Here is a 57,114-nt window from a genome sequence, read left to right on the forward strand (position 1 = left end):
GGTACGCCTCTGCGTTCGGAGTTGCGTGCGGTTCAAACTCCCCAAGGATTCTCCACCGACGTCCTGCGCAGTGCGTACGACGCCGGTGACGTCGCCGCGACCGACGACGCCGCTCTGGTCGAGCGTCTCGGTGTTTCGGTGCAGACGATTCCCGGCGACGCCCTCGCCTTCAAGATCACCACTCCGCTCGACCTGGTCCTTGCACGGGCGCTCCTGAGCTCGGAGACAGCGTTGAGTGCGGATTCACAGGACGGAAATTAGATGCGCGTCGGTCTCGGCACGGATGTTCATCCCATCGAGGTCGGTCGTCCTTGCTGGATGGCCGGGTTGCTGTTCGAGGAAGCAGACGGGTGCTCGGGCCATTCGGACGGCGACGTCGCCGTCCACGCGCTGTGTGACGCGTTGCTCTCTGCGGCGGGCCTCGGTGACCTCGGTTCGGTTTTCGGCACCGGCAGGCCCGAATGGGACGGCGTGAGCGGCGCTCGAATGCTTGCCGAGGTTCGCCGACTGCTCGAAGAGAACCAGTTCGCCGTCGGCAACGCCGCGGTGCAGGTCATCGGCAACCGTCCGAAGATCGGGCCGCGTCGCGACGAGGCACAGAAGGTGCTTTCCGAGATACTGGGCGCGCCTGTTTCTGTGTCCGCGACCACCACGGACGGCCTCGGCTTGACCGGTCGAGGCGAGGGGATCGCCGCCATGGCCACCGCGTTGGTCATGACAACCGAACACGACAGGTAAGATCGCTGGTCGTGACCCTGCGCCTATACGACACCGGTACGCGGGCCCTTCGGGATTTTGTTCCGTTGGCCCCCGGACATGCATCGGTGTACCTGTGTGGGGCGACAGTTCAGGGTGATCCTCACATCGGACACGTTCGCAGCGGCGTCGCTTTCGACGTGCTGCGTCGCTGGCTGTTGGCGCACGGCAACGACGTTGCCTTCGTGCGCAACGTGACGGACATCGACGACAAGATTCTCAACAAGGCCGCCGGCGCCGGTCGACCTTGGTGGGAGTGGGCGGCGACGTTCGAGCGGTCGTTCACGTGGGCCTACGACCAACTGGGTGTGCTGCCACCGTCCATCGAGCCACGGGCCACCGGCCACGTGACGCAGATGGTCGAGATGATGGAACGTCTGATCGAGAACGGCCACGCGTACGCGGCGGGCGGTGACGTCTACTTCGACGTGCAGAGCTACCCCGAGTACGGCGCACTGTCCGGCCACAAACTCGACGACGTTCATCAGGGCGAGAGTGCGGCCGAGGGCAAGCGCGATCCTCGCGACTTCACCCTCTGGAAGGCCGTCAAGCCCGGTGAGCCCTCGTGGCCGACACCGTGGGGACCCGGCCGTCCGGGCTGGCACCTCGAGTGCTCGGCCATGGCGGAGTTCTATCTCGGGGCGGCATTCGACATCCATTGTGGTGGACGCGATCTCGTCTTCCCGCACCACGAGAACGAAATTGCGCAGGCCAAGTGCGCCGGCGACGATTTCGCTCAGTACTGGTTGCACAACGGCTGGGTCACGATGAGTGGCGAGAAGATGTCCAAGTCGTTGGGCAACGTTCTCTCGGTGCCGAACGTGCTCAAGAAGGTTCGTCCGCAAGAACTTCGGTACTACCTCGGTAGTGCGCACTACCGTTCCAATCTCGAGTACTCGGACGAGGCGTTGGACGAAAGTGCGAAGTCCTACCAGGGGCTCGAGTCGTTCGTCCTGCGCACACACAAGCGTGCGGGCGGCGTCGAACTCGGTACGTGGACCGAAGGTTTCGCGGCGGCTCTCGACAATGACTTGTCGGTGCCGATCGCGTTGGCCGAGATTCACGGCAAGGCGAGCGAGGGTAATTCCGCGCTCGCTGCCGGTGATCTCGACGCGGCTCGGGTGGCTGCCGGCCAGGTGCGGGCCATGCTCGCGATCCTGGGCGTCGACCCACTCGACGAGCATTGGACGCAGTCCGGTGGCGACACCGAGACGGCAATGGAAGCTTTGGACGTGTTGGTGCGGGCCGATCTCGATCGTCGGCAGCAGGCACGTACGGAAAAGAACTGGGCGGTGGCGGACGAGGTCCGCGATCGCCTCATCAAGGCGGGTATCGAAGTAACCGATACTCCCGACGGACCCGAATGGTCCCTTAAGGCAGGGCAGTAACAATGGCTGGAAACTCGAGCAGGCGCGGCGCAGTCCGTAAGGGCGGCACCAAGAAGGGCCAGGTTGCCGGTTCCGGCGGTAAGCACCGTCGCGGTCTCGAAGGGCGTGGCGCTACGCCGCCCGCCGAGGCACGCACCAAGCATCCCGCGGCAAAGCGTGCAGCGCGCGCCGCACGTGCCGACGAGAAGCAGGGCCGCGGTGGCCGTCCGGGTCCGGGCCGCAAGGTTCTCGACGGTCCCGAGACAGTGCTCGGACGCAACCCGGTGGTCGAGTGCCTACGCGCCGGCGTTCCGGCGACTGCACTGTGGGTCGCCGTCGGCACCGAGAGCGACGATCGACTGAAGGAATCCGTTCAGCTCGCTGCGGATGCCGGCATCTCGATCCTCGAGGTCCCCCGCACCGATCTGGATCGCCTCAGCGCCAACGGTCTTCACCAGGGCATCGCCCTGCAGGTTCCGCCGTACCGCTACGCGCACCCGGACGATCTTCTCTCGGAGGCACGCAAGCATGCCGAGCCGCCGCTGCTCGTCGCGCTGGACAACATCACCGATCCCCGCAACCTGGGTGCCGTCGTGCGCTCGGTCGCAGCTTTCGGTGGACACGGCGTCGTGATTCCGGAGCGTCGTAGCGCGAGCGTGAGTGCTGTCGCTTGGCGCACCAGCGCCGGCGCTGCCGCTCGTTTGCCGATTGCTCGGGCAACCAACCTCACCCGCACGCTCAAGGACTGGGCATCGAAGGGTGTTCAGGTCGTCGGTCTCGACGCCGAGGGCGACACCACTCTCGACGATTTCGACGGCAGCGGTCCCGTTGTGATCGTGGTCGGTTCCGAGGGCAAGGGCCTTTCGCGCCTCGTCCGCGAGAACTGCGACGCGATCCTGTCGATTCCGATGGCCGGTCCGGTCGAGTCGCTCAACGCCTCGGTTGCCGCCGGAGTCGTCCTGGCGGACATCGCCCGCAGGCGTCGTAGCAGCTGAGTTGTAACGGCTTTCGGGTGAGTCTGGCGGGGTTCTAGCTCCGTACCGACCAGGCTTCCCACAGTGCAGCGTAGGAACCGTCCGCGCCGATCAGTTCGTCATGTGTCCCGCTCTCGACTACGCGGCCACCGCTCATGACGAGTATGCGATCGGCGCGGACTGCTTGGCTCAGCCGGTGTGCGATCACCACGGCGGTCCGGCCGGTGACTGCTAGTTCGGCTGCCTGATCGAGTAGACCGGCTGCGGTGGTTCCGGCTTCGGCAGTCGCCTCGTCGAGGATGACGACGGGAGGATCGAGCAGAGCCAGTCGGACGAGGGCTATGTGCTGTGCCTGCGCTGCCGTCAACTGGTACCCACCGGCCCCGACCCTGGTCTCGAGTCCGTCCGGAAGTTCATGAATCCATTGAGCTTTCATCGTGTCGACGGCTTCGGCGATCTTCGCATCGTCCGAATCTGGTGCACACAACCGGAGATCGTCGGCGATCGTCCCGACGAACACGTGAATTTCCTGGCTGACGAGGACGACTTCGTGCCGAAGTTCGGCATCACTCAGGTCGTCAATCAGTGTGCCGTCGACGGTGATTCGCCCGTCCCCGACGGGAATGATGCCGGCAATCAGTTTGGCGAGCGTGGTCTTTCCGGCGCCGCTGCTTCCGACGACGGCGATTCGTTCCCCCGGTGCGATCGAGATCGAGATCGAATCGATCACCGGGGTGGAGTTGTCGTACGAGTAGGAAACCCGGTCCACCTCGACGCCGATGGGTTCGGACCGAGCCGAGGCAGGAATGCTCGTGGGCCGCCCGGGCATCGCGGTGACTCCGATCAGGCGAGCCAGGCTGGCACCCGCATCCTGCAATTCGTCGATGTTCGAGAGAAATACCGCGATGGGGCTGAACAGACTGTGGAAGTAGAGGGCGGCGGCGGTAGCGGCCCCGATGGACACCGAGCCTGTGGTCACGAGCCAGTAGCCGACGCTCAGGACGGCGGCCAGTCCGAGCAGTTCGGCGCCGTTGAGTTGGGCGAAGAAGTTGGTGCGCAGGCGAACTGCCTGCATGTCGAAGCTGATGGCGTGCTCGGAGGTCTCGGCGATTCGGCCGATGTGCTCGTCTGTTCGCCGCAGGGCAGTGACAGTGCCTGCGCCTCCGAGAGTTTCGATGAGCTGTTGTCCCCGCCTGGCCTGCGCAGCGCGAGAGCGTCGGTAGACGGGTCCGGAGCGTCGGAGGAAATGACGAAGAGCGAAATAGTGAATCGGCGCAACGGCAACGATTGCCACGGTGAAGCGCCAATCGATCACTCCCACACCGACAAGCGTCAGTGAAATCATGAACAGGGCAGACACGGTGGCGGGTAGTACTCGCGCGATGACGGTGTTTACCGCTTCGACGTCGCCCGAGACCCGGGAAATCAGATCACCGGTTCCGGCATCCTCGACCAGTGACGACGGCTGCGCGAGGGTGGCGGCGAACACGTCCTCACGAAGATCGGCCAGCACGTTCTGCGCGACGTTCGCCAGAAGCTGTGTGCTCCACCAGGTCAGCGCAACCCCTGCTGCCGCTGCGCCGAGCATGAACGCGGTGATACGCAGGAGTGAGGCAAACGGTTTGCCCTCCGTGACCGCATCGACCATGAGTCCGAGCAGTGCCGGGGTGGACAGGCCGCAGGCCGTAGCAGAGAGAAGCACGACGGTCGTGAGTGCGAGCGCTCGCTTGCGTGGCCGAAGCAGTGCGATCAATGCGCGGACGGTCTGCTTGGTCGACGCGATCGGCAGGGCAGATACAACCGGAACAGCAGATGCATCCGGAAGGGTATCGGTCACAGCGACTCTCCCTCCCGAACGCCGTGGTCGATCGTGACGACACGGTCACACGAATGGAGCAGGGTCGGGCTCGAGGTGATCACCAGAATGGCCTTGTCGGGGAAGTTTCTCAGCGAGTGTGCAATTCGATGCTCGGTGACAGAGTCCACGGAAGTGGTGGGTTCGTGGAGGACCAGGATCGGCTGGGGTTGATGGAGAGCGCGGGCGAGGAGAAGGCGTTGGCGTTGACCTCCGGAGAGTTTTTTTCCTTGCTCGCCTACCTCGGAGAGGTGGCCGTCGGGCAGATGCGTCAACACGTCGTCGAGCGCAGATGACGTCATTGCCGACGAGTCGACGTTCGGTGCAGCCAGATTGTCGAAGACGGTGCCGGTGAACACGGTTCCTTCATGGGCGGAGACGAACACCTGATCACGAACTCCGTCCGGGCCGAGGTCGGTTGCATCGGTGCCGAATACGAAGTAAGAGTCGGGGGCGAGCGGGGTCTGATAGGCGAGTTGTCGTGCCAGTCGGTCGGCGGAATCGTCAGCGCGCACACCCACCACTTCTCCGCGGCGAGCTGAGACGACGGTTCCGTTGTCCGCCGAAATCAATAGGGCATCTTCAGTTCTGGCAGGTTCGGTCGCGGCCGTGGGGGCCAGCGATTCGATCAGGTGTGGCTCGGCCAACAGTTCGGACAGTCTGCGCGCGGAACCTCGCTTGGCAGCGAGTTCGGCACCGAAGAACCCCAGCGTTTCCATCGGACCGGCAATCACTCTGCTCAAGCCGACAACGGTGACGAAGTTGCCCACGGTGATCGTGCCTTGATGCGCCATCCACGCGGCTCCAAGCGCAACCGAAGCCAGCACCAACGCGGAGACCCCGGAATTGAGCGCGGTCAGGCTGGACATTGCTCTGACCGTCCGGATCGCTGCCTTCATCGACTCCCGGCTCGCGTTGACGTATCGCGACAGGGCGGTGGGTTCAGCCCCGAAACCCTTCAGTACCCGCAGTCCCAGCGTGAAATCCGTTGCAAGCATGCCTGCCTCGGCTGCCTTCTTCTGCTCTGCATACACGCGCTCGTCCAACGGACCGCTGATCTTGTGGATGAATATGAGCTGCGCAGCGGTGATGAGTACGACGATCAGTGCGAGCGGCCACGAAACGAAGGCAAGCGAAATCACTGCCGCGGCGAGCCCCGCAAATGCCGAGCCCTGTTCGGCGACAACCCAGGAGAAGCCCGAGACGTGTGAGGCATCCGAGGTAGAGATGGTGAGAACTTCACCGGTCGAACGCTGAGCTTTCATCCCCCTGGCATCGAGTACTCGTCTGGCAGCATTCAGTCGTAGGTCGTGTTCGCCGTAGACGAAGACCTGCGTGTTCAGGCGAACTGCGATGCGCCACGACAGAGCGAGTCCCACGAACAGAGCACACAGCACCGCAAGCCACACGAGAAGTGCTGTGCTGTCGGACTTTCCGATTGCCCGGTCGACGACGGTGCCGATCAGCACCGGGATGAGGGCTTGAGCTACCTGATACGACGCCTGCCCGGTGACGGCTGCAACCAGTCGCGGGCCGCGTCCGGAGGAGAATGATCCGACTCGGATCATCTCCATCGGACCGGAACGAGTTTCGGGCAGCGCTGACACTCGTGAAACTCCTCGCCCAGATCTGAACACTCGTTGTGCAGTTCTACGGTAGAGCCGGTGCGAGTGCGGAAAGTGCTCGCAGATGCCAAGGGCTACGCGGCAGCGGCCAGATGGAGTATCGACACCCCATTACCGGGATCGGGTCTCGATATACCTGGCTGGTCGAAACAAAGTACGTTTGCGAAGAGAGCTGACAGAAGATGAAGAGCACTACCCGAATAGTGGCTGCGTTGGCCGCGATTGCCCTGCTCGCAGGCTGCCAGAGCAGCACCGAGTCAACAGCGTCGGAGGGCACGACGCAGTTGGCCGAGGCCGGCGCGCTGCCGGTCACCGTTGATCACGCGTACGGGTCGACCACCATCGAGACCGAACCTCAGCGGATCGTGACTATCGGCTGGAACAGCCAGGATTCGGTCCTCGCACTGGGCAAGACACCCGTCGCCATGGAGTCGTTCAGTGGGGCAGGCTTGGAGAACGGCATCCTGCCGTGGGACGAAGAATTGTTGGGCGATGTCGAACCCACGTTGCTCGACAGCACGTCCGGTGTGCCGTTCGAGCAGATCCTGGCGTTGGAGCCGGACGTGATCATCGCAGTGGTCTCGGGAATCACCGAAGACGACTATGCACGTCTTTCCCAGTGCTTTCGCGGAACTGGTCTCGAAGATGAACGGGTTCTGACCAGTTAGGCTGACAACTCGCACGCGTCCGAGTAGTAGTTCTTCGGTGTGCGTCCGGTGACCTTGCGGAACACGCTGGTGAAGGCGCTGGGGGTTTCGTATCCGACGCGACGGCTTACCGTCGAAACAGGAACGCCCGCAGCGAGATAGGACATCGCAGCGCGGACGCGAACTTGAATTCGCCACTCGGTGAAGGACATCCCCGTGCCTTGAGAGAACACACGGCTCAGGGTACGGGGGCTTCCACCGACCACATAGGCCCAATCGGCAAGCCCGCGTTGATCGGCGGGGTCGGCGATCAAGCGGCGTGCAACGGCGAGGGCCCGGGGATCGGCGGGCATCGGCACTGCGACATCAGCCGCCTCGATGGGCGCGAGCGTGTCGAAGACTACGGATTCCGCCCGCAAGCGAGCCTCGGTAGGCATGTTTCGCTGGTGCAGATGGATGAGCATCGTCTTGACCACGTCGTCGATGCCGATGATCGCGGGCTTTGTCCACGGGTGGGGGAACGACTCGGGCCGGAAATAGGTGAAGCGAGCCTCGGTGGATGCGCCGAGCGTGATGCGCCGTGGAGTTCCAGCCGGAATCCACATGCCGACCGTCGGTGGGATCTGCCAACGAACGTCGTCGATGTACGCGCTCATCTCGCCGGAAGCGCCCCAGAGGAGTTCGTGCTCGGGATGGCGGATCTCACGCCACGCGCGCTTCTGATCGCGCCCGATGGTGGACGTCGTCATGGCGAAGGGGAGCGGAACGTAGCGGCCTGCTGGCACAGCCCAGTACGGAAATCCTGTGGAACTCATCGGTGGATCATACCGCGAATGACTTAGGTAATGCTTTCCTATTTGATTCTTTGATGCAGGCGCGACGGAAGTGTGATCGCCACAAAAGATCGAGGGTGGCACCGAGTCCGAAGACTCGATGCCACCCTCGAACACATTCCCCGACGGAGTGTTTACAGGTGGAGCAGGCGGAGCGAGTGAATCAGCTGCCGTTGGCCAGGACACCGCTGATGATGTCGGAGATGAAGCCGGCCGGGTTGTCGAGGATGGAGGATCCGGCCGAACCGGTTCCGCCCTCGCCGTCAGAAGAGCCGAAGCCCAGATCTGCCGAGCCCGATGCGGCCGCCTCGCCGGGGTTCTTGGCGCGGATCTTGGCGTAGACGCCGCTGATGTTCTGTTCGGTATTGAACGTCGAGATACCGATCGAGCTCGACATTTCCTGGTACGAGCCGATCGGTGCATCGTCGGCGACGAGGTACTGCGCCTCGATCGTCACGGTCTTGCTTCCGGTGGGTGAGATCAGCCAGCCGGTGCTGGGTACATTCACGGTTCGGGCGGCGGTGTCAACCGAAGGCGTGACGGATTCGGTCTTCTGACCGCCGATCAAGTGCCACGCGTTGACCGTCGCCGTGCCCTGGATGTACTTGAACGTGGCGGGGTAGCGGTCGACGAACTGGTCGACGTAACGCTCGGGGTGGCCTGTTGTGGAAATGACCGTGCGCACGGTGACTTTGCCGCCGGGTGCAACTTCGCCGTCGCCCACGATGCTCTTGGTGATCCGGACGTTGGAGGAGTTGACCGTTGCCGCGGACGGGTGGGTGGCATCGGCGCTCGCGGTGCCTGCGGTCATCGCGAGTCCGCTGGTGGCAAGTGCAGCGATTGCGATTCCGGTGAGTGTTTTGCGCATTGAAAAACGTGACATGAAATTCTCCGTTCGAGGGGTTCACGCTGACGGCGATGGGATGACTCTTCAAAGGTTGCGCCGCGGTAACCATTGAAACCTATCGGACGCTTGCCTATGTATCAGTTCGGCAGAATTTGCGGAAAAGTCCGAATTAAGAGGACTTTTTCGGTGTCGATTGCCTGCCGTTAACTGATTGTCGACTATTTCGACGAAAAGCTGGGCGAATGTCCAGGTCGACTGTATCGTACTTCGAGAGTCGGGTTGCAACAAGTTCCAGTAATCAATGAATTCGGTTGTCCTGGAACCACACAGAGTGGAGATTGTTCGTGGCAAAGTTTGGATCCAGGAATCGTAGTCTGTCCACCGTTGGAGCTGGTTTGGGGGTGATTGCTCTTGCTGTGGGCGCAAGCGCGCTGGGTGCGGGAGTCGCGACTGCCGAGACAGCAACTTCCGGTGCCTACACATTTACTCGCACCGTGGACAATGCGTCGCCGAAGATCGGTGACACGATCACCTACACGACAGTGTCGAAGAAGGGCGGAATCGACGGATATATCAGCAGGTTCACCGAGACGCATGCCGCATGCTTGACCTTTGTCCCGGGCTCGGCGAAGGTCACGAAGTTTCACGTTGGCGGGACGATGACCGAAACCACTGAAACGCCGGAACTGACAGCCACGACGCTCGAGGTGACCAGTGCCGGCTGGATCAACAACGGCAGCAAACCGGTGACCATGAAGACCAGCTACACGGTTACTGCTTCGTGTGCGCCGGGAACCGTGTACGGAAGTGGATTGGCGGTAGGTGCCACGGTGATGGGCAACGGATTCCAGTCGAGTGCGAATTTCGCCAACTTGGGCCCGTCCATCACTGTCCGCGCCGCGGATGTGGTCGATCCGGTTGACCCGGTCGATCCCGTTGATCCGGTTGATCCCACTGGCCCCGGAACCGGTGGCGGAATCGGATCGCTCGGCTCGTTGAGTGGTGGCCTCGGTTCCCTCAGCGGCCTGTTCGGTTCGAGCTAGGCGAGAGTTGTGAAACGGCGGGCCGAGACTGTCGTAGTCTCGGCCCGCCGCGGTTGTTCGGAGATCGGGTATTCAAACCATCAGGTGCTCAGCCGAATTCGATCGAGGTGTTGATTTCTTCCACCTGGTTGGAGGTCTGCATGTTCGTCGTGTCGGTGAACTGGTTTGCAAAGCTGACCAGGTAGACCGGCGAGTTGTCGTCGGCTTGGTAAGCGACGACCGTCATGACGGCGTAGAGCGGAACGTCCAGGTTTGGGGCGGTCCAGGTTCCGGAGAGGCGGAAACCCTGCTGTCCGTCGACGTCGATCTCGGTGTACTTCACCTCGGTCCACCCGTCGAGAGTGGCGATCGTTTCACGCGCAGCGGCAAGAACCTCGTCTTTTGTTGCGGTGCCTTGATTTTCGACCGTCACCGTGGTGTTCGGCATGAAACCGCTGGGTTCCTGGCTGTTGCTGGACAATGCGTCCGTAACGCCGGCAGGGATGTTCTCGCCGTGAGTCCAGCTCGGCGGGAGGCTGACGCTGATGCTCGGCGCTTCGGGGTCGTCGCCGGTTTCGATCGTCGTCCGCTCACCGATGAACGGTGTTCCGTCCCGTAAAGTCGGCGTCGCGGCAGCGGCAGACGACGAGGATGCAGAACTTTCGGAAGCAGTGGTCTCACTGGTGTTGGTATCACTGGAGACGGCGTCGCCGCTTTCCGAACTGCTGCATCCGGACAAGACGAGTGCAGCAGTGATCAGTGACGCTACTCCGAGAGCAAGTGTGCTGCTCTTAGGGCTCATAGTGTGACAGTCCTTCAGGTTCTGGCGACGGCCGAGCGCCGCCGGCAGCATTGCTGGCGCGGCTGAGACTATCAGCGCTACGACGGCCGAGTAGTGGCCTTGAAGGTAATGGTGCTGCCGGGCCGCAGCTGTGCCAGCGACGCAATCCCGGCGTCGGAAACGACGGCGATGACCGGGTATCCGCCGGTCACGGGATGGTCGGCGAGGAACACGACGGGCTGGCCGCCTGGCGGCACCTGGATGGATCCCGTCACGACGCCTTCGCTCGGCAATTCCCCGGTGCGTGAGCGATGCAAAGGCCCTTGGCCCTGTAGCCGGACCCCGACTCGGTTGGTGTGTTCGGTGACTTTCCACGTGGTGCGAAGGAGCGCGTGAACGGATGCGGCGGTGAACCAGGAATTTCGGGGGCCGAGCGTGATCTCGATCGGAACCGCGCCGAGTGCAGGTGCGGGCGGTGGAATCAACTCTTCGGTGGGCCACGTCCCTTCCTCGGCCCCGAGGAGGACTAGATCGCCGGCGGCGAGCGGCGGCGGCCCGAGTCCGGAGAGCGTGTCGGTGGATCTGCTTCCGAGTACCTGCGGGACGTCGACGCCACCGCGTGCAGAGATATACGTTCTCAACCCGGTTGTGCTGTAACCCAATTCGAGAATGCTGCCACTACCCAGATGGATGCTCGCGTAGTCAGGTGCCGGCCGTCCGTCGACGGCCAGCGGCACCCGCGCGCCTGTCGCTGCCACCGTCATCGAACCGACGGCCCGCATAGCGAAACCCCCAGCGGTGACTTCGATGGTTGCTGCTCGAAAAGTGTTGCCTACGAGTCTGTTGGCGCTGTCGTGCGAGATCATGTCGACGGCGCCGGATCTTCCGACCCCGAGGGCGCCGTAGCCTCTCCGCCCGCGGTCCTGAACTGTGGCGAGCGGGCCGGTACGCGCAACCTCGAGCCAGGCCATGAATCCATTGTCCCGCAACAGCGCGGTGAAGACACCAAAATCATGCTTGCACCAAAATCATGCACGGACAAAGGTGACTGTGGTGCCGGGTAGAAGCAGCGCCGGCGGGCGGCGCTCGGCATCCCACACCGACAGTTCAGTCGTTCCGATCAACTGCCACCCGCCCGGGGAGCTACGCGGGTAGACGCCCGAGAACGGTCCGGCCAACCCGACTGCACCGGCCGGGACCTGCCTGCGCGGGTCCGATCGACGTGGAACTTCGAGCTTTCTCTCGTTGCTGGTCAGATACGCGAAGCCGGGGGCGAAACCGATGAACGCGACGGTCCACGACGCAGACGTGTGAGCGTCGATCACACCGTCGACCCCGAGGCCGGTCAGCTTGCCCACCTCTACGAGATCGGGGCCGTCGTAGCGGACCGGAATCTCGACAGCAGACCCGCTCTCGTCTGCTGTGAGTTCGATCGGTACGGCCCCACGTACCCATTTCTCCACCAGTTGGTGCGCGGTGATCGTGTTGTCGTACTCGATCAAGATGGTTCGCGCCGCGGGAATCAGGTCGATCACTCCGGGGATCCGACTGGCGTCGAGAGCCCTGAAGTTGCCCAGCACACTCGGCAGTTCGTCGTACTCGACGAGGACTGCGGATTCACCGGCGGGCAGGATCGTGATCATGTGAACGGCGTGATCTCGACGTCGGAAGATTCGAGGAGAGTGCGGATTGCCACGGCCATGTCGACGGCTGCCGGACTGTCACCGTGCACGCACACCGATGCGGCAGCGACTTTCAACGTGCTCCCGTCGACTGCGTCCAACTCGCCGTCGACGACCATTCGCCGAACCCGCTCTGCAACAAGCGTCGGGTCGTGCAGAACGGCGCCCGACTCGGTGCGGGGGACCAGGGTGCCTTCCGCCGTGTACGCACGATCGGCAAAAGCCTCGGCGACCACGTCGAGACCGGCCTCGCGCGCCTCTTCCAGAAACACCGAACCCGGTAGTCCGAGAACAGGTAGCGAACTGTCATAGGCAACGACGGCGGCGACCACGGCCCGCGCCTGCCGTCGGTGATGGACTATTGCGTTGTAGAGCGCGCCGTGGGGTTTGACGTACGTGACCCGCGATCCGGCGACACGAGCCAAACCGTCGAGTGCCCCTATTTGATAAATGACGTCGGCGGTGAGGTCCTTCGGGGAGACGTCGATGAAGCGTCTGCCGAAACCGGCGAGGTCTCGGTACCCCACCTGCGCGCCGATCCGGACGCCGCGGGCGGCGGCGGATTCGCAAGTCGCCAACAGCGTTGTCGGGTCGCCGGCATGGAATCCGCAGGCGATGTTCGCGCTGGTGACAAGTTCGAGCATGGCGTCGTCGTCGCCCAGGGTCCAGGCTCCGAAGCCCTCGCCGAGGTCGCTGTTCAGATCAACGCTGTAGCCCATACCTCGATTCTAGGTAGGTATGGGCTCTCGGTGTTCAGGCGTGCGCCGGAATCCGTCCGGCATTCTTGCGACGTGCGGATCCGAAGAGTCGGCATATCAGGTAGATCACGAACGAGACCGAGGTGACGAAACTCGAGACGGGAACGCCGGGGGCCAGCGAGAGAAGGATGCCGCCGACGGCTGCCAGTTCGGCGAACACGACGGAGAGGATCGTGGCCTTGAGTGGGCTTGCCGTGACGTACGCGGCGGCCGCTGCGGGGGTGATCAGCAGCGACATCACCAGCAGAGCACCGACGATCTGTACGCCGAGTGCTGCGGTGATGCCGACCAACACTGCGAACACGATCGACAGTGCCCGAACCGGAACACCGCGAGCTGCAGCAACTTCGGGGTCGGTGCTTGCGAACAGCAAAGGGCGGTAGATGAATCCGAGTGTGCCGATCACGATGACCGCGCACAGCAGCAGAAGTTCGAGACCACTGTTTCCCGGCGCCACGATCTGTCCGACCAACAACGAGAAGCTGGTTCCCGTGCGACCGTCGTACGCCCAGAGGAACAACACCGACAGGCCGAGACCGAAAGCCATGATCACGCCGATCACCGAATCTCGGTCGCGCGCTTTGGCTCCGAGCAGTCCGAACAGCACTGCCGCGACCACGGATCCGACGATGGCACCGAAGCCGACGCCCACACCGACGAGAAGTGCGGCGGATGCGCCCGTCAGTGACAGCTCACTCGTTCCGTGCACCGAGAACGACATCTGACGGCTCACGATCAGCGGCCCGATGATGCCGGCCAACAATCCGAGGATGGCACCGGCAATCAACGCCTGTTGGACGAAGTCGTACTGCAGTAGGTCGACGGTGGCGGACACGTCGAACATCCGCGACATCGCGTCGGTGAACTTGTTACTCACTGGTGGTGATCCTCATCAGAATGGTGAACGCCTTCTCCCGGGCGTAGTCCGCCTGCGCTGCCGAGCGCGTCGATGGCGTCTCCGGTGCCGATCACGACGAGGCGGCCACGAACCTGCAACACTTCGACGTCGGTGTTGTACAGATCCGAGAGAACCTCGGACGTCATCACTTCGGCCGGCGTCCCGATCCGGAATTTACCGTCCACCAGATAGAGCACTCGATCCACCAACGGCAGGATCGGATTGATCTCGTGCGTCACGAACAGCACCGCGGTGTCATGGCTGCGCCGACGCTTGTCGATCAGCGTCGAGACCAGGTGCTGGTTGGCGAGGTCGAGGCTGAGCAGCGGCTCGTCGCACAACAGGATCCGCGGGTCGCCGACCAAAGCCTGTGCGATCCGCAGTCGCTGCTGCTCACCGCCGGACATGGAACCGATGGGAGCGTCGGCGAACGACTGGGCGCTGACCTGTGCGATGGCGTTGTCGACGATCTTGCGGCGACGACCCCGACGCAGTAGGCCCGTACCCCACTGGTGACCGTCGACGCCGAGGCCGACCAGGTCGCGGCCGCGGAGCGGGAGGCCGTCGTCGATCGATTTCTGCTGCGGGATGTACCCGACGTGTGAGTTCCCGGCCCGTGCCGGCGTGCCTACGATCTGTGCACTACCGCCGCTGAGTTGTAGTTGGCCCAGCAGAATCTTCAGGAGCGAGGTCTTGCCCGATCCGTTCGGCCCGAGTACGGCGATGAACTCACCTGGCTGTACCTCGAGATCGAGTCCGTCCCACAATGTGCGGGCGCCGAAGGACAATCGAGCGTCCTTCAGCGTCACAGTGGGCACGGAGGCCGCTGAAGGCGCGGTGTTACCAGAAGGCACGGTGTTACCAGAAGGCACGGTGTTACCAGGGGGCACAGGAGTATTCGCGGAAGTTTCTGTCACAAGCCGATCGGTTCTTCTCGGAAATGGTGGGGCAAATAATTACTGGGCAGAGAGGGCGTTTGCGAGCGACTCCGCGGTCTGCGTCTGCCACTGAATGTAGTCCAGGCCCTCGGGGAGAGTCTCCGTAACCTCGACGACGGGCACTCCGGCGGTTTCGGCTGTGGTGCGCATGTCCTGGGTCACTTTGTCCTGCGTCTGGATGTTGTAGACCAGTGCGCGGGCCTGCTTCTCCGAGAGGAGCTGGCGCGTTGCGGCGATTGCGGCCGGTGACGGATCGTTGCCGTCTTCGATGGCGCTGGTGAACTCTTCGGGAGTTGCGTCCTTCAGTTCAGCTGCGACCAGGAGGTAGTGCGCGATCGGCTCGGTCTGCGCCACCGGTGCGCCTGCGTGGGCAGCGGCGATGGAATCGGTGATCGCTGTGACGCCGGCGAGCTTCTGGCTGTATGCCTTCGCGTTGTCCTCGTAGGTCGCCGCGTTGTCCGGATCGAGAGCGCTCAGCTGATCGGCCACCGAATGTGCGACGGCGTCGACGGTCGGGATGTCGAACCAGACGTGTTCGTTGACTGCGCCGTGGGTGTGACCGTCATGCGATTCGCCCGCGGTTTCGCCGGCGTGGATGCCGCCGTCGAGCAGGTTGTAGGCGTTGACCGTCTTCTGCTCACCCTTGCCCGCGTCGAGGACGTCGGTGATGAACTGGTCGTAGCCGCCACCGTTGTAGACGACGAGCGATGCGTCGGTGATCTTGGCGGCATCGGCGGGAGTCGCCTCGAACGAGTGCGGGTCCGCGGACGGCTCGTTGATGATCGACGTCACGGTCAGCTTGTCGCCGGCGACGGCCTGCGCGACGTCGCCCCACACGTTCGTCGATGCGACGACGGTGATGCCGTCGTCCTTCGAGGAGGTTGAGCTGCACGCGGTGAGCGCGAATGCTGCGGCGACCGAGACGGCCGCGAGGGCGGTGGCGGTGCGGAATTTCGACGACGAACGCACGTGCTTTTCTCCTGAACAAAGGCTGGGCTAAATGCTATTGGAAACCGTTACCGTTACACATTAGCGCATAGTCGCTGGTAGTTCACCTTCGGTTCAGCCCCAACGCGCCGTCTGCGGGCACTACGGCTAACGTCCGTTTATGCCCCGGTCCCGTCAGCCACGCCGTCAAGCCACTTTGGCGTCGCTTGCCGCCGAGCTCAATGTGTCGAGAACTACAGTCTCGAACGCGTACAACCGACCCGATCAGCTCTCCGTCGAGCTGCGGGATCGAGTGCTCCAAGCGGCCAAGCGACGCGGATACCCCGGACCTGATCCGGTCGCCCGCTCCTTGCGAACTCGCAAAGCCGGCGCCGTCGGTCTCCTGCTCACCGAAGCACTCAGTTATTCGTTCCGCGACCCGGCCGCCATGAGCTTCCTGGCCGGTCTCTCGGAATCATGTGAGGACGCCGGCCAGGGCTTGCTGCTCATTCCGGCCGGGCCCGGGCGCGACGAGGTGGATGCTGCGGCCGTGGTCCAGCAGGCGGGCGTCGACGGCTTTGTCGTCTACTCGGTGGCCGACGACGACCCGTATCTTGCCGCCGTGCTCGAGCGTCACATTCCGATCGTCGTCTGCGACCAGCCCCGCGAGATTCCAGGTGCATCGCTCGTAGGCATCGACGACCGCGCTGCCATGCGCAAGGTCGCCGATTACCTCATCGGTCTCGGACACCGTGACATCGGCGTGCTCTGCATGAGGCTGGGGCGCGACCGGATGGACGGCGTCGTCAGCCAGGAACGACTCAAGTCCCCACACTTCCACGTCCAGCGTGAGCGGATCGAAGGAGTGCGCGACGCGATGGTGGCGGCCGACATGGACCCACTCTCACTCACCGTGATCGAGCGGTACGTCCACACATCGCAGTCCGGGCACTCGGCGGCGGCGGAAGCTCTCGCGACCAACCCCGAGATCACCGCACTGGTCTGCACCACCGACGTGCTGGCTCTCGGCGCCTTGGACTGGGCGCGCTGGCAGGGCATAGATGTACCTGGCCAACTGTCGATCACCGGATTCGACGGCGTCGACGAGGCGCTGCGCGAATCACTGACAACGGTGCGCCAGCCCCAGGAAGAGAAGGGCCGGCGCGCCGGTGCGCTCCTGATGTCGCCGTCTGGATCCGGCGTTCCGATAGTCGAGATGCTCGACACCGAACTACTGGCCGGGCGAACATCAGGTCGGATCAAGGGGTAGCGCTCACGCCAGGAGTTGGGCGCAGCGCAACAAGCCCAGATGGCTGTACGCCTGGGGGTGGTTGCCCAGTGAGCGTTCCGCGATGGGGTCGTACTCCTCCGCGAGCAGTCCGGTGGGACCCGCTGCCGCGACCAACTGGTCGAACAGTGCCTCTGCTTGCAGGCGTTGCCCGATCAGTAGGTATGCCTCGACGAGCCAGGCGGCACAGAGATGAAATCCACCTTCGATGCCGGGCAGGCCGTCGTCGTGATGGTAGCGGTATACCGTTGAGCCGCTGCGTAGTTCGGCCTCGGTGGCTACGACGGTCGCTGCAAAGCGCGGATCCGTCGGATCGATCAGCCCCGACAGTCCGATGTGCAGAGTCGCCGCGTCGAGATCGGTGCCGTCGTAGGCCGCGGTGTACGACTGGACGTCGTCCTTCCAGCCTTTGTGTCGTACTTCGTCGGCGATCTGGTCACGCAGTTCCGCCCATTCCGGCAGAGCCTCGCGAGAAAAGCGGGTCGCAAGATCGACGGCGCGGTCGACGGTGACCCAGCCCATAACCTTGGAATAGACGTGGTGGCGCGGGTTGTCGCGAATTTCCCAGATGCCGTGATCGGGTTCGAACCAGCGCCGCTGCACTGCTTCGACCATGGCGCACACCAGTTCCCAGTCGCGGTCGCTCAAAGGATCGGGATCACCGGCCTTTTCGCGTGCATTCGCCAGTTCGACGATGAGCTCGACGATCGGGCCGAACACGTCCAGTTGAACCTGCTGATTCGCGGCGTTTCCGACGCGGACCGGCCGGGAGCCGGCGTATCCGGGGAGTGAATCGATGACGGCCTCTGGCGGTAGCGAAGTCCCGTGGAGCGTGTAGAGGGGGTGCAGGCGCTCGGGTCCCGGCAGTGTTTCGAGCACGCGGTGGACCCAGTCCAGGTAGTTCTCGGCCTCGTCGGTGGATCCGACGCTCACGAGAGCTGTTGCGGTGAGGGCGGCGTCGCGCAACCAGCAATAGCGGTAGTCCCAGTTGCGGACTCCGCCGATCTCTTCCGGCAGGGACGTCGTCGCGGCAGCCATGATGGAACCGGAATCGGCGTGGACCAGCCCGCGCAAGGTCAGTGCAGAGCGTTTCATCAAGTCCGGCTTCAGCTTCGGGAGTTCGAGCGTCTTGGCCCAATCGGACCAGTAGGCCTCCGAGGTCGCTCGACGCTCGAGCTCCGGAACGTCGGACGGGCCGATTTCTTCTGTTCCGCAGCGCAATTCGAGGACGACGTCACCCTTGGACGGCTCGACGATGGCGTGGGCGGTCTGCTGGTTTCCGTCGGTGGCGATGTTCCACAGCACACCGGGGGAGCGGAGCACGTACGGCTCGTTGGTGCCGAGGACCCGAATGCCCTCGTCGACGACCTCGAGCGTGACCTGACCCTGGCCGAACTCGGGACGGGGTGCAAACGAGACGATCGCGTCGGCCTGACCGGAAATGATGCGGGTCAGGTCGGTTCGTCCCTGTGGGACGTCGTGGGGGAGGTAGTCGGTGACGGACAGGCTCGCCCAGCGGGTCTGAACTGTCATCGTGCTGTCGATGTACTTCTGGCTCAGCGGCAAGGCTGTGCGTCGAGGCCCGACCGAGAAGTGGCCGGCCCCGGTTCCGCCGAGAAGGTGTGCGAAGACGGCCGCTGAATCCGGTTCCGGGTGACACAACCAGGTCAGCGTCGCATCCGGGGTCACCAAAGCGACGGTGCGCGGACTGGCGAGCATCGAGAGCCGCTCGATGGGCGGAGCGTCGGCGCCGGAAAGCCACGTACGACGCTCGTCGAGCAGGAACGCCAGAGCAGCAGCGACGTCCTCGGTGCTGTCGACGCGATAGTCGGCGACGGTGTCCCCGCTGCCGACCTTGATTCCGATGTCCGGCCCCTGAAGCCTGCTGAACGCCTTTTCGTCGGTCACGTCGTCCCCGATGAAGACGGCAGCGGTTGCGCCGTCCTGATGGCGAATCAAGTCGAGTGCGTGCCCCTTGTCAGTGGCGATGACAGCCAACTCGACCACCGATTTGCCCTCGGTGACCTGAACGCCTGGCCAGAGTGCCGATTCGGTGCGGACGGCGATGAGCGCCTTCTCGGCGTCGTCGGCACTGGTGTTGCGTACGTGCAGTGCAACGCTGGCGGGCTTCTTCTCCACCGTTGCCCCAGGGGTGTCGGCGGCGATTCGGCCCAACTCGGTGACGATCTCGTCGAGCAGTTTCTTGGCGTCGGCGTCGATCGCGTGAACGAATCCGATGTCGAACTCGGAGCCGTGGCTGCCGACCAATTGCACTTCGGCGGGAAGTCGGGACAACGCAGCCAGATCCTTGAGGGCGCGGCCCGAGATCACGGCAGCCGTCGTCGACGCGAGGCTGGCGAGAGAGCGGAGCGCACGCACCGTTTCCGCGCGGGGATACGCCTTGTCCGGGTTGGCGACGATGGGTGCCATCGTCCCGTCGTAGTCGGAGGCTACGAGCAGACGCGGCGTGCGTGCCACGCCTGACAGCGCTCGGCGGAGTTCGATGGACAGATCTTGTGCGCTCACCTCTTCAAATCTAGGTGATGCAGCGACTCCTGGCTCGATACGTTTCCGGCCGATCAGTGCAAAAATGACAGATGCGACAAAGGATGTCTATTCGGGTTTCCGAGTTCCGTCACCGAGCAGCAGTTCAACCGTCAATTCCAGTCGATTGGCGACATCGGTAGCCGAAGAGCGTCGCGTGAGCCATGCCACCAAATTGGACAGCCACACATCGGAGATCACGCGCGCGATCGCCAACTGCTCTTCGGTTGGCTCCTCTTCGGTCATCGCTCGTGCGAAGAGGCGGTCCATCAACTGGCCCACCTGATCGACCTCGGCCGCTGCGGAGGCGTCGGCGAACATGAACGCGCGAGTCATCGCTTCGGTGAGGAGCGGATCGCGCTGCATCGCGCGGGTGATGAGGCTGAGGATCAGCTGCATCCGCTCGAGCGGACTGGTTCCAGGCGGGATCTTGCCCTTGGAATCGATCTTCTCGAATTCGCGTGCCAGGGCGGACACCAGTAGGTGAACCTTGGACGGGAAGTAGCGATAGAGCGTTCCGACTGCGACGTCGGCACGCTCGGCCACGGCGCGCATCTGAACAGCCTCGTAGCCCCCCTTGGACGCCAAGGCGAGTGTTGCGTCGAGAATCCGCTTGCGGCGTTCACGTTGCGCGTTGGAGCTGAGATCGTCGTCCCCGAGCGTTGCAGAAGCAACCGCGTTGGAGCGGGATCGGGATGTTGTGGTCATCGACAAATTCCTTCGCGCCTTGACTCTTGGCCAGGTGTCATATTAGAACACGTTCTAAACAATTGTGTCACTTATCGAGAGGCGGGAACCAGTTGTGACAATCGCCACGACCGATGAACAGCGGGCGGTCCAGGAATCGATAGAGGCCTGGGCTCGCTCGGCCACGCCGATGGACATGGTACGCCGTGGACCAGCAGTTTCGTGGCGGGAGAAATGGTCCGAGTTCGCGTCTCTCGGGATATTTTCGGTCGCCGTTCCCGAAGCGGTAGGCGGAGCCGGGGCCGAAATCGTCGATCTCGCAGCAATGCTCGAGCAGGCGGCAATCGAACTCGTGCCGGGTCCTGTTCTCACGACTGCACTCGCAGCTCTGGTGGTGGGGCGTAGTTCGTCGCCCGCTGCCAAGCGATGGTCCGAAACGCTCGCCGACGGTGCGCTGCCGTGTGCCGTCGTATTGGACGAAAGTCCAGTTGCGGCAACGGCGAATGCGTCCGGCGGCATCGAGCTTCATGGCGAAGGAGGTTACGCCTGGGGCGGCGATTCGGGCGTATCGGTACTCGTGTCGGCGGGCGTCGTGTCCGAAGACGAAGGCTCGCGTGTCGTCTGGGCCCTCGTCGACGGAGACAGCGAAGGCGTGACCTACGAAGCGGTCGACACGATCGACAAGTCGCGACCACTGGCGCGAGTCTCCTTCGATCGAGTGACGGTCGACGCCGACCGAATCCTCGATGACATTGCGCCAGGATCGGTTTCCGACCTAGCGGCGGTACTGGGGGCAGCCGAAGCTGCCGGAATCGCGGCGTGGAGCCTGCGTACTGCGGTGGAGTACGCGAAGATTCGCGAACAATTCGGAAAGCCCATCGGCTCGTTCCAGGCGATCAAACATATCTGCGCCGAAATGCTGTGTCGCGTAGAGAATGCCGGAGCCGTCGCCTGGGATGGTGCGGTCGCTGCCGAGTCGGGCGACGAACTTCCGATCGCCGCAGCAGTGGCCGCCGCGGTGTCGCTGGATGCCGCTGTCGACACGGCAAAGGACTGCATTCAAGTGCTCGGCGGCATCGGATTCACCTGGGAGCACGAGGCGCACTTCTACCTTCGTCGAGCACTGTCGCTCCGGCAGATTCTGGGCGGATCGTCTCATTGGCGCGCGCGCGTCGCGGAATTGACGATCGGCGGCGCACGGCGTCATCTTCAGATCGACTTGAGCGAGCTCGAATCCGACCGGTCCGAAATTCGCGAAGAGGTAGCGCAATTGGTGGCGCTGCCCGAATCCGAGCAGCGCAACGCGTTGGCCGAATCGGGCTACCTTGCACCGCACTGGCCCAAGCCGTACGGCCGGGGCGCCAAGGCTGCGCAACAGATTTTGATCGAAGAAGAGTTGGCGGCCGTCGGTATCGGCCGACCTGATCTGGTGATCGGCTGGTGGGCAGTGCCGACCATCCTCGAGCACGGCAGTGCGGAGCAGATCGAAAGATTTGCGACTCCGACGCTCAAGGGCGAGATCACCTGGTGCCAGCTCTTCAGCGAACCCGGCGCAGGTTCCGATCTTGCCGCACTGCGCACGACCGCGGAAAAGGTCGACGGCGGTTGGAAGCTGAACGGCCAGAAAGTCTGGACTTCGCTTGCGCGTGAAGCTGACTGGGCCATCTGCCTCGCCAGGACCGATCGCGAGGTTCCCAAGCACAAGGGCATCACGTACTTCCTTCTCGACATGAAGACGGCCGGGATTCGGATCTCGCCGCTGCGCGAGATCACCGGAGATGCCCTGTTCAACGAAGTCTTCCTCGACGACGTCTTCGTCCCGGACGAGTGCGTCGTCGGCCAGCTCGGTGGAGGCTGGAAACTGGCCCGAACGACCCTCGCCAACGAGCGAGTCGCGATGAGCGGTGGCTCTTCGCTCGGCGGTGCGATGGAGGAATTGCTCGAGCTGGCCGGCGACCCCGATCCTGTGGTGGCAGACAAGCTCGGTGGGCTGATCGGAACCGCCATGGTGGGCTCACTGCTGGAATTGCGCACGACACTGCGGCAATTGGACGGTCAGGATCCGGGTCCGGCGTCGAGCGTCCGCAAGCTGGTGGGCGTGCGCCAGCGTCAGAATGTCGCGGAGTTCGCCATGGAATTGGGTGGTACTGCCGGGTGGGTGGAGGGCCCGCTTTCGCGTGAGTTCCTCAACACGCGATGCCTGTCGATTGCCGGCGGAACCACGCAGATTCTGTTGACCGTCGCCGCGGAGAGAATTCTGGGCCTGCCCCGTGATTAGACGGCGTGAGTAGAGGCCTTTAGAAATGTCCACGTTGGTGATACAACTAGAACACGTTCTACATCAGAGACAGGATTGCCAGCGTGGACTTCACTCCCGATGAAACCCAGGAAGCGGTAGCCGAGGTGGCTACCGCGCTCCTTGCCCGCGAACTGGAGCCGGACGCGCTCTGGGCGGCATTCGCCGATGCCGACCTGCTCACGTTGGCCCTGCCCGAGCGTCTGGGCGGCGAGGGACTCTCCGTCGCCGACGTCGGTTCCCTCCTCGTCGAGGTCGGCCGGGCCGCCGCTCCAATTCCGGCTCTCGCAACCCTCGGCTTCGGTGTACTCCCCATAGTCGCTCTGGGGACCGACGCTCAACAGGACGAATTGCTCACCGGAGTCGGCGCCGGACGGGTGTTCACCGCGGCGCTCGGTGAGCCGGGTCAGCAGTTCCCGGCACAGCCGTCGACCACCGCGCATCAGTCGGGCGACTGGTATCGCGTCAGCGGGACGGTGCTTGCCGTTCCCTTCGCGGCGAGCGCACACAGAATTCTTGTGCCCACCGACGCCGGAGTCGTTCTCGTCGATCCGACCGCCGCCGGCGTCGCATTGACGCCGACTCCCAGTGCGTCCGGCAGTCCGGAGTTCGCAGTCACCATGGACGAGGCAGTCGGTGAACTTCTCGGTGCCGGCGAGGAAGCCGTCCAGACGCTGTACCGGATCGCCACGGCAAGCATCGGAGCCGTTGCAGACGGTTTGGTGTCCGGTGCCGTCGATCTCACTGCGGCGCATGTCGGCTCGCGTGAGCAATTCGGTAAGCCGCTCGCCACGTTCCAGGCAGTCTCACAACAGATAGCCGACGCGTACGTCACCTCCCGGACCCTTCATGTCGCGGCGTTGTCGGCGTCCTGGCGCGTGTCGGAGGGCCTGGACGCCCAGTCGGACCTCGACGTCATGGCGTACTGGATCGCCCAAGAAGTGCCTGCCATGATGCAGGTGCTTCACCACCTGCACGGTGGTCTGGGCGTCGACGTCACGTATCCACTTCATCGTTACTACTCGACTGCAAAAGACCTGGCACGCCTGCTCGGCGGTGCTTCGCAGCGACTCGACCTCGTGGGGGCCCGGTGTTCATCGATCTGACCGACAGTCAGCGCGCATTGCAAGCTGAACTTCGACGCTACTTCTCGACGCTGATCTCGCCCGAAGAGGCCAAGATCATGCGCGTGGAGCGGCATGGCCCTACCTATCGCGAGGTCATCCGTCGTATGGGCAAGGACGGCTGGCTCGGCGTCGGCTGGCCGGTGGAGTTCGGCGGACGTGGGTTCGGTGAAGTCGAGCAGCAGATTTTTGTCAACGAGGCTGTGCGGGCGGATGTCCCACTGCCTTCGGTGACTTTGCAGACCGTCGGTCCGACCCTGCAGAAGTACGGCAGCGAGGAGCAGAAGCAGAAATTCCTGCCCGCGATCCTCGCCGGTGAAGTGCACTTCGCGATCGGCTACACCGAACCGGAAGCCGGCACCGACCTTGCAGCACTGCGCACTTCGGCGGCACGAAATGGTGACGAGTACGTCGTCAACGGCCAGAAGATTTTCACCACCGGCGGGCATGACGCCGATTACGTGTGGCTCGCCGTGCGGACAGGGTCTGCCGATTCAAGGCACCGCGGCATCTCCATCCTGATCATGGACACCAAAGATCCCGGCTACACCTGGACCCCGATCATCACCTGCGACGGTGCGCATCACGTCAACGCCACCTACTACGAGGACGTTCGCGTTCCGGCGAACATGCTTGTGGGTGAGGAGAATCAGGGCTGGCGCTTGATCACGACGCAGCTCAACCACGAACGCGTCATGCTCGGTCCGGCAGGTCGTGTCGCAGGGATTTACGACCACGTCTTCGATTGGGCCAAGCGTGAAAACCTGCTTGATCACGTTGACGTACGGCGCGCGCTCGGCGAAATTCATGCGACGTACCGCCTCAATGAGCTGCTCAACTGGCAAGTGGCGTCGAGTGATTCGGATTCGGTGGATATCGCCGACGCTTCGGCAACCAAAGTGTTTGCGACCGAGCGTATCCAGCGGGTCGGTCGACTGGCGGAAGAGATCGTCGGGCGGTACGGAAATCCGATCGATCCCGAAACTGCTGATCTCATGGAGTGGTTGGACATGCAGATCAAGCGCAACCTGGTGATCACCTTCGGCGGTGGAGTCAACGAGGTGATGCGCGAACTGATTGCGACCGCCGGCCTGAAGCTTCCTCGCGTTCCGAGATAGGAAACAAATCGTGTCAGATCCCATTCTCACTGCTGCCGAGCGGGTTCGAGAGGACGGGCCAAGCGCTCCTCGCGCCGGCCGGGACCCCGTGAACCTGCCGATGATCCGCAACTGGGTCGAGGCGATCGGTGACGAGAACCCGATCTACGTCGACGAATCGGCTGCCCGCGCCGCCGGACACGACGGAATAGTCGCACCGCCGGCGATGGCGCAGGTATGGACGATGCGCGGTCTGGGGGCAATTCGAGAAGCCGACGATCCGTTGGGCCGGATGACGGACATCCTCGACGAGGCCGGATTCACGTCCGTCGTCGCGACCAACTGCGATCAGATCTACCACCGCTACTTGAAGCCGGGTGAAGAAGTCACCATCTCCTCGGTGTTGGAAGACGTTGTGGGACCCAAGAAGACAGGTCTTGGTGAAGGATGGTTCTTCACTACTCGCAGCTTCTGGCGGGTCGGCGAAGAACTGGTCTCGGAGATGATGTTCCGGATCTTGAAGTTCGCGCCGCCAGTCAGCGAGAGTTCCTCCACTGACTTGCCTGCGGACCTGGACGCATCTCGAATGCTGCGTCCGACAGCATCCCTCGACACGCAGTTCTTCTGGGACGGTGTCGCCGCACACGAGTTACGTATTCAACTGCGTGCGGACGGGTCGGTACAGCACCCGCCGGTGCCCGCGATCTGGAAAGACAAGTCGGAGCAGACCGACTACGTGGTCGCGTCAGGTCGGGGAACGGTCTTCAGCTTTGTCGTTCACCACGCCCCCAAGGTTCCTGGTCGGTCGTTGCCGTTCGTCGTGGCCCTGGTCGAACTGCCCGAGGGTGTGCGGATGCTCGGCGAATTGCGCGGTATCGATCCGTCGAGTGTGTCGATCGGAATGGAGGTGGAGGCGATCTACCTCGACTTTCCCGGAGACGACGAGACCGGGGGAACTCCCTGGACTTTGTACGCCTGGCAGCCGGTTGGGGCTTCTGCGGTTTCTGCGGTGAAGGAGTGACGATGACTTCGACGACGGATATCACTGTGGGAGAGGTTCTTCCGCAGCTTTCGATTTACGGCGACCCGACGTTTGTGGTCTCGGCGGCGCTCGCTACCCGCGATTTTCAAGATGTTCACCACGACCGCGATCTCGCACAGAAACGCGGCTCGAAAGACATTTTCGTCAACATCCTCACCGACACCGGCTTGGTGCAGCGATTCGTGACCGATTGGGCCGGACCGCGGGCTGTACTCACGTCGATCAAACTCCGCCTCGGAGTCCCCTGGTACGCCTACGACACCTTGACGCTCTCCGGAACGGTGACCTCCTACGACGAGGATCTCGTGTCGCTCGCGGTGGTCGGCAAAAACAGCCTGGGAGATCACATCACCGCACAGGTCACACTGGCATTTCCGGCGTCGGGCTCGAATGGAGACATTGAAAACGGAGACATTGAATGAGCGTATTGTCCGGCAAGGCAGCGATCGTCGGAATCGGAGCCACGGATTTCTCGAAGGACTCCGGTCGCAGTGAACTGCGACTGGCCGCCGAGGCTGTTCAAGCCGCGTTGGACGACGCCGGTCTGACACCCGCCGACGTCGACGGTCTTACCTCGTTCACCATGGACACCAACACTGAAGTGGCAGTAGCTCGTTCGGTGGGGATTCCGAACCTCAAGTTCTTCAGCCGCATTCACTACGGAGGCGGTGCCGCTGCGGCGACGATTCAGCAGGCCGCCATGGCTGTTGCCACCGGCGTCGCAGACGTCGTCGTCGCTTACCGCGCGTTCAACGAGCGATCGGGTGCCCGTTTCGGGCAGGTGAACTCCGGCCTTGTGGCGCAGGTCAATTCGTCGGGCACGGATAACGCTTTTTCCTATCCTCACGGATTGGGTACTCCTGCATCGTTTGTCGCGATGGTCGCGCAGCGATACATGCACGTATACGGAGCGTCCAGCGAGGACTTCGGTCGAATCGCCGTCGCCGACCGTAAGCATGCAGCCACCAATCCGAAGGCGTTCTTCTACGGAAAACCGATTACCCTCGAGGACCATCAGAACTCGCGATTCATCGCTGAACCTTTGCATCTCCTCGATTGCTGCCAGGAATCCGACGGCGGCATCGCGATCGTCGTCACCTCGGCAGAACGAGCCAAAGATCTGAAGAACACCCCCGCCGTTATCGCTGCCGCCGCACAGGGCAGCGGGGCAGATCAATACATCATGACCAGCTATTACCGCGACGGTTTGACCGGCCTACCGGAGATGGGCCTTGTCGGCGATCAGCTCTGGTCACAAAGTGGGCTGCGCCCGTCGGACATGCAGACGGCGATCTTCTACGACCACTTCACGCCCTATGTTCTGATGCAGCTCGAGGAACTCGGTTTCTGTGGCAGGGGAGAGGCAAAGGACTTCATCGCCGGTGGCGCAATCGAACTCGGCGGCAAGCTTCCGATCAACACCCATGGTGGACAGCTCGGCGAGGCATACATTCACGGGATGAACGGTATCGCCGAGGGTGTTCGGCAGATCCGCGGTACTTCGGTCAACCAGGTCGACTCCGTCGAGAATGTACTGGTGACTGCGGGAACGGGCGTTCCGACATCGGGGCTTGTGCTGACTCGCTGATTATCGTGGGCACAGCTTCATCAAGCGTCACGGCCGGTTGGCACCGCATCGAGGTCTCCTTCGATGCGGTGCTCGGTCCGTGTTCTGTTGTCGCCAAAGAGGTTTGACCTCTCAGGTTTTGAAGGTGGTGTTCGCCGGCCTCGGGTGCTGCTGCGGGTCGATCGAGGGTGGCGGGATGAACCAGGGTTTGTTGTCGGCGCCTATTCGGATTTCCCATTTGCCGACGAACCCTGATTTCCGGTGCATCAGTCGGTGATGTGAACGGCACAGCAGGACCAGGTTGTTCATCACCGTCGGGCCGCCGTTCGCCCAGTGCTTAATGTGGTGCGCATCGGTCCAGGCGGGTACGCACGTGCAGCCGGGGAAGGCGCAGCCTTTGTCCCGGGCGATCAACGCCACTCGCTGTTCGGCGGTGACCAATCGTTTACCTGGTTGCGCATCCAAGGGCGCGCCGTGATCATCGAGCAGCACCGTGGACAGGAAACAATCGCACCCAAGGAGTCTGGTCTGCGACACCGAGAGCGGCCCCAGCCACGGCATGTGCCCGACATCAAGATCCGACACAGCCACTCCACCACCATCGGGCGAGGGTGTGGCGGCGCAGTCTCGATACTCCACCAAATCACGGGCGTTGATGTTCACATGCGGACGCTGACCACCATCGGTACCAGTCTTGGCGCAATCGAGATAACGCCGGATCAGTTCGGTGAACCCGTCCGCCGTGCGTTTCGCCGCCGACCGGGCATCCGGCGTCCCATCCGGTGCCGGGGTCGGCATCGTCAGATTCGACAACGCCGACAACAGCATTTCACCGGTCAGGGCATCGAAATCGCCGCGCACCACCACTCGACCGTTCAATGTCGAGGCGATCCGCAACTCGTTGAGATCGACATCCTCGGCGGGCGGGATCTCATCCGATTCGAACAACCGCTCCAAGGTCGCGATCACGTTCCGCACTTTCGTCGTCGTCGCTTCCACACCCGACGCAGCCGCCAACAACAAATCGATGCACTTCGGTAGCGCCTCCTCCGGCATCCCCTTCGGCGGTGACTCACAGAACGCCACGATCAACACGGCATGATCGAACGAGCAATCCCCGCCATCGAACCGAGCCGCCACCGCCGGAAACGGCCGCAAAGCTGCACCCAACGCGGCGATCTTTTTCCCGTCCCGAACCTGCAACATGGTGTTCGCCGCCAACCACGAACCGACCCCGCGGCTGGCGATCACCTGATCATCCGGGCGCATCGAGAGTTCGTCGACCACTGCCACCCGCACAGCCTCGAGACGAAGAATCTCCGCGCTCGCCGACACCGCAGCCGCACGTAACTCAGCAGCCGACAACTGCCACAGACGTCCGCGTAACCCCACCGCAGAACCCGAAACCACGTCCGACAACAAGACACTCATTGAATCCCCCGATCCCCTCCCCAAATCATACTCGAACATGCGTTCGAGTCAAGAGGTGCTTTTGGGCTCGCTCTAGGATCGCTGGATGTTCACGTTGACTACGGAACGCCTTGTTCTTCGAGATTTCACTGCCGCGGATGAAGGTGCCGTCCATCAGTACGCGTCTGACCCTGCCGTCTGTAGATATGTTGATTGGGGGCCGAACACCCCTGCGGTGACCAGGGCGTTCCTGGCTGACGCTGCACTAGAAGCTGCGCTCGTCGAACGTCGCACGTTCACCCTGGCCATTACGTCGAAGGCCGATGGAACGGTCATCGGTTCGGTAGCTGTGTGGGAAGTATCCGCCGCGCACCGGCGGGCGGAACTCGGTTTTGTCGTGAACCCGAAGTTCCAAGGGCGAGGCTATGCGTCGGAGGCGGGGCGCGCGGTTCTGGAATTCGCCTTTGCTCGCTTCGGAGCGCAGCGAGTGCAGGCAACGTGTCGTCCGGAGAATTCGGCGTCGGCGTCGGTGCTCACCAAAATCGGAATGGAGGAGGAGGGGCGAATGAGGGCACACATGGTGATCCGGGGGACCGCGGTGGATTCGCTGCTTTTTGCTGCAACACGACCCGCCGCCGTACAGCCAGAGATCACGTCAGCTCACTTCGCGTGACCTTCCCGGGCCCTGGTGCGATACTCGAACCATGTTCGAGGATGCCTTGCTCATCGACGCGGCCGGCCAGCCCACTATGCAGCATCACCAGGCCTTTTCTCGGGACTGGGACCGCATCAAAGAGTGGTCCGACAACATCTACATGCCGTATACGGTCACGCCGATCGGAAGTCGGTTGAAGCCGGCTTCGGACATGTACTCCGCGGCAGTCGGCAAGATCGACGTCACCAGATTCTGTTACGGGATTCCGGTCTCCGTCGGTGAATGTTCGCCTGAGGCCGGAAACATTCTGGTTCTGACGACTATCAGAGGCAACGGTCGACATGCCCTCGGCGGAGGAACTGCGGTGAATACTGCCGTGGGGGAGACCTTTGTCGCCGACTGTAGCCGGACCGACTACTTCGTCGAATTCGACGAAGATCACCTGCAGCTGAATCTCACTGTGCCGCATCAGCTTGTCGCCGATCACGCCATGCAATGGTTCGGGTCGGTTCCCGACGACCGTCTGTGGCGGCACAAGTGCACCATCGGCGGGCGGGGCTCGAGTTGGCTGGCATTGATGGACTACGTCGTTCGCGCAATTGCAGAGTCGCCTGAGGCGATGTCGAGCGAAAGGCTGGGTGCCAGGGTTCAAGAACTCATCGCGGCTCAGCTTCTCGACGAGTGGGCGACGCAGGCCGGGCTGCAACTCGGCGTCGACGTCGCCTCCGCCGAACCTGCCTACGTGCGATCGGCAGAGGAGTACATCGATACGTTTGCTCGCTCGGTGCCGACGGCATCGGAGATCGCGGCTGCGGTGGGTGTCAGTGTCCGGGCGCTCACTGCGGGATTTCGACGGTACCGAGACACCACACCGGGGCAACGATTGCGCGCGCGTCGGTTGGAGGGTGTACGCGGCGAACTGTTGCGTTCCGACGGGAGAACCGTCTCCGAAATCGCCAACGCCTGGGGCTACGTCAATCTGGGTATGTTTGCGGCCACATACCGGAAACGGTTCGGAGAGTTGCCTTCCGAGACCCGGAATCGACTCTGAGGACAGTTGTTTGAACGGTCATGACGATCGTTTTACGCACTCGATGAACTGCCGTGATCCGTTGTTTCGTGTCGGAGCGTTCTGCAAGGATTGAAATCGAACGTGACAGCAATCCCACGAGCTAGGAGTACGTCATGGCAACTCGACTCAATCCGTACATCAGCTTCAACGGCAATGCCCGTGAGGCGTTGGAGTTCTACAAAGAAATCTTTGGTGGCACGCTGGCGCTGAGCACGTTCGGTGAGTTCGGCAATCCCGGTGAAGGCGGCGACAAGATCATGCACGGAATGCTCGAAACCGATCAGGGATACACCCTGATGGGTGCCGACACTCCGCCCGGCATGCCGTACAACCCCGGCGACAACATCACGGTCAGCCTCAGCGGCGACGACGGCGATGTGCTGCGCGGGTACTGGGAGCAGTTGTCGGGAACGGGAACGGTGAGCGTTCCACTCGAGAAGCAGATGTGGGGCGACGAATTCGGCGCCTGTACAGACAAATTCGGCATTTCCTGGCTGGTGAATATCGGAGCGCCCCAGAGCTGACTCCAAGCTCTGCCCGGTTCTGCCGAAACGAGACAGTTTTACTGCCGTTTCGAGGCAGAACCGGGTATGTGATCGCCGTTACATTCTGTTCGACAAGACAAGTTGCAAGTCGGATGGAGAAATGCAGTGACGATCGAAGATATTGCGCGGAAGCCCCTTTCGAAGCAGCACCTCGACGACGTGCTGGCGCGAGCAACTCAGCGGGCTGACCGAGTCCCGGGTGTCGTCGCGATGATCACGGATCGAGAAGGCAACATCTACGAGGGTGCAGCCGGTGAGCGGGCTCTCGGTCACGGCGAACCGATGACCCTCGATACAACCTTTGCGCTCTTCTCCACCACCAAGGCGATCACCGGTACCGCTGTCCTGCAATGTGTGGAGGAGGGATTGCTCGATCTCGATGCACCTGCAGCGACCTATGTTCCCGACATCGGTGAGCTGAAGGTCCTGGACGGTTTCGACGCCGGCGGAAACCCCGTTCTTCGGGAACCCAAGCGTGACATCACCACTCGCATGCTGCTCCTTCACACTGCAGGGTTCGGCTACGACTTCTTCAACGAGTCGTACAACCGGCTCTCGCAGGAACATGGGCAGCCCAGCGTGATCACGTGTAGCAAAGCGGCGCTCACGACACCGCTGCTCTTCGACCCGGGTGAGAAGTGGGAGTACGGCACCAACATCGACTGGGCCGGACAGGTCGTCGAGTCGATTCGAGGTCATCGACTCGGCGATGTCATGCGTGAGCGCATCTTCGAACCTCTCGAGATGGCCGATACGGCATTCACGATGAGCCCGTCGATGAAGGATCGACTTGCGCCGATCCATCAGCGTGAGAGCGACGGAAGCCTCACTCCGCTCATCGGATTCGAGCTTCCGGCCGAACCCGAGGTGCACATGGGTGGTCACGGTTTGCACGGCACTGTCGGCGACTACATGAAGTTCATTCGTATGTGGCTCAACGACGGCGCGGGCACATCCGGTCGCGTGTTGTCGCCGGAGACGGTAGCTGCAGCCGTTCAGAACGGGCTCGAAGGCCAGCACGTGGGGTTGTTGCCCGGAGTTCTCCCGACGCTGTCCAACGATGCGGAATTCTTCCCCGGTGTACCCAAGGGATGGGCATACTCCTTCATGACAAATGAAGAGGTGGCACCCACCGGTAGGCCGGCCGGATCGCTGGCTTGGGCGGGTCTTGCCAACCTCTATTACTGGATCGACCGGCAGACCGGCGTCGGCGGGTTCTGGGCAACGCAGATTCTGCCGTTCGCGGACCCTGGATCCATCAACGGATACCTGGAATTCGAGACCGCCGTTTACCAGTAACCGGCTGGATTCCCGCTGTCCGGGATCGACTGTTTCTTTCGGGCGGGTTCGGAGTACGCATGCAGTACAGCGCATGCTGGCATACGACGAACTAGGAGACGGCATGAACAGCCTCGAAGGCAGCTTCGAAGGAAAAGTTGCACTGATCACCGGCGCCGCACGCGGTCAGGGGCGCGCCCACGCTGTCGCATTCGCGGAGCGTGGCGCGGACATCGTGATCTGCGACCGGTGCGAGAACAGTGATGTCGTCGCCTACCCCCTCGCAACCGAGGAGGACCTGAAGGAAACTGTTCGGTTGGTGGAAGCCACCGGTCGTCGGTGCATTGCCGTCAAGGCGGATACGGCTGATCGCGACGCAATGGACGCGCTCGTTGCCCGCGCTGAAGCCGAGTTCGGCCGTGTCGATATCGCCGTCGCGAATGCCGGTGTGTCCGTGCCCGCTCCGATCACGTCGATGACGTCGGCACAGTGGAACGAAGTCATCTCGTCGAACCTGACCGGTGTGTTCAACACCGTTGCGGCCGTGTCAGGTGGAATGGCGGAACGTGGTTACGGTCGCATCATCACGATTTCCTCGATGATGGGTCGATCCGGTGGCACCCAGATGGCGGCGTACGGCGCCTCCAAATGGGGCGTCATCGGTTTGACGAAGAGTGTGTCGCTCGAACTGGCCAACTCGGGTGTGACCGTGAATGCTATTGCGCCGGGGAATATCTCGACGCCGATGATTCACAACGACATGATGTACGCGATGATGCGGCCTGACCTCGAATCGCCGACGGCAGACGACGTCGAACCCGTGTACGCGACTCTGCATGCGCAGCCGGTCGGTTGGCTGGATCCCTTCGAGATCACGCGAGTAGTCCTGTTCCTCGCCGCCGACGCGAGTGCCCACATGAGTGGCATCGTGGTTCCTGTCGACGCCGGAGTAGCCGCTCGCTCGAACGCTTGACGGACAAGACTGTTCGCGCGAAAGCGCGGACCGGGTGGGTCGTCGGCGTCCTGAGTCTGAGCGGTGTGGTGGTCGCGCTGCAACAGACCTTGGTGGTGCCGGTCCTGCCTGCGTTCGCGACGGCATCGGGAGTATCGTCCTCCACCGCTTCCTGGCTGGTGACCTCGACGTTGCTGACCGGTGCCGTCGCGACCCCTCTCATCGGCAGACTCGCCGACATGTTCGGCAAGCGCGCGATGATGCTCGTCTGTCTTGCCGTGATGATCGTCGGCTGCATGGTTGCGGCGCTCAGCCAGAGTTTCTGGTTACTGATCCTCGGGCGCTCTTTGCAGGGGTTCGCGACGGCACTTCTGCCCGTCGGAATCAGCATCATGCGCGATGTCCTTCCTCCGGAAAAGCTCAGTGGTGCAGTAGCTCTCATGAGTGCGACGTTGGGGATCGGTGGCATGTTCGGTATGCCGATGGCTGGGGTGATCTCGGCGCACTGGGGACTACCCGCGCTTTTCTGGGTCACCGGTGGGTTCGGGGTAGTACTGATAGTCGTCTTGCCGCTGGTGGTGCCGGAATCGGCTGTGAAGAGTCGCGGACGCTTCGACTTTCTGGGGGCCACGGTCCTCACACTCGCTATGACTGCACTGCTGCTGGCCGTTTCGAAAGGAACCGAATGGGGCTGGGCAAGCCCCGAGGTTCTGGTTCTGATCGCGTCCGGCGTGGTCTTGCTCTGTGGATGGATTCCGTGGGAACTGCACACGCCGGCACCGCTGGTCGATCTGCGGACTTCCCTTCTCGCTCCGATTCTGGTTTCGAACGTCTGCGCAGTATTACTCGGTTTTGCCATGTTCATCAGCGCCTTGGCGGCAACGCAGGAACTTCAGTTGCCCCTGGCGTCGGCGGACGGTCTCGGACTCTCGGCTGCCGAAGCCGGATTGGCGATGATGCCGGGCGGAGTTCTGATGATCGGATTGGCGCCGGTGTCGTCGAAGGTGACGAGGCGATGGGGAGCGAAGGCCACGTTGGCCTCAGGAGCGATCGTCATCGCAATTGGATACGTCTTGCGTGTGCTGTTGACGCCGACGCTGGTCAATATCGTGATCGGCGCTGCCGTGGTGTCCGCCGGTGTTGCATTTTCCCTGGCGGCCATGCCGACTCTGATCACCGAATCTGCGCCGATCCATCAGACTGCCTCGGCCAACGGATTCAACAGCCTGCTCCGTTCGGTCGGTACCTCCACCGGAAGCGCCGTTGCGGCAGCGGTATTGGCCAGTTCAACGGTGGTGATCGGTGCGAGCGCTGTGCCGACCCTGCATTCGTTCGCGGTTTTGTACTGGATCGGAGCGGGCGTATCAGCACTGGCCGCCGCTGTGACATTGGCAGTGAAGGTGGAGCGGACGCGGGCGGTATCGCTGCCCGAGTTACCAATTGCAGCTCAAACCGATGGCGCAACGAAGATCGGGTGAGTCGACGGACTCACCCGATCTTCGTCACCGTTATCGCCGACTGGAATCGACCAGGTACTCGAGATTCTGGTTGTACGGTGTGGCCGTCACCGCCGCGTGTGAACTCACCCGAGACACCTCGGTAGTGCCGCGAACGACAGAGGCCTTGATGGAACCTACTTTCAGCGGGGCGATGCAGCTGCTCATCCCGGCCGGGGCATTGCAGGTGGTTGTCGTGCTTCCAACAGTCACTTTGACGACTGCGGGAGCGGTCAAGAAGGTGAGAACCTCGACGGTATCGCGAGCGGGGGATGACCATTGGCGCAGTGACATCGGGGGTGTCGAAGGGTTGGCCGGAACTGCGGAAACTTTCTGCGTTCGATAACTCAGATAAGCAGTATCGCGGACGATCGTCGGCATTACCCCTGACCGGAACCAGTACAGACCATAGGCGTTGATGTCCAGCAGGGAGCGTCCGTGCCCCGCGCTGGGAGCAAAGGAAGTCCCCTCGCTGTAATCGTTCCAGGTTGTCAGTTGGACCCATTCGCTGCCTGAATCGAGCGCGATCTGCCAGGTATTGCGAAGATTCTGCGTGTTTTCCGCTTCGTCGTAGATGGCCTGGTTCGGTCTGACGTCTTGGAAGGAGACCGATTGCATCCAGATCTTTCCCAACGCATGAGCCGCGGCAGCCAAATCAAGCGGAGTATTTGGGCTGTTTACCACTGGGTTTCCCGCCGGATTCCGGTTTCCCCAACTCGACATGCCATAGCTGATGGAGGCAAACGCATTGCGGTTTGCCGCTGCGTCTAAAAATACCGGAACTAATGCGACATTTATCCCATAGGACTGACTCATCAGGGTTATGAACTGCGACCACCATGTTGGACTTTTGGCTTCTGCAAGAAATGGGGAAATCACGAGGCGCCCGTCCCCAAGTTTGAATACGGACGGTTTTGTCGCATATGGTGCCATTTCTGCGGCGAGCTCTGCAGGGGTCATGTTATTGAAGGAAGCGCTCATATCGGGCATGAGCATTACTTTGAAATTCGGATCTACTGTGGCTGCGGCTTGCATGAGCGCGCCGGGAATGATTGAACCCCACCAACTGGTGTCCGTTGCCTTGGCCATGATGTCTACAGAGAACCCGTCGAGTCCAGCAGCGACCGCCATACGAACTTCAGTTTCGAGATCTCTCTGACGCCACTGGGGATCTGCGATCGGAGGGCGTGGAGCAGGCCGATCGCGTATGAATCCAGCTGAGTTGACGTGTGCATTGTTCTCTCCGTGCACTGTCATGTACTGAGTTGTGTAGAAGTCGCTGTTCGGGGTCGCGTTGTCGATAGATACCGGGTACGGCGGAAAATAATGTCCGAATACCTTCCGCCCGTTCAGCGTTGCCCGGTCCGGAATGTCGAAGGGGAGAGCAGCAGATTCCGGATTGACAGAAAGAGTAGTGGGGGCAAAGGTAGGTGATTCTGTGTGCCCTTGCCCCTGATAGGAATAGGCAAACGTGAGGGATAACGCGATTGCTGTCGAGAGACATAGGACTCGGATTGTTTTCGGCAGGATCGCGTACCGCTGAATGCGGACTAAACGCATGGGAGTTATCCTCCAGGTCGTATTTCTCGGCTGTAGAGACGTTTGTCTGGGAAGTGTTTGTGAGGCGCGAGTCGTGCGACGTTAACATGAACTGGATTCCGGGGCACTTTTTATCTGCTTGGATACGCGAGCGAGCCCAATTGTGAGGATTCTGGACGGTTGACTCATGTCAATGGCCCCATGTGCAGCGCCCTTGCGGAAAATTTCCTGGAATGTGTCGGCCTCCTGGGTCACACTGGGGAACGGACTACCGACGGATTACCGATGCGGGAGGGCTCATGACCGAAGCGATTGTGGCCGAGGGGCTGGTCAAGAAGTACGGCGACGTCACGGCATTGGACGGCATCGACCTGGAAGTGCGCGAGGGTTCGGTGATGGCTCTATTGGGTCCCAACGGCGCCGGAAAAACCACTGCGGTAAGGATCTTCACGACGCTGCTCATTCCGGACGGTGGACGCGCCAAGGTTGCCGGGCTGGACGTGGTCGAGGATGCGCGGGCGTTGCGATCCAAGATCGGTGCTTCGGGTCAGTATGCCGCGGTCGACGAGTACCTGACGGGCTATGAGAACTTGGACATGGTCGGGAGGCTGTATCACCTCGGCGCCCGAAGCAGTAAGGCCCGAGCGCGTGAATTGCTCAAGCAGTTCGATCTCGTCGAGGCTGGAGATCGGCCGGTCAAGGGCTATTCCGGCGGAATGCGGCGACGTCTCGATCTCGCCGGCGCATTGGTTGCTCGGCCGCAGGTGTTGTTTCTGGACGAGCCGACCACCGGCCTCGATCCTCGTGCGCGACTCGGCCTCTGGGATGTCATCGAAGGGTTGGTGGCGCAGGGGACAACACTGTTGCTCACGACGCAATACATGGAAGAAGCCGAGAGGTTGGCCGACCAGATCGCCGTCATCGACCGCGGCTCGGTCATCGCGCGCGGTACTGCAGACCAGTTGAAGGCGCGGGTCGGGGGTGAGCGCATCGAATTGAGCGTGCACGAGGTCGAACATCTCGACATCGTCCGCGAGGAATTGCGCTCGCTTGCCGTGGGGGACATTCAGGTTCAAGAGAATGTCCGTCGCGTCACTGTTCCTGTCGACGACGGCACCGACGCGTTGGTCGCGGCGCTGAATCTTCTGTCGGCACGAGGTATCCGCGTATTCGACGTCGGCCTGCGCAGACCCACTCTCGACGATGTCTTCCTCACACTGACCGGGCACCAGGCTGAACTGGAGGATCAGAAATGACCGTGCAGATGGCGCTCGAAGACGGTTTGACCATCGCCAGGCGAAACTTGATCAAGATCAAGCGCGTTCCGGATCTGCTGGTGTTCACCACTTTGTCGCCGATCATGTTCGTGCTCTTGTTCGCGTATGTGTTCGGCAGTGCGATCTCCGTCCCGGGCACGTCGTATCGAGAATTCCTGATCGCCGGAATCTTCACGCAAACGGTCATATTCGGTGCTACCTGGACTGGTTTGGGGATGGTCGAAGACATTCAGAAAGGAATCATCGACAGATTTCGATCGCTGCCCATGGCTCCGTCTGCCGTGCTGACAGGCCGAACATCGAGTGACGTGTTGATCAACGTCATCAGTTTGGTGGTCATGTCGTTGACCGGTCTTCTGGTCGGGTGGCGGATTCACTCCAGTTTCCTCGAAGCGGTGGCGGGTTATGCGCTGCTTCTGTTCTTCGCGTACGCGTTGTCGTGGGTCATGGCTGTTGTCGGGCTTTGGATCCGGACACCGGAGGTATTCAACAACGCGAGCTTCATCGTCATCTTTCCGCTGTCGTTCATCGCGAACACTTTTGTCGAGACCACCAATCTTCCCGGCCCGCTCAAAGTGATCGCCGAATGGAATCCGGTGTCGGCGGTTACTCAGGCGGTGCGTGAATTGTTCGGCAATACCAATCCTGCGATGACGGTTCCGGATGCGTGGCCGCTGCAGAATCCGGTCATCGCGTCGTTGTTGTGGACTTTCGGTTTGCTGATCGTCTTCGTGCCGTTCGCTATTCGTCGGTATCAGAAGGCAGTCAGCCGCTGACCTGGTGATTCCGGCCGGTAGGGTGGATATGTGCCGGAGCCCGATCGCATCGACAAACGCAGCCTGAGATACGCCGGGCGACGTGAGGAGTTGCTCGACGCGCTGACCCGCTACGTCATCGACAACGGTGTCGGGGAATTGACGGTGAGGCAGCTCGCCAAGGCCGTGGGTGTGTCGCATGCGTCGTTGCTCAACCATTTCGATAGCAAGGAGAATCTGCTCTCCGAGGTCATCGAGAACATGCGTGGTGAGTCCATTCCGATTGCGGTGCCGATGAAACCGGGGGTCGATCCGGCGACAGTGCTGACTGCGTGGTGGACCGAACGTACGACGCCGGAGGTCCTGCCGCGGTTCCGGGTGATGGTCGAGATCTACGCCCTCGCGCTCGGCGACCGCGACCGCTACGGACGGTTCCTGGACCGTTTTGTGGGCGATTGGATCGAGGCACTGGAAGCCGGTCTACGACAAGCGGGTTGCCCCGAGGACGATGTTGCCTCTGTCGCTACTCTGTTGCTCTCGCAAATGCGGGGTCTGTCGATGGATCTTCTGGCCACCGGGGACCGGGCCCGCGTCGATCGCGCGTTCGGGCTTTTTGTCGACGGCTTTGCCGCCCGCGCTCGGGAGTGGTCCACGCCAGGATCCGATCGCCTTCAACGCTGACCGATCACCACGGTCGACGCGGTCTCGCTGTAGGTTGCTACCCGAGTGAGAAACCCTCCCCGAGTGAATGTTTCAACAGTCATTTCGACCTGCTCCGTACTCGTCTCGACGAGAAGACAGCCACCCGGTCGTAGCCACGGCGCGGCGTCCGCGATGATGCGACGCTGCAGGTCCAGTCCGTCGGTACCGCCGTCCAACGAGACCAGCGGTTCGTGAAGACGGGCTTCGGGCGGCATCAGCCTGATCGATTCGGTGGGGACGTAAGGTGCATTGGCGACGACGACATCCACGCGACCGAGTAATTTCGTCGGCAGTGGTCCGAATAAATCGCCCTCGAGTACACGCTCGGGCGGTGTGATGTTTCGGCGAGCGCACCGCACTGCGGCCGGTTCCACGTCTACCGCGTACAAATCGACGGCGTCGAGCGTCGACTGCAGGACAGCACCGACAGCTCCTGAGCCGCAACACATGTCGACGACGACGCTTCCTGTGGTGACAAGTGAGCAGGCCTGCCGGGCGAGGAACTCGGTGCGCCGGCGTGGGACGAAGACTCCGGAGTCGATGTGAATGCGCAAGCCGCAGAACTCGGCCCATCCGAGGACGGGCTCGAGTGGTTCGCCGGCAACTCGTCGGTCGACCATCGCGTCGAGTTCATCGCGAGAGCGTGCGGTGTGAAGAAGTAGGCGAGCCTCGTCTTCGGCGAAGACGCAACCTGCTGCTCGGAGGATCGCGGCCACCGACTTCTGCTGCGAAGCAGGGAAGGTCGGGAGATCAGGTGCTGACATGAGAGAGCCTTTCGGCCTCCTGATCTCGCGGGGGACCTGCACGTATCGAACACCGCCACCCTACCCGAGCAGGCGTGTCACGACGGTCGATGCGGAGCGGGAATTTAGGTTGACCAAATGGTAAGGCTGTTCTATGGTCTGAACTCGATCAGCTGATGTGGGGCCGATCACCACATATGCATCGTCACCGCAATCGGTAGGAGAAGTACGTGAGTAAGCGACTGTGTAGGACGCTCGTCGGACTGAGTGCGAGTGCGTTGGTGGCGTTGACAGTTGCGGCGCCGGCCGGAGCGGAACCGAACGATGCTCCGGGTGCTGTCGTGAGTCAGGAGTTGCTCGGTCCCGACCGGGTGATCCCGGGTGCCGTGAGCGCAACGAAGGTGACGTACTGGTCGACGGGCCCGAAGGATGCGCCGATGACGAGTACCGGTGTGGTGTATCGCCCAGAGGGAGCTCCGCCCGAGGGTGGTTGGCCGATCATCTCCTACGCGCACGGGACGGTGGGTGTCGCGGATCAGTGTGCGCCGAGCAGCAGTGTTCCACTCGAACGGACCGCGACGCATCTGGGTCACTGGCTGGAGCAGGGATACGCGGTCGTGACCACCGACTACGTGGGGCTCGGAACACCCGGTGTTCACCCGTATCTCGACGGTCGTTCCGCTGCACACAGCGTTGTGGACATGGTGCGTGCCGCTCGTGCGGTCGACGACGACCTGTCGAGCGCATGGGTTGCGATGGGGCAGTCGCAGGGCGGGCAGGCGACTATGTTCACCGCTTCGCTTGCCACTGCTTACGCGCCGGAGTTGGACTACCGCGGCGCTGTCGCCACTGGTGTCCCCTCGAACATCGAGAATCTTCTACCGCTCGGTGGTCCGGCTTTCCCGGCGCTTCCGCTCAAGGGTTCGACGGTCTACATCGCGAACGTTCTTGATGGACTGCGTGCTTCGCGGCCGGATATCGACATCGACTCGTATCTGACCCCGCTCGGCAAGACCATCCTCGACGACGTCGAGAACAACATGTGCTACACCGAGGCGCGCACGAAGTACGGCACCGTCACGCTCGGGCAGGTGCTGACGAAGTCGCTGGACAATCCAGTATTCATGGAGGCTGCGCGTGACCTGCTCACTGTGCCGACCGCAGGATACGACCGCCCGTTCTTCATCGGTCAGGGGTTGTCGGACATCGATGTTCCGGCACCGCTGACACTGAAGTTCGCGGCCGACCTTACTGCCAACGGTGTCGACTTTGCATTCCATACCTATCCCACTGATCATCTGGGAACCGTTCCGGCTTCGGTTCCAGACAGTACCCCGTTTGTCGCGGCACTGTTCTCTGGTCAACGGCCATGCACCGGAAGCCTCTGCTGACCAACACCTTTCAGGCGGAACCAACTCCGCGCAGATAGATGTCGATCGGGATCCGAAGTTGCCGAACGGTTTCGGAGGAGCGGGGATCTCGGCTACGCGCTCCGAGGCAGTAGTCGAAGATCAAGCCCTCCAGAAGGCTCAGAAAATTTGCGGCGGCGACGTCAGGATCGTCAACGCCAACGATGTCGAAGACAGGCCTTGCCTTCTCCCGTGAAAACAGGCTGTCTTCGAGGAGTTGGTGCAATGCCGAATCTCGGGGAGTTTCCAAGAGCAGTGCATATCTCGCGATCAATTCGTGTCTGCGGTGCGAGAGAAGATCATCGAGATACTCGGCCGTCAGGGCAGCAGGATCGCTGGGCCTCTCGCGGAGTTCGTCGAATATCGAACGTGACCGGTGCACGATGTGCAATGCGGTTGCTTCGAGTAGTGCCTCGCGAGTGCGGAAATAGTACGACGTCGAACCGGCAGGAAGTTCCAGGGACTGATCAACCGCCCGATGGGTGAGTGCACGCGGGCCCTGCTCGGCGATGATCGTGACGGCGGATGCCGCGATGAGGGCTCTGCGATCAGGCTTCATGTCGTTCCTTGTTGTCGATGTTGCATGCTGCCGGAGTTGAATGTTGCAGATGGTGCGTCGTGAGGGTCACATTGACTCGATTTGCCTTCGATCACTAGCCTCGACTCTACAGACGTAGAGGAGTCTTATGCTACTGGACGAAGAGCAGTTGGCGGCACGCGAAGCCCTCGACGCACTGCAGGCCCGGATCTCGGGCGGTGAGGTCGGGGGTGGGATCTATCTCTGGGGTAGCGTCGGCCGCGGGAAGACGATGCTCATGGACGAGTTCTACGACAGGCTCCCGGTCGGCAAGCGGCGCATTCACTTTCATCGGTTCTTTGCAGATCTGCACTCTCGGGCGCATGAACTCGGCTCGATGGGCGTGGCACTGGATCACGTCGTCGATGGAATCCGCGTGCTCTGTTTCGACGAGTTCCACATCGACGACGTCGCCGACGCCATGTTCATGGCAAGGGTTCTCGACACAATCGTCGCGAAAGGCGTGACTGTTGTCGTCACGTCCAATGTTCCGCCGACCGATCTTCTTCCCAATCCGCTTTTTCACGAGCAGTTCGTTCCGTCGATCGAGTTGATCGAACGGACTCTCGAGGTGATCGAGTTGGGTGGCTCCGTCGACTATCGGACGGCGGGACAGCCAGGTGCCGGGGACTACCGTTTTGCGACAGGGGAATTCCTCGTCGGCTCGGGAATTACGCGGCCTTCGGGCGAAAGTGTCGAATTGACGATAGGCACACGCACATTGGAGTGCTCGGCGATTCGAGACGGTGTCGTCTGGTTCGATTTCGAGGTGCTGTGCGCTGGTTCGACCGCGGCTGCCGATTATCTCGCGCTCGCCGCCCGCTTCGACGACTGGGTGATCTTCGGAGTGCCGGTGCTCGCCGAGGCGTCGGAATTTGCCCTTCGCCGTTTCGCGAATGTCGTCGATGTTCTCTATGACGTCGATGCGCGGCTGACGATCTACGCCGACGCTTACGTCGAAGAAGTGGCAGGCAGCCTCCGGGACGTGCCGGGGTTGGCGCGCCTCTACAGTCGTCTGTCGCTACTGGCGAGGTCGGCGGTGGGCAGCATCAGTTGAGGAGCAGCGTCAATTCCAGGTGAGATCGCCGGTCGCGGCGCTGGGCGTGAGTCCGAACATGCTGTGGCAGATCCGGTTGAGATGGGCGCTGTCGGTGAAGCCGGCCTCGTGGGCACTGGTTGTCAGGCTTGCGCCACCGCTCATCACTTCCATGGCGCGTCGTAGCCGCAACCAACGAATGTAGGTCGAAAAACTCATCTGCAGTTGATCGTTGAAGATTCTTCCCAATCGGCCGGGCGAGATGGAGACCAGCGCGGCGGTGTCCGTCATCGTTATCGGCCCCGAAAGTCGCTCGGGCAGTATCGTCAGAGCATGCTCGAGTGCAGGGTGAAGAGCGCGTACGCTCGACGGCTGTCTACTTTCGGACAGTGAATCGATCAGCCTCGCTGCGTATTCCAGATCCGAATCAGCGCCACGGTCCGTCATCGCTACTGCGGTCCGCCCACGGTCCGACCAGTCGGCCACACCACCGTGCTCGGATACAGGCGGCCTGATGCGCCGGCCCATCCCCGTGGTGGAGTCCACGTAGATCGCTCGTCCCCGCGCACCCTCGGAGGCGGATAACGCGTGGACCGCCCCGGATGGAATGACCACGGACCGCACGACTTCACTGTGGCCGTCCCCGTCCGTGACCGTGACGTCCCCGTCGTCGACGATCATGATCTGAACAGCGGCATGCGAATGCATGTGCGCGGATCCCACTGCGCCGGTGAACATGAGAATTCCGGGCTCCATGTGGACGGCGCCGGACCAGGTCATGTCGGAAATCATAGTGACGACCCTGACAGAGCTCGGGGTCCGGTCATCCTCCGGTAGGACCGCACTCGGTTCGAAGATCGTGCGCTGGGCCGATGTGCTGGCGAGGGGGTTCACGAGAAGGTGGAATCATGAACAACGCACAAGCACCCGCAGTCCTGTCGGTCCACGCGCTGGGCAAGTCGTACGGCGACGTTCCAGTGCTCCGAGGTGTATCGCTGGAAGTGCGCGCCGGTACTGCTACGGCCATCATGGGTCCTTCAGGGTCGGGCAAGTCGACTCTGCTGCATTGCATGTCAGGAATCGTCAAGCCCGACTCGGGAGCAATCCTGCTGAGCGGCAGGCATATCGAGAACCTCGGTGAGAACGACCGCAGCCGCCTCCGACGCGAGTCGTACGGATTCGTTTTTCAATCGGGCCAACTGTTGCCGGAGCTTCCGGCGATCGAGAACGTCGCTTTGCCCTTGGTGCTCAACGGGTTGTCCATCGCCGAAGCCAAGCGGACGGCGCACGGCTTCTTTGCGCCATTGGGACTGGACGGGCTGCAGGACCGTCGCCCGGGTCAGATGTCGGGTGGGCAGTCGCAACGTGTGGCGATTGCGCGAGCGTTGGTGACCAAACCCGCCGTTCTCTTCGCAGACGAGCCGACCGGTGCCCTCGACGCGCAGACGAGTTGGGAAGTGATGAGGGTGTTGCGTGATTCGGCTCAACAGATCGGTTCTGCGTTGGTCGTCGTCACTCACGATGCCGAAGTCGCTCGGTGGTGTGATCGCACGATGATGATGCAGGCCGGTTCGCTCGTCGGGACACAGGTGGCGGCATGAAGGCCACAGCGCGCGTTGCATTGATGACGGTGCGAGGTGAAGGCCGAAAGGCCTTGAGTACCTTCGCGCTTCCCGTAACGGCCTTTGCCGCCTCGACGACGTTGTTGCTGACGGTGCTCGGCGGCTACGGTGCATTTGCGGGCAGATCGAGCGAACCCGAAGCCGAGGCGTACCTAGCACTCGCAGGGGTTGCTTCGGTGTTGATGATCGTTCCAGCCGTCACTCTCGGCCTGGCGGCGGCCCGCTTGGGCGCGCGCCGTCGCGACGAACGACTTGCCTCGCTGCGACTCATCGGATCCACCCCTCGCCAGATCGTTGCGCTGTGCGCTGCGGAATCGGGTATCCAGGGCTTGGCCGGTGCGTTGATCGGTGTGGTGGGATACCTCCTCGCGTTGCCGCTCGTAGCTCTCTTGAGATTTCAAGGTCGGACATTCGAGTGGAGTGAGCTTTGGGTAGGCGCACTTCCGCTGGTGGGCATCGTATTCGGAATGACCATCCTGGCTGCTTTGACGTCGATGCTCGGGATGCGCCAGGTGTTCGTGAGCCCGTTGGGCGTCACGGCGGGCAATCCCAGCGCCGCACCGAAGATGATCTTCGCGGTGGCTGGGGTGGGGGTTCTTGTGGGATGGAGTGCATTCGGGGGCTCCGCGGCAAGCATCGCGGCAATCCTGGTGGGCCTTGGTCTCTGCTTCGGCGTTGTTGCGTTGGTCGGTCCGTTCGTCATTTCGCTGCTTGGGCGGATCATGCTCAAATGCGCCAAAGACGGTGCTTCGCTGATTGCGGCGCGTCGGGTCTTGGACAATCCGAAGGCTGTGTGGCGCACGGTCAGCGGTGTGACGATGGCCAGCTTTGTTGCCGCAGGCACATCTCTCCTCGCCGCGATAGGCAACGGGGAAGGGCAGGATTTGCAGCCAGGGCAGGAGTTCCTGTTCGCGGACATGAGAACCGGCGTGTTGTTCACTCTCGGAGCAACATTCACGTTGGCGGCCATCTCGTCTGCGCTCACCCAGGTATCCGGGATCCTCGACAACCGTGAGCTGTATCGGAGTCTGACTTTGGCCGGCACACCTGTCGAGGTGATGGACAGCGCCCGCATGAGGCACGTTCGCACTCCCGTGGTGGTGATGGCACTGGCCGGTGCCGGCGCTGCACTGCTGTTCCTCTTCCCACTGGCAGGGGCAGCCGTATTGACCACTCCGATGGCGCTGGTTCAGTTGGGCGTCACCCTGGCTGTGGGGATCGCGTTGGTGTTGGCCAGTGCGTTTGCAGCCAAGCCCGTCATGCGACGGGTACTCGCGGGCTGAATCTCCGCCCCTCGTCCGTCAGTTCTGTCTCCGGAACGGTTCGGCCAACTGGCCGAGGTAGTCGTCCGGGTAGTCGGGCTTGGCCGCCATTCCGAGATCGTCACTGCTGAAGCGCTTTTCCGGATCGAAAGAATAAGTGCGGAACAGGTGATCCCAGATCAGAGTGAACAAACCGAAATTGACGTCACCGATTCCCGCCCACTTCAGGTGATGGAATCGGTGGCCGGCGTTGAGGGCGAGTATCGGACGCAGGGGGCCGATGCGGTAGTCGGCATTCGAATGCTGAAGCAGGAGTTGGACAGCGACACAAACCGCGAGCGCCGAGGCAACTGGAACGGGCATCCCGAGGAGGATCAGTGGCAGGACGCCACCGGCGGTTTCGAAAGTCTGATGCACGGGGTGCTTCATCAGTCCGTTCATACCGTAGAACCGTTCGAGGCTGTGATGAACCGCGTGGAAACGCCACAACCATCCAACCTTGTGGCTGATCAAATGCACCACGGTGATGCCGAAATCGGCAACCAACACTGCGAAGACGACCTGAAGGACAAACGGAAGACCGCTCGGCCACAGCCCGTCGAACGGAATCACCGCGGCCATCAACGGGATTACCGCGACGCTGACCAAGATGAGGGATTCGTTGACAAACGCATGGACAGCGTCGCGAAACCTGTCCGGTCCCGGGGCATTCCACGAAGATTCGTAGGGAAGCGCCCGTTCGGCCGCGAAAGAGCAGACCACTGCGAAGAGAATCAATGCCACCAGTGACCATTTCGGCGCACCGGATGCCGCCAGCGCGATTGCGGCTCCGTTGATTCCCAAGAGCATGAACGGGACGTACCCGTATCTTACGATGAGGGTGAGCATGTATTCGATGGTGCACGGCGCGGGTGGTCCTCGACTTGTACGAATCGGTCGACTTTCAGTCAGCCGAACAAGCGGTGTCGCGTTACTTCGTCAGCACGGTGGCGAGTGCAGCGCTCAGATACGGAGTGATGTTCTCGACGACCCGTGTCACGATCGCAGTGGCGACGTCAGCCGGTTGCAGTGGCACCGACGGTGTCTGCGGCAGCGCCGGGGGAGCAGGCGGAGCGGGCTCGGACATCATCGGCGTGTAGGTGTTGTGCTTCGTGAAGTAGCCGAAGACCGAATCCACGAACACCTCGGGCGCATCACGCGGCTTGGGCATGTTGCAGATGCCGTCACCCTCGATGCAGACTTCCTGCACTGCGATGTCTCCGAATCCGCCGCGTGCTCCGGACATCGTCGCTCCCGGAACGACATTGGGCACTACGGTTTCGATGCCCCCGGCCGAGTTGCGAGGGTCGGCGTAGAGGACGCCTTCGACTTGCGATTGGGGAATGGATCCGTCACGTGCGATGTCACCGAGAACGTCGCCGGCAATCCGTGCTCCCTGTGAGTATCCGGTGACGACGATCTCGCTGCCCGGGCACTGAGCGTGGAAAGCGTTGACTTCGGTGCGAAGCGTCTGGGCGCCGGCGGCAACGCTCTGGTCGTATGTCTGTTCGCCGAGCGGCCAGAAGCTGGCGGGGTAGGTCACCGGCTTGGAGGCGTAACCCTGGGCGACGTAGCGGTCGGTGACGGGTTGCGTCGTTTGTCCCGTCGGATCCCACGTTCCGCCGACCGCGAATACCGCACCGGCCGGGCACGACCCACCGTCATTCGGGTCCGCTCCGGCAGGTACCGACATCACAAGAGTCACCCCCGCTGTGACTGCAACCGTGCATGCCACTGACATCGCGTATTTCCTCATCGGGCCTGTCCCCATCTATCTACGTTCTCGTTCACTGGCGAGACAACCCGCGGTCCGACGCGTTTCGTTCGGTACTGAAGAGAATGGTGATGGGGCGATAAGTCCTGGAGGTAATCCGTGCGTAAACAGGAAGTTGCCGACCGGCGCTGTTTACTACCAGCGTGTGTGGGGCGTCACGGCGTCGGTACCTGCGGCGGGTGATCCGGCTCGAGGAGGGTTCCGATCTCCTTCCCCATCGACACGGTGTTGTTGAGGTCCGCGTTGGTTGTCGGCCCGAGTGTGGCGTAGACGACGATCGTCGTCTTCGAATCGGGGTAGTAGAGCGCGAGACCGTTGTAACCGCCGTACGACGGGTTCATCACCAGCCAGCCGTCGAGGTGCCCGGTCCCGAAGGAAAAGAACTTGTCCGCCGTCATACTTCCCAAGCCCGCAGTCGTCGGCGCCATCTGCTGCTCGAAAGCCTTGTCGGAGAGTAACTCTCCCGTTCCCAGCGCGCGCACCCACTTTCCGACGTCGGCGACAGGCGCGTTCATGTTTCCGCTGTGCAGGAACGCCGTCGGATTCCAGAAAGTGGAGTCTTCGAATACTCCACGTTCATTGGTGTAACCGTGCAGGATCGGTTCGTCCATCTGCGACGTGAGTACAACGCTGCTGTGATCCATCCCGAGTGGATCGAAGACGCGCTGCTGAAGTAGTTCGCCCAGCGGTTTTCCAGTCGCTTTCTCCATGACGTCGCCGAGCAGCGTCAGGTCGCTGTGCGCGTACGCCCAACTGGTGCCGGGTTCGAACAACGGCGGGCGGGAGTTGGCAAGATCCAGGATCTCTCGAGAAGTCCAGCCCTTCATCGGGTTGTCCGTGAAGAGTTTGAGGAACTGTGGATCGGTCACGTAGTCGGAGATGCCCGACGTGCTGTTGGCCAGCATTCGCGGAGTGATGGTGTCTGCGCGTGGAAAGTTCGGTTCCCACTTCGCGATCGGTTGATCGAGGGGAAGCGTTCCCTCTTCGTCGAGTTGCAGCAGGACTGTCGAGAGCATCGGTTCCATCGGTTGGCCGACGCGCAACAGCATGTCGGTTGTCGCCGGAACTCCGACAGGGGACTCTCCGACGGCGCCGAGAGCAACTTCGTCGTCGCCTCGCCACACCCCGAACACAGCGGCACTGAGGCCCAAGTCGGCCACTTGGCGGCGGACGATGTCCGTGATCTCGGTGGATTCCCGACTGCTCGAGGTGCTGCGAGAGGCGCTGCCCGTGTTTGTTGCGGAGTCATCGTCGGAACTGCACGCAGCGGTTGCAATGGCAACGGTCAAGGCGATCGACAGAGCAGACAGCCGCACCCGAGCGCGGTGGTGGGAGGAAGTCATGCCTGCGATCCCTTCGATGTGGAAATCGAGCAACCGACGCCGAGCAATGTCCCAATTGGCCGAATTTACCGCAGTTGGAAGGAGGAGGGGTCAGATCGACCGTGTAGGCGCAACTGCTGTTCCAGTGCAGTCCTCATTCGGGTGCCGCGTCCGGTTCCTCTCGCAGGTCCTGCGCTTGCTGAAGCTCGGCGTTGATGCGACGGGCTTCGGTGAGTTGGTCTTCGAGGATGATGATGCGGCAAGCCGCGTCGAGCGCCGTGCCGTTGGCTACGAGTTCGTGCGCGCGGGCTGCGATGCGCAGCTGGTAGCGGGAGTAGCGGCGATGTCCGCCCTCAGAGCGTTGTGGGGTAAGCAGTTTCGCGGCATCGAGGCTACGAAGGAAAGCTTGCCTGACACCGAGGATCTCGGCCGCATGTCCCATGCTGTACGCAGGATAGTTCTCGTCGTCGAATCTGCCGGAGGGGTCCCCCGGTGGTGTATCTGCCGGAATGGCTCGCTTCTTTCGCTGAACGGACGGGGCCCCCGGCGCGAGGAGCGCCGGGGGCCGGATGGGGTTGAACTTACTTACATAACTGCATTCTTTCGAACTTCCGGACTCGCACAAGACATCCGGTAGCCGCTTTGAAGGGGGGTGCCGGGTCCGACTACACACTCACACACGAATTCGGCCCCGGCACGTCCCTGCCCTGCGGTACTGCTTGCGGGTAGTTCATCTCTCCCGCATCTCTTGACTCGTTCCTTGCTACGAGAAAAAAGATACAACAGCCTCGCGAGAATGTCTACCCTGACCGCTGTAGATATTTTGTTGCGAACATTCTAGGTGTTGATATTCAGGAACGGCCTGGTCGCCGGGGGTGAGAGCGCTCAATGTGAGTCATAGGAGATGGATCTGGGACAATGCTCCGATGCGAAATACCCCGAAGTCCGAGTCGTTGTTGCGCGCCCGCGCGGAGAGGGAAGAGCGCACCGGCTCCTCCGAGCATCCAGCTGATGGCGCGCCGAACCCCGGAGAGGACTCGTCGTCGTCCGAGCCGGGGGCACGCAGCGACAGCGCCACGATTCGGTCGGCTCGGTCCGAGCTCTCAACTCACGCCAGGGCAGTGGAAAGTATGCACGAGGCGATCCATCCTGATCGCGATTGAGGCAGCTGCCTCGTCGGGATGCGGGGGGGACTCCTTCATCCCGCTCACTGCAACGCACGACGGCCGCCGCACTCCCGAAAGTAAGGGGAGTGGCGACGACCGTCGAGTTGTCAGAGTGTGCGCTCAGTACTTGAACCTCAAGGCAGCAACTGGTCCAGGAAGGTGTTGCTGAAGACCTTGTGCGGATCCAACGCGTTGAATGCGGCGTTGGCGGTGTCCCAGTTGTCGCTCGATGGGACGCCGTCGCGGTAGGTCTGGGGGAGGCCCTGGGTGATGATCGGGGTGTCGGTGTACGGCTTGTCGGGGCCGAACGCCCAGCCCTTGGACCACTCGGGGCGGAAGGTGGCGTCGTTGTTGTTGTAGTGATTACGCATCCACTGTTCCATTTCGCGGTAGAACGCGAACATGCCGGGGGTTCCGGGGACGCCGAGGACGTTGAGCCAGATGGCGGTGTCCCATTCCGGATGGTCGGGCCGAGGGCGCATGGCCGAGATGGTGGGGGCGCCTGCCGAGTCGACCTCGACATCCGACGGTTGATCGAGGCCGCAGCAACGGATTTCGACGGGGCCGTTGAGGGGGAACTGTCCGATAGAGCGGTAGTACTCCATGCGACCGTTGAACCACTGGGTGAAGTCGTGGATGACCTGGCCGATGTTGGCGCGCGAGGTGATGACGGCTCCGCCGCCCTCGGTCAGACGAAGGGTGGTGGCCCGGATGTAGAACTGGACGTCCTTGGACCATCCCCACAGGTCGTTGGAGAACGTCGCGGCGAGTCCGGCAACGGTGGTGGCGTACATGATCTGCCCGAATGCCGGTGCGATGCCCGGGTTTCCGGAGTTGATCTGGCCGATCATGTCGGTGACCGGCTCCGGGAGGTTGTCGGAGAAGATGTAGTTGTACGGTCCGGTCACCTCACGCGAGAACGGCGGCTTGGTGGGGGCAAGTGACCACACCTTCATCCACGGGCGTTCGGTGAAGGGGTACCAGATTGCTTCTGCGCGACCGTTTTCGCGGACGAACTTCTCGAAGGTGCGTCCGGACGCTCCGCGGGCGCCGAAGAGTTCCTGCCAACCGATGTCGGTGTGGCTGACGCAGCGCATGCGGTAATTGGGGGCGGCCTGCAAGGTGACGGAGGTGAGGAAGGTGCGTCCGAGGTGAGTCAGCAGCGGCTTGATCGCCGCGTCGCTACGTGCATACGTCTTCAGCGCGTACTCGCTGCCGTTCCAGACCACTGCGGTCAGCGACGTGACGAGGTTGGAGAGTGAGCCGAAAGTCTGTCCGGGAACGTGTGCTTCGCCTTCGGCGGGAAGAGCTGCGCCGTGAGCGTCGACGGCGAGGCAGCCGGCAATGGTCAACACACCCGGCGCCGGCAGGTTCGCGAACCCGAGGCCCTGTGCCTGCAGTGCGGTCGTGATGGCGTCGAGGGTCGCGCCGGGTCCTGCGGTGACGGTGGCTGGGCTGCCACCGGCGTTGACGGAGACTCCGGTGAGGTGGACCGTGGTGTCGGCGAGGATGACCTTGTCGACCGGCGCACCGTTGACGATGGTCAGCGGCGTCCAGCCGTGCATGGCACCGCGGGGACGAATGGTGTAGCCGTTGGCATGGCCCCAGTTCGCGAGGCGGACTACGTCTTCGGGCGTCTTGGGCGAACAGGTCCAGATCGCGTCGAGCATGATCTCCTTGGACCAGTTCTGATATGCCTGCTGGTACAGCGCGATGCCTTCGGGGAAGGCAGGCGGCGGCGTGAGGGTGGAGACAGGACCACCCGCGGAGCCGGAAGAGCCGGCGGGGACGGCGTAGGCCGGCGTCCAGCCGGCGAATGCGGTCGCTGCCACGGCGCCGGCTCCAGCGGCCATGAAACCTCGTCGGGACAGTCGGAACTTTTCGTCTTGTGCCGTCATCTTCGGGCTACTCCATCGGGTTCGAGAACTACGGTGAGTTCTAACAGGTGGGTATCAGACAGGTTGGTATCAGACAAGAGTGAGAACTACGTCAGCCAGGGCAGGAGCTTCGCGCTCCAATACAGAAGCTGAGATCAGGAGTCGCCCATTGTCTTTCCAGATCTGGATACTCAAGTTCTCGCCGGGAAATACGACCCCGGCAAAGCGGGCCCGAAATCCGGCTACCCGACTGCTGTCGCCGTCGAGCATGGTATCCACTGCGGTCTTGCAGACCATTCCGTAAGTACACAGTCCATGCAGGATAGGCGCTGGAAAGCCTGCCGCGGAGGCGAATTGCGGATCCGAGTGCAACGGATTCCGATCACCACACATCCGGTACAGCAAAGCCTGCTGTGGAAGCACAGGCGTCACCACTGTCTCATCTGCTTCGCGATCCGGAAGCGTAATCGACTCCGACGGACCACGTTCACCCCCGAAACCACCCTCGCCGCGGGCGAAAATGGACGAGCGAGCTGTCCACAGCGGGTTGCCCTCGGCGTCAACCGTGACGGATTCCTGCACGATCACCGCGGCCTTGCCCTTGTCCCAGACCTCGGCGATTCGAGTTGTAGTGCGGCCACTTCCACTTGCCGGGATCGGCTGATGGACAGTGACTTCCTGGCTCCCGTGGACTACCTTCGCCAGATCGATTTCGACGCCGGGGAACGACACCTTCGGTGCTTCGGTGGCGTGGAAGTTGGCGGCGACGGTGGCAAAGGTGGGTAGTACCTGAGGCTTTTCGTCGTCGAGGTATCGAAGCTCGTTCGGATCAAGCGGACGAGCACCTGCCCCCAATGCCAAGTGGTAGTGCTGCACGTCCGACGGGGTCCACGAGAACTCTTGTGGCGCAAGCTCGGCGCCGAGTGCGATCTTCGGATCAATTGGCATGGTCGACCGCCGTCTTTTCAGCTGCAGGTGCTTCGGTTGTCTCGGCCTTCTTCGCACGCTCGACGATGTCGAGTACGGCCAAGTAACCGAAAGTCATTGCGGGACCGATGGTCGCGCCTGGTCCGGCGTAGGTGTGGCCCATGACCGGAGCGCTCGCGTTGCCAGCCGCGTAGAGGCCGTCGATGACGCTTCCGTCTTCGCGTAGTGCTCGGCCGTTGACGTCGGTGCAGATACCACCCTTGGTGCCGAGGTCACCCGGAACCATCTTGATGGCGTAGAACGGAGCCTTGCTGATTTCGGCGAGGCTGGGGTTCTTCAGTCGGGGATCGCCGTAGTACGCGTCGTAACCACTGTCACCGCGTCCGAAGTCCTCGTCCTTGCCGTTGCGCGCGAAGCCGTTGAACCGATCGACGGTTTCGGTCAGCGATGCGACGGGAAGCCCTGTCTTCTCTGCCAATTCGGCGATGGTTCCCGCCTTGACCACGATGCCGGCCTTGAGCCAGCGGCCGGGGAAGGGGGAGCGGGGAGTGATACCGGCAAACGTGTAGCGGTTGCGGTAGCGCTGATCGAGAATCATCCACGTCGGGATGTTCTCGCCGGGGCCCTCGCCCTGACCGTACTCACCGCCGTACATCGCATGGGTCGCCTCGACGTACGGAGCAGCCTCGTTGCCGAAGCGCTTGCCCGACATGTTGACCATCATGCAGCCCGGGAGGGTGCGCTCGGAGAGAGCGAACCACGGTCCGCCGGTCAACGGAATGGACGGGCCCCACCAGGCGTCGTCCATGAAATCGACTGCAGCGCCCACTTCTTGGCCTGCGCGGATACCGTCGCCGGTGTTTGCCTTCGCGCCGACGGTCCATTCGGTGCCGATAGGTGCGCGCTGGTACTTCTCACGCATTTCCTTGTTGTGCTCGAATCCGCCGGATCCCAACACGACTCCGTGGCGAGCGCGGATGACCTGCTCCTCGCCGTCGACGATGACGTTGACGCCGCGAACTGCGCCGTCTTCGGTGTACAGGGAGGTCAGCGGGGTGTTCAGCAGGATGGGTACTCCGGCGGACTGAAGTCCGAGTCGAATACCGGCGACCAGTGCCTGGCCGCGAACCAGCAGATCCTTCTTGGTGGCCTTCGCTGCGAGGAATCGCATGCCGACCTTCATGGCGCGCAGGGGTCCGCGAGGATTGCGCATCAGCAGGTTGAGCCACTTGTAGTCGGCCTGGGTGATGACGAAGTTCTTGGGGGCCTTGACGTAGTCGGGCTCGAGGTTCTTGCGGTCGGCGCCCAACTTGTTGCCGTCGAACGGGGTGGGCTCGACACTGCGGCCACCGAGGCGTCCGCCGGGTGCTTCCGGGTAGTAGTCGGAGTAGCCGGGAACCCACTGCAGCTCGAGCGGGCTGTTCTTCAACACGAACGAGAGCATCTCGGGACCGCGCTCGAGATAGGTGTCGATGCGTTCGGGAGCGACAACGTCGCCGATGATGCTGTGCAGGTAGGAACGTGCGGCCTCCGGTGTATCGGTGACACCGTCCGCTTGAAGTGCCTCGTTGTTGGGGATCCAGACCCCACCACCGGAACGGGCGGTCGATCCGCCGTAGTGGGCGGCTTTCTCCACGATGACCACACTCAAGCCCTGGTGGGCTGCGGTCAAGGCCGCTGTCATACCTGCTGCACCACTGCCGACGACGACGATGTCGTATTCCTGCTTGCTCATGTAGAACACGTTATAGAATGATGGGGGTGTCAGTCCATGCTTTCTGCCAGGAAGTATTTCCGGACGTTGTCATTGATAACGAAACACGTTGCAGTGAGATTGAGGATGGTGCGGTGTGACCTGGGATACTTCGGTTGACGTCCTTGTGGTCGGGTTCGGTGTGGCGGGCGCCAGTGCGGCGCTCGAAGCGGTAGCGGCCGGTTCGTCGGTTTTGGCGATCGACCGAGCGCTCGGCGGTGGGGCCAGCACGATTTCCGGAGGAATCTACTACGCCGGCGGCGGCACCGTGATTCAAAAGGAAGCCGGTGTCGAGGACAGTCCCGAAGCCATGCTCGCCTACCTGAACCGCGAGGTCGGTGACGCGGTGACGCCGCAGACTCTGCGCCGGTTCGTCGACGAGAGCCCGGCGTCGATCGACTGGCTGCGCAGTCACGGCGTGCCGTTCGAGGCCTCACTCTGTCCGTACAAGACGTCGTACCCGAGCAACAAGCACTACCTCTACTTCTCGGGTAGCGAATCGGCCGGCGGGTTCCGTGACATCGCAAAACCTGCTCCGCGTGGTCATCGCGCCAAGGGGCGTGGCACGTCGGGAAAGATGCTGTACGGCCCGCTCGCGAAGTCCGCGGAGGCGAAGGGCGTCCAGTTGCTCGGCCAGACGCGAGCGGACCGGCTGATCATCGAGGACGGCCGGGTGCTCGGCGTCGAAGCACTGACGCTGCGTGACGCACCTGCCGGAGTTCGTCGCCGTCACGCGACGCTCGGGTCCTTGTCCTCCAAGCCCGGCGTCTACGCACCGCAGTTGCGCACGATTCTCGACGCACTGATCGCGAAGATCGAGAAGAAGCACGCCAAGCGGATTCGTATCCAGGCACGCGGCGGCGTGATCCTCAGCGCCGGCGGCTTCGTGTCCAATCGCGAGATGATGCGCACCCATGCCCCCGCGTACAAGGGCGGTATCCCGCTCGGCACCTCCGGGGACGACGGCAAAGGCATCAACCTCGGTATCGAAGCCGGGGGAGCCACCGACAAGCTCGGCAATGTGTCCGCCTGGCGATTCATCGTCCCGCCGAGTGCTTTTCTCGGTTCCATTTTGGTGGGTGAATCCGGTGCGCGAATCGTCGACGAGTCCCGTTACGGTGCCGCTCTCGGTCAGGCGATGGCGGAGAAGAGCAGCGGAATCGGTTGGCTGCTGGCAGATTCCGAACTCGTTCGCGAAGCGAAATCGCAGATAAGTGACCAGTCGATGTGGTTCCAGCGGGTACAGACCACCGGAATGATGCGTACTGCAGTGCGTGGCAACACCATTGCCGAGGTCGCCCGCAAAGCGGGGATAGACGTCGCCGGCCTTCAAGCCACCGTCGACGCGCACAACTCCGCTGCCGCTGCCGGACAACCTGATCCGATGGGTAAACCGTCAGACTTCGTCAGGCCGATACTGTCTGCGCCGTTCACGATGTACGACGTCTCGATCAAGCCCAACATGATGAATCCGTGCCCGATGCTCACGCTCGGTGGATTGGTGGTCGACGAATCGTCCGGCATGGTGAAAAACGAGGCCGGGGAGGGTATCCCTGGTCTGTATGCCGCCGGCCGTACCGCGGTCGGTATCTGTTCCAACTCGTATGTGAGCGGCTTGTCGCTCGCCGACTGCGTGTTCTCCGGACGACGAGCCGGTCAGCACGCAGCCGCATTCTCCACAGTCGGAAAGGCCTGAACGATGCTCTCGACGCAGATCCGCGGCGAACTTGCCGACCATCTTGATTCGGCGGAACGGGATCGCGCTCCGATCAGCCCGCTGATCGCCACGTATCCGGACATCGACGTCGTCGACGCCTACGAGATCCAGCTCATCAACATCCGGCGTCGTGTTGCCGGTGGCGCAAAGGTGGTCGGACACAAGGTCGGACTCTCGTCACTGGCGATGCAGCAGATGATGGGCGTAGACGAGCCAGATTACGGTCACCTGCTCGCCGAGATGGAAGAGTTCGAGAACCGTCCGGTCGACACGTCGCGCTTCTGCTTCCCGCGCGTCGAGGTGGAGGTCGCCTTCATTCTGGGAGCAGATCTGCCGGGCGCCGGGTGCACCGAACAAGACGTCATCGACGCTACTGTCGCCTATGCGCCGTCCATCGAGTTGATCGACAGCCGGATCAAGGACTGGAAGATCGGCCTCTCGGACACCATCGCGGACAACGCGTCCTCCGCCGGGTTCATCCTCGGCAAGGAACGAGTTCGCCCGTCGGACATCGACATCAAGGCCATCGACGCGGTGCTGACCTGCAACGGGGAGCGGATTGCGGAGGGGCGCAGCGATGCGGTTCTCGGTAACCCGGTCACCGCTGTCGCGTGGTTGGCGCAGAAGGTCGACACGTTCGGAGTTCGGCTCAAG

Annotated in this window: 54 protein-coding genes (2 of these 54 only partly in view); 29 read left to right on the forward strand and 25 right to left on the reverse strand. The window is 62.3% G+C overall.

The window, feature by feature from the left end; translation table 11 throughout:
• The 4 genes in view from ispD to rlmB are tightly spaced (at most 11 nt apart) and all read left to right on the forward strand, a layout consistent with a single transcriptional unit that may run on beyond the window.
• Window positions 1–261 carry the final stretch of a 2-C-methyl-D-erythritol 4-phosphate cytidylyltransferase gene (gene ispD / locus G9U53_RS08815; protein ID WP_039972758.1) on the forward strand. It extends 438 nt beyond the left edge of the window, so only the last 261 of its 699 coding nucleotides appear in the window; the start codon falls outside the window, past its left edge; the stop codon is at window positions 259–261.
• On the forward strand, window positions 262–738 hold the full coding sequence (gene ispF, locus G9U53_RS08820; protein WP_003945901.1) for a 2-C-methyl-D-erythritol 2,4-cyclodiphosphate synthase: 477 nt from the start codon (window positions 262–264) through the stop codon (window positions 736–738).
• 11 nt (window positions 739–749) lie between these two features.
• Window positions 750–2,144: a cysteine--tRNA ligase gene (gene cysS / locus G9U53_RS08825; RefSeq protein WP_003945830.1), complete on the forward strand. Its 1,395-nt coding sequence runs from the start codon at window positions 750–752 to the stop codon at window positions 2,142–2,144.
• A gap of 2 nt (window positions 2,145–2,146) precedes the next feature.
• Window positions 2,147–3,118: a 23S rRNA (guanosine(2251)-2'-O)-methyltransferase RlmB gene (rlmB, locus tag G9U53_RS08830; protein WP_003945749.1), complete on the forward strand. Its 972-nt coding sequence runs from the start codon at window positions 2,147–2,149 to the stop codon at window positions 3,116–3,118.
• 34 nt (window positions 3,119–3,152) lie between these two features.
• On the opposite strand, the gene G9U53_RS08835 is transcribed toward rlmB, so the two are convergent.
• Window positions 3,153–4,934, reverse strand: a complete 1,782-nt coding sequence (locus G9U53_RS08835) for an ABC transporter ATP-binding protein (RefSeq protein ID WP_165638592.1) — start codon at window positions 4,932–4,934, stop codon at window positions 3,153–3,155.
• Window positions 4,931–6,559 (reverse strand): ABC transporter ATP-binding protein, encoded by a 1,629-nt coding sequence (locus G9U53_RS08840; RefSeq protein ID WP_007726874.1) that lies wholly within the window; start codon window positions 6,557–6,559, stop codon window positions 4,931–4,933. The genes G9U53_RS08835 and G9U53_RS08840 overlap by 4 nt, the downstream gene beginning before the upstream one ends.
• 200 nt (window positions 6,560–6,759) lie before the next feature.
• Here G9U53_RS08840 and G9U53_RS08845 point away from each other — a divergent pair, with 200 nt between their 5' ends.
• Window positions 6,760–7,245: a hypothetical protein gene (locus G9U53_RS08845; protein WP_242692481.1), complete on the forward strand. Its 486-nt coding sequence runs from the start codon at window positions 6,760–6,762 to the stop codon at window positions 7,243–7,245.
• Here G9U53_RS08845 and G9U53_RS08850 read toward each other — a convergent pair.
• Window positions 7,242–8,039: an AraC family transcriptional regulator gene (locus G9U53_RS08850; RefSeq protein WP_019746842.1), complete on the reverse strand. Its 798-nt coding sequence runs from the start codon at window positions 8,037–8,039 to the stop codon at window positions 7,242–7,244. The two genes, G9U53_RS08845 and G9U53_RS08850, sit on opposite strands and share 4 nt — an antisense overlap.
• Before the next feature lie 181 nt (window positions 8,040–8,220).
• Entirely contained in the window at window positions 8,221–8,940 is a 720-nt protein-coding gene (locus G9U53_RS08855) for a hypothetical protein (protein ID WP_242692482.1), read from the reverse strand.
• Between the two features lie 365 nt (window positions 8,941–9,305).
• Here G9U53_RS08855 and G9U53_RS08860 point away from each other — a divergent pair, with 365 nt between their 5' ends.
• Complete coding sequence (locus G9U53_RS08860) at window positions 9,306–9,947, forward strand: hypothetical protein (protein WP_165638593.1); 642 nt, start codon at window positions 9,306–9,308, stop codon at window positions 9,945–9,947.
• Window positions 9,948–10,035: 88 nt separating this feature from the next.
• Here G9U53_RS08860 and G9U53_RS08865 read toward each other — a convergent pair whose 3' ends face one another.
• From G9U53_RS08865 to G9U53_RS08895, 7 genes are all read right to left on the reverse strand, one after another.
• Window positions 10,036–10,728, reverse strand: coding sequence for an LpqN/LpqT family lipoprotein (locus tag G9U53_RS08865; RefSeq protein ID WP_064688703.1), 693 nt, complete (start codon window positions 10,726–10,728; stop codon window positions 10,036–10,038).
• Window positions 10,729–10,805: 77 nt separating this feature from the next.
• The gene (locus tag G9U53_RS08870; RefSeq protein ID WP_064688628.1) at window positions 10,806–11,678 is read right to left on the reverse strand and encodes a biotin-dependent carboxyltransferase family protein; all 873 of its coding nucleotides are present in this window, start codon (window positions 11,676–11,678) and stop codon (window positions 10,806–10,808) included.
• 57 nt (window positions 11,679–11,735) lie between these two features.
• Entirely contained in the window at window positions 11,736–12,350 is a 615-nt protein-coding gene (pxpB, locus tag G9U53_RS08875) for a 5-oxoprolinase subunit PxpB (RefSeq protein WP_083197630.1), read from the reverse strand.
• A complete protein-coding gene (locus G9U53_RS08880) occupies window positions 12,347–13,108 on the reverse strand; it encodes a 5-oxoprolinase subunit PxpA (RefSeq protein WP_165638594.1) in 762 nt (253 codons plus the stop codon). The genes pxpB and G9U53_RS08880 overlap by 4 nt, the downstream gene beginning before the upstream one ends.
• Before the next feature lie 34 nt (window positions 13,109–13,142).
• Window positions 13,143–14,024: a metal ABC transporter permease gene (locus tag G9U53_RS08885; protein WP_003945811.1), complete on the reverse strand. Its 882-nt coding sequence runs from the start codon at window positions 14,022–14,024 to the stop codon at window positions 13,143–13,145.
• Window positions 14,021–14,899: a metal ABC transporter ATP-binding protein gene (locus G9U53_RS08890; protein ID WP_165638595.1), complete on the reverse strand. Its 879-nt coding sequence runs from the start codon at window positions 14,897–14,899 to the stop codon at window positions 14,021–14,023. Before G9U53_RS08890 ends, G9U53_RS08885 begins: the two co-directional genes overlap by 4 nt.
• Before the next feature lie 102 nt (window positions 14,900–15,001).
• Entirely contained in the window at window positions 15,002–15,952 is a 951-nt protein-coding gene (locus G9U53_RS08895) for a zinc ABC transporter substrate-binding protein (RefSeq protein ID WP_042920537.1), read from the reverse strand.
• 139 nt (window positions 15,953–16,091) lie between these two features.
• Here G9U53_RS08895 and G9U53_RS08900 point away from each other — a divergent pair, with 139 nt between their 5' ends.
• Window positions 16,092–17,180: a LacI family DNA-binding transcriptional regulator gene (locus G9U53_RS08900; protein WP_003945452.1), complete on the forward strand. Its 1,089-nt coding sequence runs from the start codon at window positions 16,092–16,094 to the stop codon at window positions 17,178–17,180.
• Window positions 17,181–17,183: 3 nt separating this feature from the next.
• Here G9U53_RS08900 and otsB read toward each other — a convergent pair whose 3' ends face one another.
• Together otsB and kstR are read right to left on the reverse strand one after the other, a co-directional pair.
• Entirely contained in the window at window positions 17,184–19,724 is a 2,541-nt protein-coding gene (gene otsB / locus G9U53_RS08905; protein WP_165638596.1) for a trehalose-phosphatase, read from the reverse strand.
• Between the two features lie 87 nt (window positions 19,725–19,811).
• A complete protein-coding gene (gene kstR, locus G9U53_RS08910; RefSeq protein WP_003945752.1) occupies window positions 19,812–20,450 on the reverse strand; it encodes a cholesterol catabolism transcriptional regulator KstR in 639 nt (212 codons plus the stop codon).
• Window positions 20,451–20,544: 94 nt separating this feature from the next.
• Between kstR and G9U53_RS08915 the strand changes: the two genes are divergently transcribed.
• From G9U53_RS08915 to G9U53_RS08940, 6 genes are all read left to right on the forward strand, one after another.
• A complete protein-coding gene (locus G9U53_RS08915; RefSeq protein ID WP_064075133.1) occupies window positions 20,545–22,707 on the forward strand; it encodes an acyl-CoA dehydrogenase in 2,163 nt (720 codons plus the stop codon).
• An 83-nt stretch (window positions 22,708–22,790) separates the two neighbouring features.
• Entirely contained in the window at window positions 22,791–23,831 is a 1,041-nt protein-coding gene (locus G9U53_RS08920; RefSeq protein WP_165638597.1) for an acyl-CoA dehydrogenase family protein, read from the forward strand.
• Window positions 23,816–24,967 carry an acyl-CoA dehydrogenase family protein gene (locus G9U53_RS08925; RefSeq protein ID WP_007734012.1) on the forward strand — a complete coding sequence of 384 codons (1,152 nt, stop codon included), beginning with the start codon at window positions 23,816–23,818 and terminating at the stop codon, window positions 24,965–24,967. Before G9U53_RS08920 ends, G9U53_RS08925 begins: the two co-directional genes overlap by 16 nt.
• A gap of 7 nt (window positions 24,968–24,974) precedes the next feature.
• The gene (locus tag G9U53_RS08930; RefSeq protein WP_064688625.1) at window positions 24,975–25,967 is read left to right on the forward strand and encodes a bifunctional MaoC family dehydratase N-terminal/OB-fold nucleic acid binding domain-containing protein; all 993 of its coding nucleotides are present in this window, start codon (window positions 24,975–24,977) and stop codon (window positions 25,965–25,967) included.
• A 2-nt stretch (window positions 25,968–25,969) separates the two neighbouring features.
• Window positions 25,970–26,410, forward strand: coding sequence for a MaoC family dehydratase (locus G9U53_RS08935; RefSeq protein ID WP_007734018.1), 441 nt, complete (start codon window positions 25,970–25,972; stop codon window positions 26,408–26,410).
• Window positions 26,407–27,576: a lipid-transfer protein gene (locus G9U53_RS08940; RefSeq protein ID WP_081557335.1), complete on the forward strand. Its 1,170-nt coding sequence runs from the start codon at window positions 26,407–26,409 to the stop codon at window positions 27,574–27,576. The genes G9U53_RS08935 and G9U53_RS08940 overlap by 4 nt, the downstream gene beginning before the upstream one ends.
• A 111-nt stretch (window positions 27,577–27,687) precedes the next feature.
• On the opposite strand, the gene G9U53_RS08945 is transcribed toward G9U53_RS08940, so the two are convergent.
• Window positions 27,688–28,986 carry an HNH endonuclease signature motif containing protein gene (locus tag G9U53_RS08945; RefSeq protein WP_165638598.1) on the reverse strand — a complete coding sequence of 433 codons (1,299 nt, stop codon included), beginning with the start codon at window positions 28,984–28,986 and terminating at the stop codon, window positions 27,688–27,690.
• An 85-nt stretch (window positions 28,987–29,071) separates the two neighbouring features.
• On the opposite strand from G9U53_RS08945, the gene G9U53_RS08950 reads away from it, so the two are divergent.
• The 6 genes from G9U53_RS08950 to G9U53_RS08975 all read left to right on the forward strand — a co-directional run bounded on the left by G9U53_RS08950 (window position 29,072) and on the right by G9U53_RS08975 (window position 34,945).
• A complete protein-coding gene (locus tag G9U53_RS08950; RefSeq protein ID WP_050655865.1) occupies window positions 29,072–29,638 on the forward strand; it encodes a GNAT family protein in 567 nt (188 codons plus the stop codon).
• Between the two features lie 31 nt (window positions 29,639–29,669).
• Complete coding sequence (locus tag G9U53_RS08955; protein ID WP_050655866.1) at window positions 29,670–30,671, forward strand: helix-turn-helix domain-containing protein; 1,002 nt, start codon at window positions 29,670–29,672, stop codon at window positions 30,669–30,671.
• 134 nt (window positions 30,672–30,805) lie between these two features.
• The gene (locus G9U53_RS08960; protein WP_047269632.1) at window positions 30,806–31,216 is read left to right on the forward strand and encodes a VOC family protein; all 411 of its coding nucleotides are present in this window, start codon (window positions 30,806–30,808) and stop codon (window positions 31,214–31,216) included.
• 180 nt (window positions 31,217–31,396) lie between these two features.
• Complete coding sequence (locus G9U53_RS08965; protein WP_180279557.1) at window positions 31,397–32,536, forward strand: serine hydrolase domain-containing protein; 1,140 nt, start codon at window positions 31,397–31,399, stop codon at window positions 32,534–32,536.
• Between the two features lie 103 nt (window positions 32,537–32,639).
• Window positions 32,640–33,488: a mycofactocin-coupled SDR family oxidoreductase gene (locus G9U53_RS08970; protein WP_142006466.1), complete on the forward strand. Its 849-nt coding sequence runs from the start codon at window positions 32,640–32,642 to the stop codon at window positions 33,486–33,488.
• Entirely contained in the window at window positions 33,485–34,945 is a 1,461-nt protein-coding gene (locus G9U53_RS08975; RefSeq protein WP_165638599.1) for an MFS transporter, read from the forward strand. The genes G9U53_RS08970 and G9U53_RS08975 overlap by 4 nt, the downstream gene beginning before the upstream one ends.
• 30 nt (window positions 34,946–34,975) lie before the next feature.
• Here G9U53_RS08975 and G9U53_RS08980 read toward each other — a convergent pair whose 3' ends face one another.
• The gene (locus G9U53_RS08980) at window positions 34,976–36,523 is read right to left on the reverse strand and encodes a glycoside hydrolase family 71 protein (RefSeq protein ID WP_083056025.1); all 1,548 of its coding nucleotides are present in this window, start codon (window positions 36,521–36,523) and stop codon (window positions 34,976–34,978) included.
• Window positions 36,524–36,801: 278 nt separating this feature from the next.
• On the opposite strand from G9U53_RS08980, the gene G9U53_RS08985 reads away from it, so the two are divergent.
• From G9U53_RS08985 to G9U53_RS08995, 3 genes are read left to right on the forward strand one after another with little or no spacing between them, the layout of a single operon-like run.
• Entirely contained in the window at window positions 36,802–37,758 is a 957-nt protein-coding gene (locus G9U53_RS08985) for an ATP-binding cassette domain-containing protein (protein WP_083056027.1), read from the forward strand.
• Entirely contained in the window at window positions 37,755–38,555 is an 801-nt protein-coding gene (locus G9U53_RS08990) for an ABC transporter permease (protein ID WP_003945537.1), read from the forward strand. Before G9U53_RS08985 ends, G9U53_RS08990 begins: the two co-directional genes overlap by 4 nt.
• Window positions 38,556–38,585: 30 nt before the next feature.
• Window positions 38,586–39,215 carry a TetR/AcrR family transcriptional regulator gene (locus tag G9U53_RS08995; RefSeq protein ID WP_063315044.1) on the forward strand — a complete coding sequence of 210 codons (630 nt, stop codon included), beginning with the start codon at window positions 38,586–38,588 and terminating at the stop codon, window positions 39,213–39,215.
• Here G9U53_RS08995 and G9U53_RS09000 read toward each other — a convergent pair.
• Window positions 39,206–40,000 carry a putative protein N(5)-glutamine methyltransferase gene (locus G9U53_RS09000; protein ID WP_063315043.1) on the reverse strand — a complete coding sequence of 265 codons (795 nt, stop codon included), beginning with the start codon at window positions 39,998–40,000 and terminating at the stop codon, window positions 39,206–39,208. The genes G9U53_RS08995 and G9U53_RS09000 overlap by 10 nt on opposite strands.
• A 209-nt stretch (window positions 40,001–40,209) precedes the next feature.
• Between G9U53_RS09000 and G9U53_RS09005 the strand changes: the two genes are divergently transcribed.
• Window positions 40,210–41,370 (forward strand): lipase family protein, encoded by a 1,161-nt coding sequence (locus G9U53_RS09005; RefSeq protein WP_063315042.1) that lies wholly within the window; start codon window positions 40,210–40,212, stop codon window positions 41,368–41,370.
• Between the two features lie 10 nt (window positions 41,371–41,380).
• Here the strand turns inward: G9U53_RS09005 and G9U53_RS09010 are convergent, their stop codons facing one another.
• Complete coding sequence (locus G9U53_RS09010; RefSeq protein WP_063315041.1) at window positions 41,381–41,947, reverse strand: TetR family transcriptional regulator; 567 nt, start codon at window positions 41,945–41,947, stop codon at window positions 41,381–41,383.
• A gap of 127 nt (window positions 41,948–42,074) precedes the next feature.
• Between G9U53_RS09010 and zapE the strand changes: the two genes are divergently transcribed.
• On the forward strand, window positions 42,075–43,022 hold the full coding sequence (gene zapE, locus G9U53_RS09015) for a cell division protein ZapE (RefSeq protein WP_063315040.1): 948 nt from the start codon (window positions 42,075–42,077) through the stop codon (window positions 43,020–43,022).
• Window positions 43,023–43,031: 9 nt separating this feature from the next.
• On the opposite strand, the gene G9U53_RS09020 is transcribed toward zapE, so the two are convergent.
• Window positions 43,032–43,781: an AraC family transcriptional regulator gene (locus G9U53_RS09020; protein ID WP_063315161.1), complete on the reverse strand. Its 750-nt coding sequence runs from the start codon at window positions 43,779–43,781 to the stop codon at window positions 43,032–43,034.
• 128 nt (window positions 43,782–43,909) lie between these two features.
• Here G9U53_RS09020 and G9U53_RS09025 point away from each other — a divergent pair, with 128 nt between their 5' ends.
• Complete coding sequence (locus tag G9U53_RS09025; RefSeq protein WP_020906134.1) at window positions 43,910–44,602, forward strand: ABC transporter ATP-binding protein; 693 nt, start codon at window positions 43,910–43,912, stop codon at window positions 44,600–44,602.
• The gene (locus G9U53_RS09030) at window positions 44,599–45,906 is read left to right on the forward strand and encodes an FtsX-like permease family protein (protein ID WP_054188044.1); all 1,308 of its coding nucleotides are present in this window, start codon (window positions 44,599–44,601) and stop codon (window positions 45,904–45,906) included. Before G9U53_RS09025 ends, G9U53_RS09030 begins: the two co-directional genes overlap by 4 nt.
• Window positions 45,907–45,924: 18 nt before the next feature.
• Here G9U53_RS09030 and G9U53_RS09035 read toward each other — a convergent pair whose 3' ends face one another.
• From G9U53_RS09035 to G9U53_RS09050, 4 genes are all read right to left on the reverse strand, one after another.
• Window positions 45,925–46,773, reverse strand: coding sequence for a sterol desaturase family protein (locus G9U53_RS09035; protein ID WP_054826812.1), 849 nt, complete (start codon window positions 46,771–46,773; stop codon window positions 45,925–45,927).
• An 82-nt stretch (window positions 46,774–46,855) separates the two neighbouring features.
• Complete coding sequence (locus G9U53_RS09040; RefSeq protein WP_003945630.1) at window positions 46,856–47,665, reverse strand: PE-PPE domain-containing protein; 810 nt, start codon at window positions 47,663–47,665, stop codon at window positions 46,856–46,858.
• Between the two features lie 188 nt (window positions 47,666–47,853).
• Complete coding sequence (locus tag G9U53_RS09045; RefSeq protein WP_063315160.1) at window positions 47,854–49,041, reverse strand: serine hydrolase domain-containing protein; 1,188 nt, start codon at window positions 49,039–49,041, stop codon at window positions 47,854–47,856.
• A gap of 133 nt (window positions 49,042–49,174) precedes the next feature.
• Window positions 49,175–49,462, reverse strand: a complete 288-nt coding sequence (locus G9U53_RS09050; protein ID WP_003945791.1) for a MerR family transcriptional regulator — start codon at window positions 49,460–49,462, stop codon at window positions 49,175–49,177.
• Between the two features lie 484 nt (window positions 49,463–49,946).
• Between G9U53_RS09050 and G9U53_RS09055 the strand changes: the two genes are divergently transcribed.
• Window positions 49,947–50,183, forward strand: coding sequence for a hypothetical protein (locus G9U53_RS09055; protein WP_125050305.1), 237 nt, complete (start codon window positions 49,947–49,949; stop codon window positions 50,181–50,183).
• A 137-nt stretch (window positions 50,184–50,320) separates the two neighbouring features.
• Here the strand turns inward: G9U53_RS09055 and G9U53_RS09060 are convergent, their stop codons facing one another.
• The 3 genes from G9U53_RS09060 to kstD all read right to left on the reverse strand — a co-directional run bounded on the left by G9U53_RS09060 (window position 50,321) and on the right by kstD (window position 54,725).
• Complete coding sequence (locus G9U53_RS09060) at window positions 50,321–52,084, reverse strand: cholesterol oxidase substrate-binding domain-containing protein (RefSeq protein ID WP_007734073.1); 1,764 nt, start codon at window positions 52,082–52,084, stop codon at window positions 50,321–50,323.
• A gap of 69 nt (window positions 52,085–52,153) precedes the next feature.
• Window positions 52,154–53,011: a MaoC/PaaZ C-terminal domain-containing protein gene (locus tag G9U53_RS09065; RefSeq protein ID WP_003945880.1), complete on the reverse strand. Its 858-nt coding sequence runs from the start codon at window positions 53,009–53,011 to the stop codon at window positions 52,154–52,156.
• On the reverse strand, window positions 53,001–54,725 hold the full coding sequence (gene kstD, locus G9U53_RS09070; RefSeq protein ID WP_007734077.1) for a 3-oxosteroid 1-dehydrogenase: 1,725 nt from the start codon (window positions 54,723–54,725) through the stop codon (window positions 53,001–53,003). The genes G9U53_RS09065 and kstD overlap by 11 nt, the downstream gene beginning before the upstream one ends.
• A 115-nt stretch (window positions 54,726–54,840) precedes the next feature.
• Between kstD and G9U53_RS09075 the strand changes: the two genes are divergently transcribed.
• Together G9U53_RS09075 and G9U53_RS09080 are read left to right on the forward strand one after the other, a co-directional pair.
• Window positions 54,841–56,439: an FAD-binding protein gene (locus tag G9U53_RS09075; RefSeq protein WP_063315039.1), complete on the forward strand. Its 1,599-nt coding sequence runs from the start codon at window positions 54,841–54,843 to the stop codon at window positions 56,437–56,439.
• Window positions 56,440–56,442: 3 nt separating this feature from the next.
• A protein-coding gene (locus G9U53_RS09080; protein WP_042449395.1) for a 2-keto-4-pentenoate hydratase crosses the window boundary here: on the forward strand, window positions 56,443–57,114 show its 5' portion. Its footprint extends 114 nt past the window's final position; only the first 672 of its 786 coding nucleotides appear in the window; it begins with the start codon at window positions 56,443–56,445; its stop codon lies off the right edge, out of view.

The organism is Rhodococcus sp. D-46, assembly GCF_011290655.1.
GTDB classification, from domain to species: Bacteria; Actinomycetota; Actinomycetes; order Mycobacteriales; family Mycobacteriaceae; genus Rhodococcus_F; species Rhodococcus_F qingshengii.

What these genes read in the sequence shown, in the direction of transcription:
- G9U53_RS09055 (WP_125050305.1), top strand. Translation starts at nt 49,947, where the DNA reads ATGCGAAATACCCCGAAGTCCGAGTCGTTGTTGCGCGCCCGCGCGGAG.
- G9U53_RS09035 (WP_054826812.1), bottom strand. Translation starts at nt 46,773, where the DNA reads ATGCTCACCCTCATCGTAAGATACGGGTACGTCCCGTTCATGCTCTTG.
- G9U53_RS09010 (WP_063315041.1), bottom strand. Translation starts at nt 41,947, where the DNA reads ATGAAGCCTGATCGCAGAGCCCTCATCGCGGCATCCGCCGTCACGATC.
- G9U53_RS09065 (WP_003945880.1), bottom strand. Translation starts at nt 53,011, where the DNA reads ATGCCAATTGATCCGAAGATCGCACTCGGCGCCGAGCTTGCGCCACAA.
- kstR (WP_003945752.1), bottom strand. Translation starts at nt 20,450, where the DNA reads ATGACCACAACATCCCGATCCCGCTCCAACGCGGTTGCTTCTGCAACG.
- G9U53_RS08900 (WP_003945452.1), top strand. Translation starts at nt 16,092, where the DNA reads ATGCCCCGGTCCCGTCAGCCACGCCGTCAAGCCACTTTGGCGTCGCTT.
- G9U53_RS09025 (WP_020906134.1), top strand. Translation starts at nt 43,910, where the DNA reads ATGAACAACGCACAAGCACCCGCAGTCCTGTCGGTCCACGCGCTGGGC.
- pxpB (WP_083197630.1), bottom strand. Translation starts at nt 12,350, where the DNA reads ATGATCACGATCCTGCCCGCCGGTGAATCCGCAGTCCTCGTCGAGTAC.
- G9U53_RS08970 (WP_142006466.1), top strand. Translation starts at nt 32,640, where the DNA reads ATGAACAGCCTCGAAGGCAGCTTCGAAGGAAAAGTTGCACTGATCACC.
- G9U53_RS08955 (WP_050655866.1), top strand. Translation starts at nt 29,670, where the DNA reads ATGTTCGAGGATGCCTTGCTCATCGACGCGGCCGGCCAGCCCACTATG.
- G9U53_RS08940 (WP_081557335.1), top strand. Translation starts at nt 26,407, where the DNA reads ATGAGCGTATTGTCCGGCAAGGCAGCGATCGTCGGAATCGGAGCCACG.
- G9U53_RS09040 (WP_003945630.1), bottom strand. Translation starts at nt 47,665, where the DNA reads ATGTCAGTGGCATGCACGGTTGCAGTCACAGCGGGGGTGACTCTTGTG.
- G9U53_RS08985 (WP_083056027.1), top strand. Translation starts at nt 36,802, where the DNA reads ATGACCGAAGCGATTGTGGCCGAGGGGCTGGTCAAGAAGTACGGCGAC.
- G9U53_RS09020 (WP_063315161.1), bottom strand. Translation starts at nt 43,781, where the DNA reads ATGACCTGGTCCGGCGCCGTCCACATGGAGCCCGGAATTCTCATGTTC.
- ispF (WP_003945901.1), top strand. Translation starts at nt 262, where the DNA reads ATGCGCGTCGGTCTCGGCACGGATGTTCATCCCATCGAGGTCGGTCGT.
- kstD (WP_007734077.1), bottom strand. Translation starts at nt 54,725, where the DNA reads ATGAGCAAGCAGGAATACGACATCGTCGTCGTCGGCAGTGGTGCAGCA.
- G9U53_RS09060 (WP_007734073.1), bottom strand. Translation starts at nt 52,084, where the DNA reads ATGACGGCACAAGACGAAAAGTTCCGACTGTCCCGACGAGGTTTCATG.
- zapE (WP_063315040.1), top strand. Translation starts at nt 42,075, where the DNA reads ATGCTACTGGACGAAGAGCAGTTGGCGGCACGCGAAGCCCTCGACGCA.
- G9U53_RS08870 (WP_064688628.1), bottom strand. Translation starts at nt 11,678, where the DNA reads ATGGCCTGGCTCGAGGTTGCGCGTACCGGCCCGCTCGCCACAGTTCAG.
- G9U53_RS09030 (WP_054188044.1), top strand. Translation starts at nt 44,599, where the DNA reads ATGAAGGCCACAGCGCGCGTTGCATTGATGACGGTGCGAGGTGAAGGC.
- rlmB (WP_003945749.1), top strand. Translation starts at nt 2,147, where the DNA reads ATGGCTGGAAACTCGAGCAGGCGCGGCGCAGTCCGTAAGGGCGGCACC.
- G9U53_RS08935 (WP_007734018.1), top strand. Translation starts at nt 25,970, where the DNA reads ATGACTTCGACGACGGATATCACTGTGGGAGAGGTTCTTCCGCAGCTT.
- G9U53_RS09050 (WP_003945791.1), bottom strand. Translation starts at nt 49,462, where the DNA reads ATGGGACATGCGGCCGAGATCCTCGGTGTCAGGCAAGCTTTCCTTCGT.
- G9U53_RS08945 (WP_165638598.1), bottom strand. Translation starts at nt 28,986, where the DNA reads ATGAGTGTCTTGTTGTCGGACGTGGTTTCGGGTTCTGCGGTGGGGTTA.
- G9U53_RS08990 (WP_003945537.1), top strand. Translation starts at nt 37,755, where the DNA reads ATGACCGTGCAGATGGCGCTCGAAGACGGTTTGACCATCGCCAGGCGA.
- G9U53_RS08950 (WP_050655865.1), top strand. Translation starts at nt 29,072, where the DNA reads ATGTTCACGTTGACTACGGAACGCCTTGTTCTTCGAGATTTCACTGCC.
- G9U53_RS09000 (WP_063315043.1), bottom strand. Translation starts at nt 40,000, where the DNA reads ATGTCAGCACCTGATCTCCCGACCTTCCCTGCTTCGCAGCAGAAGTCG.
- G9U53_RS08845 (WP_242692481.1), top strand. Translation starts at nt 6,760, where the DNA reads ATGAAGAGCACTACCCGAATAGTGGCTGCGTTGGCCGCGATTGCCCTG.
- G9U53_RS08865 (WP_064688703.1), bottom strand. Translation starts at nt 10,728, where the DNA reads ATGAGCCCTAAGAGCAGCACACTTGCTCTCGGAGTAGCGTCACTGATC.
- G9U53_RS08850 (WP_019746842.1), bottom strand. Translation starts at nt 8,039, where the DNA reads ATGAGTTCCACAGGATTTCCGTACTGGGCTGTGCCAGCAGGCCGCTAC.
- G9U53_RS08880 (WP_165638594.1), bottom strand. Translation starts at nt 13,108, where the DNA reads ATGGGCTACAGCGTTGATCTGAACAGCGACCTCGGCGAGGGCTTCGGA.
- G9U53_RS08855 (WP_242692482.1), bottom strand. Translation starts at nt 8,940, where the DNA reads ATGTCACGTTTTTCAATGCGCAAAACACTCACCGGAATCGCAATCGCT.
- G9U53_RS08960 (WP_047269632.1), top strand. Translation starts at nt 30,806, where the DNA reads ATGGCAACTCGACTCAATCCGTACATCAGCTTCAACGGCAATGCCCGT.
- G9U53_RS09045 (WP_063315160.1), bottom strand. Translation starts at nt 49,041, where the DNA reads ATGACTTCCTCCCACCACCGCGCTCGGGTGCGGCTGTCTGCTCTGTCG.
- G9U53_RS08980 (WP_083056025.1), bottom strand. Translation starts at nt 36,523, where the DNA reads ATGCGTTTAGTCCGCATTCAGCGGTACGCGATCCTGCCGAAAACAATC.